At 34.1% G+C, this 57,671-nt stretch carries 63 protein-coding genes and 1 tRNA gene (2 of these 64 cut by a window edge); 16 read left to right on the forward strand and 48 right to left on the reverse strand.

Annotated elements, in window-relative coordinates; all coding sequences use genetic code 11:
* From eno to rpsL, 34 genes are all read right to left on the reverse strand, one after another.
* Positions 1–812, reverse strand: partial view of a phosphopyruvate hydratase gene (gene eno / locus VP395_RS03485; RefSeq protein WP_346240321.1) — the 5' portion only. 481 nt of this gene lie to the left of the window's left edge; 812 of the gene's 1,293 nt are visible here — the first part of the coding sequence; it begins with the start codon at positions 810–812; the stop codon falls past the left edge of the window.
* A gap of 178 nt (positions 813–990) precedes the next feature.
* Complete coding sequence (gene carA, locus VP395_RS03490) at positions 991–2,097, reverse strand: glutamine-hydrolyzing carbamoyl-phosphate synthase small subunit (RefSeq protein ID WP_346240322.1); 1,107 nt, start codon at positions 2,095–2,097, stop codon at positions 991–993.
* 90 nt (positions 2,098–2,187) lie between these two features.
* Positions 2,188–2,661 (reverse strand): 50S ribosomal protein L17, encoded by a 474-nt coding sequence (gene rplQ, locus VP395_RS03495; protein WP_346240323.1) that lies wholly within the window; start codon positions 2,659–2,661, stop codon positions 2,188–2,190.
* A 108-nt stretch (positions 2,662–2,769) separates the two neighbouring features.
* Entirely contained in the window at positions 2,770–3,762 is a 993-nt protein-coding gene (locus VP395_RS03500) for a DNA-directed RNA polymerase subunit alpha (RefSeq protein ID WP_346240324.1), read from the reverse strand.
* A gap of 97 nt (positions 3,763–3,859) precedes the next feature.
* Positions 3,860–4,465 carry a 30S ribosomal protein S4 gene (gene rpsD, locus VP395_RS03505; protein WP_346240325.1) on the reverse strand — a complete coding sequence of 202 codons (606 nt, stop codon included), beginning with the start codon at positions 4,463–4,465 and terminating at the stop codon, positions 3,860–3,862.
* A 217-nt stretch (positions 4,466–4,682) separates the two neighbouring features.
* Positions 4,683–5,075: a 30S ribosomal protein S11 gene (rpsK, locus tag VP395_RS03510; RefSeq protein WP_346240326.1), complete on the reverse strand. Its 393-nt coding sequence runs from the start codon at positions 5,073–5,075 to the stop codon at positions 4,683–4,685.
* 101 nt (positions 5,076–5,176) lie between these two features.
* Positions 5,177–5,551, reverse strand: coding sequence for a 30S ribosomal protein S13 (gene rpsM, locus VP395_RS03515; protein ID WP_304386778.1), 375 nt, complete (start codon positions 5,549–5,551; stop codon positions 5,177–5,179).
* A 2-nt stretch (positions 5,552–5,553) separates the two neighbouring features.
* The gene (gene ykgO, locus VP395_RS03520) at positions 5,554–5,670 is read right to left on the reverse strand and encodes a type B 50S ribosomal protein L36 (RefSeq protein WP_074961360.1); all 117 of its coding nucleotides are present in this window, start codon (positions 5,668–5,670) and stop codon (positions 5,554–5,556) included.
* A 3-nt stretch (positions 5,671–5,673) separates the two neighbouring features.
* Complete coding sequence (gene infA / locus VP395_RS03525; RefSeq protein ID WP_028289261.1) at positions 5,674–5,889, reverse strand: translation initiation factor IF-1; 216 nt, start codon at positions 5,887–5,889, stop codon at positions 5,674–5,676.
* A gap of 9 nt (positions 5,890–5,898) precedes the next feature.
* Positions 5,899–7,248 (reverse strand): preprotein translocase subunit SecY, encoded by a 1,350-nt coding sequence (gene secY, locus VP395_RS03530; RefSeq protein WP_346240327.1) that lies wholly within the window; start codon positions 7,246–7,248, stop codon positions 5,899–5,901.
* 15 nt (positions 7,249–7,263) lie between these two features.
* Entirely contained in the window at positions 7,264–7,716 is a 453-nt protein-coding gene (gene rplO / locus VP395_RS03535) for a 50S ribosomal protein L15 (RefSeq protein ID WP_346240329.1), read from the reverse strand.
* Positions 7,717–7,730: 14 nt separating this feature from the next.
* Positions 7,731–7,913 (reverse strand): 50S ribosomal protein L30, encoded by a 183-nt coding sequence (rpmD, locus tag VP395_RS03540; protein WP_117172439.1) that lies wholly within the window; start codon positions 7,911–7,913, stop codon positions 7,731–7,733.
* An 11-nt stretch (positions 7,914–7,924) separates the two neighbouring features.
* Positions 7,925–8,449 carry a 30S ribosomal protein S5 gene (rpsE, locus tag VP395_RS03545; protein ID WP_346240330.1) on the reverse strand — a complete coding sequence of 175 codons (525 nt, stop codon included), beginning with the start codon at positions 8,447–8,449 and terminating at the stop codon, positions 7,925–7,927.
* Between the two features lie 6 nt (positions 8,450–8,455).
* On the reverse strand, positions 8,456–8,812 hold the full coding sequence (gene rplR / locus VP395_RS03550) for a 50S ribosomal protein L18 (RefSeq protein WP_346240331.1): 357 nt from the start codon (positions 8,810–8,812) through the stop codon (positions 8,456–8,458).
* Between the two features lie 10 nt (positions 8,813–8,822).
* Entirely contained in the window at positions 8,823–9,365 is a 543-nt protein-coding gene (gene rplF, locus VP395_RS03555) for a 50S ribosomal protein L6 (RefSeq protein WP_346240332.1), read from the reverse strand.
* An 11-nt stretch (positions 9,366–9,376) separates the two neighbouring features.
* Complete coding sequence (gene rpsH / locus VP395_RS03560) at positions 9,377–9,775, reverse strand: 30S ribosomal protein S8 (protein ID WP_117172443.1); 399 nt, start codon at positions 9,773–9,775, stop codon at positions 9,377–9,379.
* Positions 9,776–9,842: 67 nt separating this feature from the next.
* Positions 9,843–10,112, reverse strand: coding sequence for a 30S ribosomal protein S14 (rpsN, locus tag VP395_RS03565; protein ID WP_346240333.1), 270 nt, complete (start codon positions 10,110–10,112; stop codon positions 9,843–9,845).
* Positions 10,113–10,115: 3 nt separating this feature from the next.
* A complete protein-coding gene (rplE, locus tag VP395_RS03570) occupies positions 10,116–10,667 on the reverse strand; it encodes a 50S ribosomal protein L5 (protein WP_346240334.1) in 552 nt (183 codons plus the stop codon).
* 2 nt (positions 10,668–10,669) lie between these two features.
* Positions 10,670–10,981 carry a 50S ribosomal protein L24 gene (gene rplX, locus VP395_RS03575; RefSeq protein WP_346240335.1) on the reverse strand — a complete coding sequence of 104 codons (312 nt, stop codon included), beginning with the start codon at positions 10,979–10,981 and terminating at the stop codon, positions 10,670–10,672.
* A 14-nt stretch (positions 10,982–10,995) separates the two neighbouring features.
* On the reverse strand, positions 10,996–11,364 hold the full coding sequence (gene rplN / locus VP395_RS03580; RefSeq protein WP_346240336.1) for a 50S ribosomal protein L14: 369 nt from the start codon (positions 11,362–11,364) through the stop codon (positions 10,996–10,998).
* Between the two features lie 2 nt (positions 11,365–11,366).
* Entirely contained in the window at positions 11,367–11,624 is a 258-nt protein-coding gene (rpsQ, locus tag VP395_RS03585) for a 30S ribosomal protein S17 (protein ID WP_117172447.1), read from the reverse strand.
* 12 nt (positions 11,625–11,636) lie between these two features.
* Entirely contained in the window at positions 11,637–11,828 is a 192-nt protein-coding gene (gene rpmC, locus VP395_RS03590; RefSeq protein ID WP_346240337.1) for a 50S ribosomal protein L29, read from the reverse strand.
* A 13-nt stretch (positions 11,829–11,841) separates the two neighbouring features.
* Positions 11,842–12,261, reverse strand: a complete 420-nt coding sequence (gene rplP / locus VP395_RS03595; protein ID WP_346240338.1) for a 50S ribosomal protein L16 — start codon at positions 12,259–12,261, stop codon at positions 11,842–11,844.
* Between the two features lie 21 nt (positions 12,262–12,282).
* A complete protein-coding gene (rpsC, locus tag VP395_RS03600; protein ID WP_346240339.1) occupies positions 12,283–13,011 on the reverse strand; it encodes a 30S ribosomal protein S3 in 729 nt (242 codons plus the stop codon).
* 8 nt (positions 13,012–13,019) lie between these two features.
* Positions 13,020–13,427 carry a 50S ribosomal protein L22 gene (gene rplV / locus VP395_RS03605; RefSeq protein WP_304386793.1) on the reverse strand — a complete coding sequence of 136 codons (408 nt, stop codon included), beginning with the start codon at positions 13,425–13,427 and terminating at the stop codon, positions 13,020–13,022.
* A gap of 6 nt (positions 13,428–13,433) precedes the next feature.
* Complete coding sequence (rpsS, locus tag VP395_RS03610; RefSeq protein WP_117172452.1) at positions 13,434–13,712, reverse strand: 30S ribosomal protein S19; 279 nt, start codon at positions 13,710–13,712, stop codon at positions 13,434–13,436.
* A gap of 3 nt (positions 13,713–13,715) precedes the next feature.
* Entirely contained in the window at positions 13,716–14,543 is an 828-nt protein-coding gene (gene rplB / locus VP395_RS03615; RefSeq protein WP_346240340.1) for a 50S ribosomal protein L2, read from the reverse strand.
* A gap of 10 nt (positions 14,544–14,553) precedes the next feature.
* Complete coding sequence (gene rplW, locus VP395_RS03620) at positions 14,554–14,844, reverse strand: 50S ribosomal protein L23 (RefSeq protein ID WP_346240341.1); 291 nt, start codon at positions 14,842–14,844, stop codon at positions 14,554–14,556.
* Positions 14,845–14,849: 5 nt separating this feature from the next.
* Positions 14,850–15,479, reverse strand: a complete 630-nt coding sequence (gene rplD, locus VP395_RS03625) for a 50S ribosomal protein L4 (RefSeq protein ID WP_346240342.1) — start codon at positions 15,477–15,479, stop codon at positions 14,850–14,852.
* Positions 15,479–16,096 carry a 50S ribosomal protein L3 gene (rplC, locus tag VP395_RS03630; protein ID WP_346240344.1) on the reverse strand — a complete coding sequence of 206 codons (618 nt, stop codon included), beginning with the start codon at positions 16,094–16,096 and terminating at the stop codon, positions 15,479–15,481. Before rplC ends, rplD begins: the two co-directional genes overlap by 1 nt.
* Before the next feature lie 122 nt (positions 16,097–16,218).
* Complete coding sequence (gene rpsJ, locus VP395_RS03635; RefSeq protein ID WP_111309258.1) at positions 16,219–16,524, reverse strand: 30S ribosomal protein S10; 306 nt, start codon at positions 16,522–16,524, stop codon at positions 16,219–16,221.
* A gap of 11 nt (positions 16,525–16,535) precedes the next feature.
* A complete protein-coding gene (gene fusA, locus VP395_RS03640) occupies positions 16,536–18,662 on the reverse strand; it encodes an elongation factor G (protein ID WP_346240345.1) in 2,127 nt (708 codons plus the stop codon).
* Positions 18,663–18,668: 6 nt separating this feature from the next.
* On the reverse strand, positions 18,669–19,145 hold the full coding sequence (gene rpsG / locus VP395_RS03645; RefSeq protein WP_308992965.1) for a 30S ribosomal protein S7: 477 nt from the start codon (positions 19,143–19,145) through the stop codon (positions 18,669–18,671).
* 22 nt (positions 19,146–19,167) lie between these two features.
* Positions 19,168–19,581, reverse strand: coding sequence for a 30S ribosomal protein S12 (gene rpsL, locus VP395_RS03650; protein WP_346240346.1), 414 nt, complete (start codon positions 19,579–19,581; stop codon positions 19,168–19,170).
* 178 nt (positions 19,582–19,759) lie between these two features.
* On the opposite strand from rpsL, the gene VP395_RS03655 reads away from it, so the two are divergent.
* The 6 genes from VP395_RS03655 to rlmB all read left to right on the forward strand — a co-directional run bounded on the left by VP395_RS03655 (position 19,760) and on the right by rlmB (position 28,220).
* The gene (locus VP395_RS03655; RefSeq protein ID WP_346240347.1) at positions 19,760–21,454 is read left to right on the forward strand and encodes a POTRA domain-containing protein; all 1,695 of its coding nucleotides are present in this window, start codon (positions 19,760–19,762) and stop codon (positions 21,452–21,454) included.
* Positions 21,455–21,571: 117 nt separating this feature from the next.
* Complete coding sequence (locus tag VP395_RS03660) at positions 21,572–24,775, forward strand: SusC/RagA family TonB-linked outer membrane protein (RefSeq protein ID WP_346240348.1); 3,204 nt, start codon at positions 21,572–21,574, stop codon at positions 24,773–24,775.
* A gap of 13 nt (positions 24,776–24,788) precedes the next feature.
* Positions 24,789–26,249 carry a SusD/RagB family nutrient-binding outer membrane lipoprotein gene (locus VP395_RS03665; RefSeq protein WP_346240349.1) on the forward strand — a complete coding sequence of 487 codons (1,461 nt, stop codon included), beginning with the start codon at positions 24,789–24,791 and terminating at the stop codon, positions 26,247–26,249.
* 18 nt (positions 26,250–26,267) lie between these two features.
* Entirely contained in the window at positions 26,268–26,903 is a 636-nt protein-coding gene (locus tag VP395_RS03670) for an immunoglobulin-like domain-containing protein (protein WP_346240350.1), read from the forward strand.
* Between the two features lie 17 nt (positions 26,904–26,920).
* Positions 26,921–27,415 (forward strand): lipid-binding protein, encoded by a 495-nt coding sequence (locus VP395_RS03675; RefSeq protein WP_346240351.1) that lies wholly within the window; start codon positions 26,921–26,923, stop codon positions 27,413–27,415.
* A gap of 70 nt (positions 27,416–27,485) precedes the next feature.
* Positions 27,486–28,220 (forward strand): 23S rRNA (guanosine(2251)-2'-O)-methyltransferase RlmB, encoded by a 735-nt coding sequence (gene rlmB / locus VP395_RS03680; RefSeq protein ID WP_346240352.1) that lies wholly within the window; start codon positions 27,486–27,488, stop codon positions 28,218–28,220.
* A 30-nt stretch (positions 28,221–28,250) separates the two neighbouring features.
* Here the strand turns inward: rlmB and VP395_RS03685 are convergent, their stop codons facing one another.
* Positions 28,251–29,165 (reverse strand): rhomboid family intramembrane serine protease, encoded by a 915-nt coding sequence (locus tag VP395_RS03685; protein ID WP_346240353.1) that lies wholly within the window; start codon positions 29,163–29,165, stop codon positions 28,251–28,253.
* 22 nt (positions 29,166–29,187) lie between these two features.
* On the opposite strand from VP395_RS03685, the gene VP395_RS03690 reads away from it, so the two are divergent.
* Positions 29,188–30,465, forward strand: coding sequence for a replication-associated recombination protein A (locus tag VP395_RS03690; protein WP_346240354.1), 1,278 nt, complete (start codon positions 29,188–29,190; stop codon positions 30,463–30,465).
* A 158-nt stretch (positions 30,466–30,623) separates the two neighbouring features.
* Here VP395_RS03690 and VP395_RS03695 read toward each other — a convergent pair whose 3' ends face one another.
* From VP395_RS03695 to radC, 4 genes are all read right to left on the reverse strand, one after another.
* A complete protein-coding gene (locus VP395_RS03695; protein ID WP_346240355.1) occupies positions 30,624–31,448 on the reverse strand; it encodes a hypothetical protein in 825 nt (274 codons plus the stop codon).
* Positions 31,449–31,542: 94 nt separating this feature from the next.
* A complete protein-coding gene (locus VP395_RS03700; protein WP_346240356.1) occupies positions 31,543–32,232 on the reverse strand; it encodes a YjjG family noncanonical pyrimidine nucleotidase in 690 nt (229 codons plus the stop codon).
* A 72-nt stretch (positions 32,233–32,304) separates the two neighbouring features.
* A complete protein-coding gene (locus VP395_RS03705; protein WP_346240357.1) occupies positions 32,305–33,612 on the reverse strand; it encodes a polysaccharide deacetylase family protein in 1,308 nt (435 codons plus the stop codon).
* A gap of 51 nt (positions 33,613–33,663) precedes the next feature.
* On the reverse strand, positions 33,664–34,362 hold the full coding sequence (gene radC / locus VP395_RS03710) for a RadC family protein (protein ID WP_346240358.1): 699 nt from the start codon (positions 34,360–34,362) through the stop codon (positions 33,664–33,666).
* Between the two features lie 64 nt (positions 34,363–34,426).
* Between radC and VP395_RS03715 the strand changes: the two genes are divergently transcribed.
* The 5 genes from VP395_RS03715 to VP395_RS03735 are packed head-to-tail and all read left to right on the forward strand — an operon-like array spanning position 34,427 to position 38,182.
* Positions 34,427–35,026: an FMN-binding negative transcriptional regulator gene (locus VP395_RS03715; RefSeq protein WP_346240359.1), complete on the forward strand. Its 600-nt coding sequence runs from the start codon at positions 34,427–34,429 to the stop codon at positions 35,024–35,026.
* 10 nt (positions 35,027–35,036) lie between these two features.
* Positions 35,037–35,900: an alpha/beta hydrolase fold domain-containing protein gene (locus VP395_RS03720; RefSeq protein ID WP_346240360.1), complete on the forward strand. Its 864-nt coding sequence runs from the start codon at positions 35,037–35,039 to the stop codon at positions 35,898–35,900.
* A 28-nt stretch (positions 35,901–35,928) separates the two neighbouring features.
* On the forward strand, positions 35,929–36,795 hold the full coding sequence (locus VP395_RS03725) for an alpha/beta hydrolase fold domain-containing protein (protein ID WP_346240361.1): 867 nt from the start codon (positions 35,929–35,931) through the stop codon (positions 36,793–36,795).
* Between the two features lie 24 nt (positions 36,796–36,819).
* Entirely contained in the window at positions 36,820–37,707 is an 888-nt protein-coding gene (locus VP395_RS03730) for a dienelactone hydrolase family protein (RefSeq protein ID WP_346240362.1), read from the forward strand.
* A gap of 13 nt (positions 37,708–37,720) precedes the next feature.
* Positions 37,721–38,182, forward strand: a complete 462-nt coding sequence (locus VP395_RS03735; protein WP_346240363.1) for a VOC family protein — start codon at positions 37,721–37,723, stop codon at positions 38,180–38,182.
* A 19-nt stretch (positions 38,183–38,201) separates the two neighbouring features.
* Here VP395_RS03735 and VP395_RS03740 read toward each other — a convergent pair whose 3' ends face one another.
* From VP395_RS03740 to VP395_RS03755, 4 genes are all read right to left on the reverse strand, one after another.
* Positions 38,202–39,008, reverse strand: a complete 807-nt coding sequence (locus tag VP395_RS03740; RefSeq protein ID WP_346240365.1) for a 3-keto-disaccharide hydrolase — start codon at positions 39,006–39,008, stop codon at positions 38,202–38,204.
* A gap of 5 nt (positions 39,009–39,013) precedes the next feature.
* Positions 39,014–40,867, reverse strand: coding sequence for a DUF8034 domain-containing protein (locus VP395_RS03745; RefSeq protein WP_346240367.1), 1,854 nt, complete (start codon positions 40,865–40,867; stop codon positions 39,014–39,016).
* A 205-nt stretch (positions 40,868–41,072) separates the two neighbouring features.
* Positions 41,073–41,154, reverse strand: a tRNA-Tyr gene (locus tag VP395_RS03750).
* Positions 41,155–41,421: 267 nt separating this feature from the next.
* Positions 41,422–42,249 carry a GLPGLI family protein gene (locus tag VP395_RS03755; RefSeq protein ID WP_346240368.1) on the reverse strand — a complete coding sequence of 276 codons (828 nt, stop codon included), beginning with the start codon at positions 42,247–42,249 and terminating at the stop codon, positions 41,422–41,424.
* Positions 42,250–42,410: 161 nt separating this feature from the next.
* Here VP395_RS03755 and VP395_RS03760 point away from each other — a divergent pair, with 161 nt between their 5' ends.
* Both VP395_RS03760 and VP395_RS03765 read left to right on the forward strand, forming a co-directional pair.
* Positions 42,411–43,199, forward strand: a complete 789-nt coding sequence (locus VP395_RS03760) for a hypothetical protein (protein WP_346240369.1) — start codon at positions 42,411–42,413, stop codon at positions 43,197–43,199.
* A 1-nt stretch (position 43,200) separates the two neighbouring features.
* Positions 43,201–43,815, forward strand: a complete 615-nt coding sequence (locus VP395_RS03765) for a deoxynucleoside kinase (protein ID WP_346240370.1) — start codon at positions 43,201–43,203, stop codon at positions 43,813–43,815.
* Here VP395_RS03765 and VP395_RS03770 read toward each other — a convergent pair whose 3' ends face one another.
* The 3 genes from VP395_RS03770 to VP395_RS03780 form a co-directional block, all read right to left on the reverse strand.
* Positions 43,816–45,588 carry a chondroitinase-B domain-containing protein gene (locus VP395_RS03770; RefSeq protein ID WP_346240371.1) on the reverse strand — a complete coding sequence of 591 codons (1,773 nt, stop codon included), beginning with the start codon at positions 45,586–45,588 and terminating at the stop codon, positions 43,816–43,818.
* Between the two features lie 149 nt (positions 45,589–45,737).
* The gene (locus VP395_RS03775; RefSeq protein WP_346240372.1) at positions 45,738–48,116 is read right to left on the reverse strand and encodes a sodium-translocating pyrophosphatase; all 2,379 of its coding nucleotides are present in this window, start codon (positions 48,114–48,116) and stop codon (positions 45,738–45,740) included.
* A gap of 129 nt (positions 48,117–48,245) precedes the next feature.
* Entirely contained in the window at positions 48,246–48,773 is a 528-nt protein-coding gene (locus VP395_RS03780) for an inorganic diphosphatase (protein ID WP_346240373.1), read from the reverse strand.
* A gap of 277 nt (positions 48,774–49,050) precedes the next feature.
* On the opposite strand from VP395_RS03780, the gene VP395_RS03785 reads away from it, so the two are divergent.
* Positions 49,051–49,350 (forward strand): PID-CTERM protein-sorting domain-containing protein, encoded by a 300-nt coding sequence (locus VP395_RS03785; protein WP_346240374.1) that lies wholly within the window; start codon positions 49,051–49,053, stop codon positions 49,348–49,350.
* A 222-nt stretch (positions 49,351–49,572) separates the two neighbouring features.
* On the opposite strand, the gene VP395_RS03790 is transcribed toward VP395_RS03785, so the two are convergent.
* Positions 49,573–50,928 carry a UDP-N-acetylmuramate--L-alanine ligase gene (locus tag VP395_RS03790; protein WP_346240375.1) on the reverse strand — a complete coding sequence of 452 codons (1,356 nt, stop codon included), beginning with the start codon at positions 50,926–50,928 and terminating at the stop codon, positions 49,573–49,575.
* 229 nt (positions 50,929–51,157) lie between these two features.
* Positions 51,158–52,111 carry a tetratricopeptide repeat protein gene (locus tag VP395_RS03795; protein WP_346240376.1) on the reverse strand — a complete coding sequence of 318 codons (954 nt, stop codon included), beginning with the start codon at positions 52,109–52,111 and terminating at the stop codon, positions 51,158–51,160.
* A 225-nt stretch (positions 52,112–52,336) separates the two neighbouring features.
* On the opposite strand from VP395_RS03795, the gene VP395_RS03800 reads away from it, so the two are divergent.
* A protein-coding gene (locus VP395_RS03800) for an alpha-2-macroglobulin family protein (protein ID WP_346240377.1) crosses the window boundary here: on the forward strand, positions 52,337–57,671 show its 5' portion. The gene runs 737 nt beyond the window's last position; the window shows 5,335 of its 6,072 coding nt (coding positions 1–5,335); it begins with the start codon at positions 52,337–52,339; its stop codon lies beyond the right edge, outside the window.

Raw genomic sequence — 57,671 nt, forward strand, 5'->3', positions numbered from 1 at the left:
TCAGCAGAAGATCTTACTTTACCAGTTTCACCCTCAAACTTCGAATAATCGTATTTTCCGTTTACATAAAATTCTGCCGCAGCGCAATCTAAAGCAATTTTAATATCACCACCAAAAGTGTATCCTGCGTTTTCAACAGCTACTTTAATAGAATCTAATGCATCTTCTGTTCCTCCTGCTAAATTCGGGGCAAAACCACCTTCATCACCTACAGCCGTACTTAAATGTCTATCGTGCAAAACTTTTTTAAGACTATGGAAAATCTCAGTTCCCATTTGCATAGCATGTGTAAAGTTTTTAGCCTTAACAGGCATAATCATAAACTCTTGGAATGCTATAGGGGCATCACTATGTGAACCACCATTAATAATATTCATCATTGGTAAAGGAAGTGTATTTGCAGATACACCACCTACATAACGATATAGAGGTAAGTTAAGTTCATTTGCTGCTGCTTTTGCAACTGCTAAAGAAACACCTAAAATAGCGTTAGCTCCTAATTTTGATTTATTTTTTGTACCATCTAAATCAATCATAATTTGATCGATTAAATTTTGCTCAAAAACTGAAACGCCCAATAATTCTGGAGCGATAAGTGCGTTAACATTTTCTACAGCTTTTAAAACACCTTTACCCATATATGCTTTACCACCATCACGAAGCTCAACTGCTTCATGCTCACCTGTTGATGCACCCGATGGCACTGCAGCTCTTCCTAAAATATCATTTTCTGTTACAACATCTACTTCAACAGTAGGATTTCCTCTAGAATCAAAAATTTGTCTAGCGTGGATATTAATTATTACACTCATAATTGGTTATTTTAAACTTTTAATATTTCAAATTTACGTTTAAATCTGCTTTCTTTTAATATGTTCTTAAATAATTACACAAAAAAACATCTATAACGTTTTAGTTACGTTTTCACTAAAAAAGAATGGGTTTTAATCAAAAACCTCACAAGTTATAAAACCTGTGAGGTTTAAATCACTAATTTTTCTTTATGTTTTCAATAAACTGATCGAACAAATACGATGAGTCATGTGGTCCCGGGCTCGCTTCTGGGTGATACTGTACCGAAAAACAGTTTTTACTTTTCATAGCTAATCCTGCAACTGTGTGGTCGTTAAGGTGCACATGTGTTACTTGCAAATCTGGGTGGGCTTCTGCTTCTTCTCTATTCACAGCAAATCCATGATTTTGAGAAGTAATTTCACCTTTACCCGTATTTATATTTTTTACCGGATGATTAATTCCGCGGTGGCCATTATGCATTTTGTAAGTTGAAACACCATTTGCCAACGCAATAACTTGGTGACCCAAACAAATACCGAATAATGGTAAATCTCTCTTAATAATTTCTTTTGCTAACGTTTGTGCTTCAATTAAAGGTTCTGGATCTCCAGGCCCGTTTGATAAGAAATAGCCATCAGGTTTAAAAGCTTCCAAATCTTCAAACTTAGCATTATAAGGGAATACTTTTATGTAAGCATCTCTTTTTGCTATGTTTCTAAGAATGTTCTTCTTAATACCAATGTCTAAAGCTGCTACTTTGTAAGTTGCATTTTCATCACCATAATAATAAGGCTCTTTAGTAGACACTTGAGATGCCAATTCTAAGCCATTCATGTCTGGTACTTCAGCCAATTGTTTTTTTAATCCTTCAACGTTATCTACATCGGTAGAAATTACAGCATTCATAGCACCGTTATCTCGTATATAGCTTACCAATGCTCTAGTATCAACATCGGAAATTGCTAAAAGATTATTCTCATTTAAAAAATCTTCTAACGAACCATTAGCTGCATCACGAGAATAATCATAACTGAAATTTTTACAAATTAATCCTGCAATTTTAATGGAATCAGATTCAACTTCTTCATCGTTTACCCCATAATTACCAATATGCGCATTGGTTGTAACCATTAACTGACCGTAATAAGATGGGTCTGTAAAAATTTCTTGGTAACCAGTCATTCCTGTATTAAAACATACTTCACCAAATGATGTTCCTTGTTTATTCCCTACTGCCTTTCCGTAAAAAATAGTGCCATCTGCTAAAAGAATAATGGCTTTTTGTCTTTTTTGATATTTCATTTATCTAATTAAAAAAGTTTTGCAAAAATGCTAAAAAAAAAGGATAAACTAAAATAGTTTATCCTTTATATATTAAATGCTTATTAACATTTATTCTTCTTCGTTTGTTGCTTTTGGCTCAACAGCTGGAGCAGCTTCCGGTTTAGAACCACTTCTTCTGCTTCGTCTAGTTGTTTTCTTCTCTGGTTTAGATGCATTGTAAAGCTCGTTATAATCTACAAGCTCAATCATTGCCATATCAGCATTATCACCTAAACGATTACCAAGTTTAATAATTCTTGTGTAACCACCTGGACGATTAGCAACTTTTGCTGCAACATCTCTAAATAATTCTGCTACTGCATCTTTTTGTCTTAAGTTAGCCATAACAATACGTCTGTTATGCGTAGTATCTTCTTTAGACTTAGTAATCATTGGCTCTACAAATTGTTTTAAAGCTTTTGCTTTAGCAACAGTAGTGTTAATACGCTTGTGCTCAATTAAAGAACAAGCCATATTAGCTAACATAGATTTTCTATGCGCGGTTTTTCTACCTAAATGATTTATTTTTTTTCCGTGTCTCATGACATTTTTGTTATCATCATCTTGCTTCTATACCTTTTTAGGGAGCAAACTATGATGGGTTAATAATTTACGATTTTTGATTTACAATTTCAGAAATCCAAAATCGTTCTAGTCTTTATCTAATTTATATTTGCTTAAATCCATTCCGAAGTTTAAACCTTTAACATTAACAAGCTCTTCAAGCTCTGTTAAAGACTTTTTACCAAAGTTTCTAAATTTCATTAAGTCATTTTTATTGAAAGATACTAAGTCGCCTAAAGTATCAACTTCTGCAGCTTTTAAACAGTTAAGTGCACGTACAGATAAGTCCATATCAATTAACTTTGTTTTAAGCAACTGTCTCATGTGAAGAGATTCTTCATCATAAGTTTCAGTTTGTGCTATTTCATCAGCTTCTAACGTGATACGCTCATCAGAGAATAACATGAAATGGTGAATTAATGTTTTTGCACCTTCTGTTAATGCATCTTGAGGCGTTATAGAACCATCAGTTACGATTTCAAAAACCAATTTTTCATAATCCGTTTTTTGTTCTACACGATAATTTTCAATACTATATTTAACATTTTTTATTGGAGTGTATATAGAGTCTGTAAAGATAGTTCCAACTGGTGCAGCCGCTTTTTTATTTTCTTCTGCAGGAACATAACCTCTACCTTTTTCTATGGTAATTTCCATATTGAAATTAACTTTAGGATCTAAGTTACAGATAACTAATTCTGTATTTAATACTTGAAACCCTGAAATGAATTTTTGAAAATCTCCAGCTGTAATTTGTTCTTGACCGGATATTGAAATCGATATTGACTCATTATCAATATCTTCAATTTGTCTTTTAAAACGCGCTTGCTTTAAATTCAAAATGATTTCAGTAACATCTTCAACTACTCCAGCTATTGCTGAAAATTCGTGGTCTACACCTTCAATTCTAACTGATGTAATTGCGAATCCTTCTAATGAAGAAAGCAAAACACGTCTTAGTGCGTTACCTACTGTTAAACCATAACCAGGTTCTAGTGGTCTGAATTCGAATTTACCTTCGAAATCAGTAGAATCAATCATGATTACTTTGTCTGGTTTTTGAAAATTAAATACTGCCATTTTTTTTCTTCGTTTTAATTGTTATTTGGTTGCGCGGTCTAAAAGTTTGAAGAAATACTTATAAACCCTTTGGCCAAATACCAATATGATTAATTTATTATTTTGAATATAATTCGACTATGAATTGTTCGTTTATGTTTTCTGGAATTTGGATTCTGGCAGGAACAGAAACATAGGTTCCTTGTTTTGTGTCGTCGTTCCAAGTAATCCATTCATAAACGTGACTTGAATTTGAAAGAGATCTTTCAATAGCTTCAAGTGATTTTGATTTTTCTCTAACAGCAACAACATCACCAGCTTTTAATTGGTACGATGGAATGTTTACTAACTCGCCATTTACAGTAATGTGTCTGTGAGATACTAATTGTCTTGCACCACTTCTAGAAGGAGCAATACCCATTCTGAATACTACGTTATCTAATCTAGATTCGCAAAGTTGTAATAAAACTTCACCTGTAATTCCTTGAGCAGCTCTAGCGCTTTTAAATATATTTCTGAATTGACGCTCTAATATACCATAAGTATATTTTGCTTTTTGCTTTTCCATTAATTGGATTGCATATTCAGATTTTTTTCCACGACGTCTAGCGTTTCCGTGTTGACCTGGAGGATAATTTCTTTTTTCAAAAGATTTATCTTCTCCGAAAATAGCTTCACCAAATTTACGAGCTATTTTAGTTTTAGGACCAGTATATCTTGCCATTTTAAATTGTTTTTTAAGAGTGATTATGAATTAAGGTCTTAATCTTATCCTTCGATAACCGTTGATCTCTTGTTGATACTTGTTAATATTTATTTTTTTTCAGTTTGCAAATGTATGCAAAAAATTAATATCATCTGCGAAACAGATGATATTAATTTTTAGTAAAGATTTTTGATTCACGATTTTTGATTTTTATTAAATCATTAATCGTATTTCGTTAAACTCTTCTTCGTTTTGGAGGACGACATCCATTATGAGGAAGTGGAGTAACATCAATAATTTCTGTTACTTCAATACCGGCATTATGAATTGAACGGATAGCTGATTCTCTACCATTACCTGGACCTTTTACATATACTTTTACTTTTTTCAATCCAGCTTCTGATGCTACAGCAGCAGCATCTTCAGCAGCTAATTGAGCAGCATAAGGTGTGTTTTTCTTAGAACCTCTAAATCCCATCTTACCAGCAGAAGACCAAGAAATTACGTCTCCCTTTTTATTTGTAAGTGCAATTATGATGTTGTTGAAAGAAGCATTAACATGAGCTTCTCCTACAGAGTCTACAATAACTTTACGTTTTTTTGTAGTTTTTGTGTTTGATTTTGCCATTTTTTATAGTTTTCAGTTATTAGTTGATAGTCGCTAGAATCCTAAACCTTTTATAATTTCAAACAGATTCCTTCCAACGTCTAAATACTAAAGACTAATTGTTATTTAGTTGCTTTCTTCTTGTTAGCAACAGTTTTTCTTCTACCTTTTCTAGTTCTAGAGTTGTTTTTTGTACGTTGTCCTCTTAACGGAAGACCCGATCTATGACGAATTCCTCTATAACATCCAATATCCATTAAACGTTTAATGTTCAATTGAATTTCAGAACGTAATTCACCTTCGATAGTAAAAGTACCAACAGCTTCACGAATACCACTAATTTGGTCATCGTTCCAATCTTGAACTTTAATACTTTCATCAACATTAGCTTCCGCTAATATTTCTTTAGCTCTACTTCTACCTACCCCGTAGATATAAGTTAAAGCGATAACTCCTCTTTTGTTTTTTGGTATGTCTACACCTGCAATTCTTGCCATAATTACCCTTGTCTTTGTTTAAATCTAGGATTCTTTTTGTTTATCACGTAAAGTCTACCTTTTCTTCGTACGATTATACAATCTGCACTTCTCTTTTTTACTGATGCTCTTACTTTCATCTGTTAGTATCTATAAGTTATTCTCGCCTTAGATAAATCATAAGGACTCATTTCTAATTTCACTTTATCTCCTGGTAATAATTTAATATAATGCATACGCATTTTACCTGAAATATGTGCTGTCACAATGTGACCGTTTTCTAATTCAACACGAAACATAGCATTTGATAATGCTTCTATAATGGTTCCATCTTGTTCTATTGCTGCTTGTTTTGCCATCGTATAATATTAAGCTACTGCCGCTTTTCTATTTTTACCTGTTTTCATCAAGCCGTCATAATGTCTATTTAACAAATAAGAATTTACTTGTTGCATAGTATCTATAGCTACACCCACCAAAATGATTAATGAAGTGCCACCAAAAAATAATGCCCATCCTTGTTGAACACCCATAATTTTTACTATTAACGCTGGGAACACAGCAATAAATGCTAAAAATATAGAACCCGGTAAGGTAATTTGAGACATTATCTTATCTAAATATTCAGATGTTTCAGTTCCTGGACGAATACCAGGTATAAAACCACCACTACGCTTTAAATCGTCTGCCATTTTATTGGTAGGTACCGTAATTGCAGTATAGAAATATGTGAATACTATAATCAATAAAGCAAATGTTATGTTATACGCTAATCCGAAAATATCTGCATAGTTTGTCTGCATCCATGCACCAAAAGCTGTTTCTTTTAAAAGTGAAGAACCACCAATTAAACTAGGAACAAACATAATTGCTTGTGCAAAAATAATAGGCATTACTCCCGAAGCATTAAGCTTTAATGGGATGTACTGTCTAGAACCTGCCATAGCACTTTTTTCGTAATCGCCAGTAGCTGTTCTTCTTGCATACTGTACTGCAATTTTTCTAACGGCCATAACTAACATGATACTACCTAGAATGATAGCGAACCATAATACCAATTCAAAAAGAATAAGCATCACGTTGTTACCTTCTAATCTTGTAGCAGCATTTTGAAGAAATGATGCAGGTAGCCTTGCGATAATACCAACCATAATTAATAAGGAAATACCATTACCAATACCTTTATCGGTAATCTTTTCTCCTAACCACATCGCGAAGATACAGCCCGTTACTAAAATAGTAACTGAAGAGAAATAAAATAATGGCCCTGTACCAAGTAAAAATGCACTTGTAGGGATTCCTAAAGCTGGTAAACTAGCTAAATAACCTGGAGCTTGCAGCAAACAGATTGCAATTGTTAACCAACGTGTAATTTGATTGATTTTCTTTTGACCACTAGCGCCTTCCTTTTGTAGTTTTTGTAAATAAGGAATAGCTATTCCCATTAACTGAACAACAATAGAAGCAGAAATGTAAGGCATAATACCTAATGCAAAAACCGAAGCGTTTGCAAAAGCACCACCTGTAAAGGCATTAAGTAACCCCAATAAGCCACCATCTGTACTATCAGCTAAACCCTCTAATTGAGCAGCATCAATACCCGGCAGTACTACTTGAGCACCGAAACGGTAAACTAATAACAGACCTAGTGTAACTATGATTCTGTTTCTTAGTTCTTCTATTTTCCAGACATTCTTTAACGATTCTATAAATTTCATACTTATAATAAGGTCTTATAACGTTACAGCTTCTCCACCAGCAGCTTCAATAGCAGCTTTTGCTGAAGCAGTAAACTTATGTGCAGATACTTTTAATTTTGCTTTTAACTCACCCCTACCTAAAATTTTAACTAGATCGTTTTTTCCAATTAAACGGTTTGTGAATAATGTTTCAAAATCAACAGTATCACCAACTTTTTTATCGTCAGCTAATTGTTGCAACGTATCTAAATTAATACCTTGATACTCTACACGGTTAATGTTAGTAAAACCAAATTTAGGAACACGTCTTTGAAGTGGCATTTGCCCTCCTTCAAATCCTACTTTCTTAGAATAACCAGAACGAGATTTAGCACCTTTGTGACCACGAGTTGCGGTACCACCTTTACCAGAACCTTGTCCACGTCCTATTCTTTTTCCTTGATTTTTAACTGAACCTTCTGCAGGTTTTAAATTACTTAAATCCATTTTTCAGTATATTATTATTTAATTTCTTCAACAGAAACTAAGTGATTTACTTTACTTACCATACCAAGAATGCTTGATGTAGCTTCGTGCTCTTTAACTTGACCAATCTTTTTAAGACCTAGAGATATTAATACTCGTTTTTGTCTTAACGGACAATTGATTGCACTTTTAACTTTTGTTACTTTAATTTTTGCCATCTCTGTCTGTATTAAGCTTTAAATACTTGTTCAAGTGAAATACCTCTATCACGAGCAATGGTATTGGCATCTCTTAATTGTAATAAAGCATCAAAAGTTGCTTTTACAACATTGTGAGGATTTGAAGATCCTTGAGATTTTGATAATACATCGTGTACACCAACTGCCTCAAGCACTGTTCTTACAGCACCACCAGCAATAACTCCTGTACCTTTAGCTGCAGGAATAATATTTACTCTTGCTCCACCATATTTACCTTTTTGCTCATGTGGTAATGATTTCCCTTTTAAAGGAATGCGAACTAGGTTTTTCTTTGCGTCTTCAATAGCTTTTGCAATAGCACTAGCTACGTCTTTAGATTTTCCTAAACCTTGCCCTACAACACCAGCTTCATCACCAACTACAACTATAGCCGAAAAACCAAATGCTCTACCACCTTTAGTTACTTTTGTAACTCTTTGTACACCAACTAAACGATCTTTAAGATCTAATCCACCTGGTTTTACTAATTCTGCACTTTTATATTTTTTAAACATAATTTCTTAGAATTTAAGTCCTGCTTCTCTAGCTCCTTCAGCTAATGATTTCACTCTACCATGATATAAATAACCACCTCTATCAAAAGCGATAGTTTCTACACCTGCTTTTAAAGCTCTTTCAGCAAGTGCCTTACCTACTAATTTAGCTACTTCAATTTTAGTTGCTTTTGCAGAACTAATATCTTTATCTCTTGAAGATGCTGCACTGATGGTTACACCAGATACGTCATCTACAACTTGAGCGTAAATTTCTTTATTACTTCTAAAAACAGTTAATCTAGGTCTAGCTTCTGTACCAGAAACTATCTTGCGTATTCTGCTTTTAATTCTTATCCTTCTTTCGTATTTTGTCAATGCCATAACTTACTTATTAAGCTGATTTACCTGCTTTTCTTCTTAATACCTCACCAACAAACTTAACACCTTTACCTTTATAAGGCTCTGGTGGTCTAAAACCACGAATCTTTGCAGCTACTTGACCTACAAGTTGTTTATCATGCGAAGTTAGTTTTATAATAGGGTTTTTACCTTTTTCACTTATTGTTTCCAATTTAATTTCTGGAGCTAAATTCATAACAATTGCATGAGAAAAACCTAATGCCAATTCCAATTTTTGACCTTGGTTACTAGCTCTATACCCTACACCAACCAATTCTAATTGTTTAGTCCATCCGTTTGAAACTCCTTCAATCATGTTTAGCATTAACGATCTATATAAACCATGTTTTGCTTTTTGATCTTTAGAATCCGAAGAACGTGTTACTAAAACATTTCCATCTTCAACTTTAATATTTACAGAATCGTAATTTTGAGTTAATTCTCCTAATTTTCCTTTTACTGTAACTATTCCGTCGTTTATATCAACTGTAACTCCTTGTGGAATTACTACTGGGTTATTACCTATTCTTGACATATCTTATCTTTTTAGTAAACGTAACACAATACTTCACCACCTACATTATCTCTTTTAGCTTGTTTGCCTGTCATTACTCCGTGAGAAGTAGAAACAATGGCAATACCTAAACCATTAAGAATTCTAGGAAGTTCTTTTGAACTTGCGTATTTACGTAAACCTGGTTTACTTATTCTTTGAATCTGTTTTATTACAGGCTCTTTAGTTTCCTTATTGTACTTAAGTGCTATTTTAATAGTACCCTGTACTGAAGAATCATCAAACTTGTAACTTAAAATATATCCTTGTTCGAATAATATTTTAGTGATGTCTTTTTTAAGATTAGATGCTGGGATCTCCACCACTCTGTGGTTAGCACGCACTGCATTTCTAATTCTTGTCAAATAATCCGCTATTGGATCTGTGTACATAATGAATTGATTTGTGATCTTGGTTTTCGGAATATTCCGAACCTTAAATCTGATTATTTAAATAATATTACCAACTTGCTTTTCTAACACCAGGAATAAGACCATTGTTGGCCATTTCTCTAAAAGTTACACGAGAAATACCAAATGTTCTCATATAGCCTCTAGGTCTTCCTGTTAATTTACATCTATTATGTTGACGAACAGGAGAAGCGTTTTTTGGTAACTTTTGTAATGCATCATAATCTCCAGCTTCTTTTAAAGCTTTACGTTTTTCAGCATATTTAGCTACTGTTTTAGCTCTTTTTACCTCGCGGGCTTTCATTGATTCTTTAGCCATAACTTAGTTCTTTTGAAAAGGTAATCCTAATTCGGTTAATAATGATTTTGCTTCTTTATCAGTTTCAGCAGACGTTACAAATGTAATATCCATTCCTGAGATTTTATTAACTTTATCAATATTAATCTCTGGGAATATAATTTGCTCGGTAACTCCCAAATTGTAGTTACCACGTCCGTCAAACCCTGTAGCTTTAATTCCGTTAAAATCTCTTACACGTGGAAGTGCAGAAGTAACCAAACGGTCTAAAAACTCATACATTTTCTCGCCACGTAAAGTAACTTTACACCCAATTGGCATACCTTTACGTAATTTGAAAGATGCAACGTCTTTCTTAGATATTGTAGCTATAGCTTTTTGTCCAGATATAGTAGTTAATTCTTCTACAGCGTAGTCAATTAACTTTTTGTCTGCAACTGCTGCTCCAACACCTTTAGATATTACTATCTTTTTCAGTTTAGGAACTTGCATCACATTTTTATATCCAAATTCTTCTGTAAGAGTTGCAATTACTCTGCTTTTATACTCTTCTTTAAGTCTCGGTGAATATCCCATAACTATATTACTTCATTAGATTTTGTTGAAAATCTTACTTTCTTACCGCCTTCAACTTTATAACCAATTCTAGTTGTCTCTCCTTTTGAAGTTAACAATGAAAGGTTAGAAATATGAATAGCTGCTTCTTTTTCTACGATTCCTCCTTGAGGGTTTTTAGCACTTGGTTTAGTATGTTTCTTAACCATGTTAATGCCCTCAACAATCGCTTTGTTCTTGTCTATTAATACTTTTTGTACTTTACCTTCAGCACCTTTGTGGTCTCCAGCAATTACTTTTACAGTATCTCCAGTTTTTATTTTAAGCTTTGTCATCTTAAATTAATGTATTAAAGCACTTCAGGTGCTAATGATACAATTTTCATGAATTGTTTATCACGAAGTTCTCTAGCAACCGGACCAAATACACGTGTTCCTCTCATCTCTCCTTGAGCATTTAAAAGCACACATGCGTTATCGTCAAATCTTATATAAGATCCGTCTGGTCTTCTTACTTCTTTTTTAGTACGTACAACCACTGCAGTAGAAACAGCACCCTTTTTAATGTTTCCATTAGGTGTTGCGTCTTTTATAGAAACAACAATTTTGTCTCCTACAGATGCGTATCTTCTTTTAGTACCACCTAAAACACGGATAGTTAAAACCTCCTTTGCTCCAGTGTTATCTGCTACTTTTAATCTTGATTCTTGCTGTACCATAATTATTTAGCTCTTTCTATGATTTCAACTAATCTCCAACATTTAGATTTACTTAAAGGTCTTGTTTCCATGATTCTTACAGTATCTCCAATGTTACAATCGTTTGTTTCGTCGTGTGCAACATATTTTTTTGTTTTTAACACGAACTTACCATACATAGGGTGTTTTACTTTTTTAACCTCTGCAACAACTATTGATTTTTGCATTTTGTTACTAGTAACAACTCCTATACGTTCTTTTCTTAAATTTCTTGTTTCCATCTTGTAGCAGAATTATTGTAATTCTCTTTTAGTTAATTCGGTCGCAATTCTAGCTACTGAACGTCTTATGTTACGTAACTGAATTGGATTTTCTAAAGGAGATATTGCATGAGCTAATTTTAGGTCTGAATAACTCTTTTTTGTTTCACTAAGTTTCTCTTGTAACTCAGCTACAGATAATTCTTTAATTTCTGATTGTTTCATAATATCAAATAAATTATGCTTCGTAATCGTTAGCGATTAAAAACTTAGTTTTAACAGGAAGTTTTTGTGCGGCTAAACGTAACGCTTCTTTTGCGATATCTAAAGACACTCCTCCAACTTCAAATAAAATTCTTCCCGGTTTCACAACAGCTACCCAATATTCAACGGCACCTTTACCTTTACCCATACGTACTTCAAGAGGTTTCTTTGTAATAGGCTTATCTGGAAATATTTTAATCCAAAGTTGTCCTTCTCTTTTCATGTAACGTGTAGCGGCAATACGTGCTGCTTCAATTTGACGCGATGTTAAAAAACTTGTATCCATCGATTTTATACCAAACGTACCGTTAGAAAGTTGATGCCCTCTTTGAGAGATCCCTTTCATACGACCAGTTTGCATTTTACGAAATTTTGTTCTTTTAGGCTGTAACATTTTTCTTTACTTTATAAAAAATTACTTTCTACGACGTGGTTTAGAATTATTTCCTCCACGTGGTGCTCCTGCACCTGCCTTTCCTTGCTTTTTGGACAATCCAACTAGCGGAGAAAGTTCTCTTTTACCATATACTTCACCTTTCATAATCCACACTTTCACACCTAATCTACCATAAGTAGTGTGTGCCTCAACAAGTGAGTAATCAATATCGGCTCTAAAGGTTGATAAAGGAATACGTCCTTCTTTGTAGTGTTCAGAACGAGCCATTTCAGCTCCATTTAAACGACCACTAATTTGAACTTTAATTCCTTCAGCGTTCATACGCATTGTAGCAGCAATAGCCATTTTTATAGCACGACGGTATGAAATTCTATTTTCAATTTGACGTGCAATACTAGTTCCTACTAAAAATGCATCAAGTTCAGGTCTTTTAATCTCAAAAATATTAATCTGAACTTCTTTTCCAGTAATTTTCTTAAGTTCTTCTTTTAACTTGTCTACCTCTTGACCGCCTTTACCAATAATGATACCTGGACGGGCCGTTGTGATAGTAACGGTTACAAGTTTTAAAGTTCTCTCAATAATTACTCTACTTACACTAGCTTTAGATAAACGTACATGTACGTATTTTCTAATCTTATCGTCTTCGGCAAGCTTATCTCCATAATCATTACCTCCGTACCAGTTAGATTCCCATCCTCTGATAATACCTAAGCGATTTCCGATTGGATTTGTTTTTTGTCCCATTGTCTATCTTAGCTTTGTGTGTTATTGTTAGCTCCAACTACGATTGTTACGTGGTTTGAACGTTTTCTAATTCTGTGTGCACGACCTTGTGGTGCCGGACGCAATCTTTTCAACATTGCTCCTCCATCTACTCTAATTTCTTTTACAATCAACTCTGCATCTTCAATGCTAGCTTCTTCGTTTTTAGACTGCCAGTTAGCAATTGCAGATAAAAGCAATTTTTCTAACTTTCCAGAAGCTTCTTTTTGGTTGAATTTTAAAATATTAAGAGCTTTCTCTACTTTTTCGCCTCTTACTAAATCGGCTACTAAACGCATTTTTCTCGGTGACGTAGGACAATTATTAAGTTTAGCAAAAGCAACTAGCTTATTTCCTTCCTTAATAGCGTCTGCCATTTGTTTTTTACGACTTCCCATAGCTTACTACTTTTTACCTTTATTTTTAGCACCTGCATGTCCACGGAATGAACGTGTTGGTGAAAATTCTCCTAATTTATGACCTACCATGTTTTCAGTAACATATACTGGTACAAATTGACGGCCATTGTGAACTGCGATAGTTTGTCCAACAAAATCCGGAGTAATCATAGAGGCTCTAGACCACGTTTTGATTACGGTTTTTTTGTTAGCTTCCACATTGTCAGCCACTTTTTTCTCTAATTTATAATGAACGAACGGTCCTTTTTTTAATGATCTTGCCATGTCTTATTTCTTTCTACGTTCTACAATATATTTATTACTTGCATTCTTTTTAGAACGTGTTCTATAACCTTTAGCTGGAATACCGTTTCTAGAACGTGGGTGTCCTCCAGAAGATTTACCTTCACCACCTCCCATAGGGTGATCAACAGGATTCATTACTACTGGTCTAGTACGTGGACGTCTTCCTAACCATCTTGTTCTACCTGCTTTACCAGACACTAATAATTGATGATCTGAATTCGAAACAACTCCAACAGTTGCTAAACAGTTAACAAGAATTAATCTTGTTTCACCAGAAGGCAATTTAATAGTTGCAAATTTACCATCTCTTGCCATTAATTGAGCAAAAGCACCAGCACTACGAGCCATAATAGCTCCTTGACCTGGACGTAACTCTACACAAGAAATAATAGTTCCTAAAGGAATTTGGCTAAGCGGCATGGCATTTCCTATTTCTGGAGCAACACCTTCTTGACCTGACACTACAGTTTGACCAACTTGTAAGCCGTTTTGTGCAATGATGTATCTTTTTTCGCCATCTTGATAGTTCAATAATGCGATAAAAGCGGTTCTGTTTGGATCGTATTCGATAGATTTAACTTCGGCAGGAATTCCTGCTTTGTTACGTTTAAAATCGATAATACGATACTTTCTTTTATGACCTCCACCTATATAGCGCATGGTCATTTTTCCTTGACTGTTTCTACCACCAGACCTTTTGTTCGGAACGAGTAAACTCTTTTCCGGCTTATCAGTAGTAATGGCGTCAAATCCATTTACTACTCTAAATCGCTGTCCTGGTGTGATTGGTTTTAATTTTCTTACTGACATTAGTCTCTAATTACATGTTACTGTATAAATCAATCATTTCACCTTCCGCCAGTTGTACAATTGCTTTTTTAACAGCATTTGTTTTACCATGTTGGATACCAGTTTTTGTATACTTGGTACTCCTGTCTGGACGGACATTTATAGTACGAACTTTTTCAACAGAAACACCATAAGCAGCTTCCACCGCTTTTTTGATTTCTACCTTGTTCGCCTTTGTGTTCACCGCGAAAGTATAGCAGTTTCTTAACTCGCTATTTGCTGTCGCTTTTTCTGTGATTATAGGTTTAATTAAGATACTCATGGTTTCTATTTACTTAAATTTGTTTCAATTCCTTCTAAAGCCCCTTCTAAAAGCACCACTTGACCAGCATTTAAAATCTTGTAAGTGTTTAATTCTGAAGAAGTTATAACTTCAGAGCCTTTTAAATTGCGCGATGACAAATATACATTATTATTTGACCCACCCAACACAAACAGAGATTTTTTGTTTTCTAAGTTTAAAGCTTTTAAAATAGCCGTGAAATTTTTAGTTTTTGCTGTATCGAAATTAAAGTCTTCTAAAACAACAATTGACTGCTCACCTGCTTTTATACTTAAGGCTGATTTACGCGCTAAACGCTTTAAATTTTTATTAAGTTTGAAGCTATAGCTTCTTGGTCTTGGACCGAACATACGACCACCACCTTTGAAAACTCCAGACTTAATACTACCTGCTCTTGCAGTACCAGTTCCTTTTTGCTTTTTAATCTTGCGAGTACTTCCAGAAATCTCAGCACGCTCTTTCGCTTTATGAGTTCCTTGTCTTTGGTTTGCTAAATATTGTTTAACATCCAAATATACCGCATGATTATTAGGCTCAATAGCAAACACATCGCTAGAAAGGTCTGCCTTTCTACCTGTATCTTTTCCGTTTATATCTAAAACTGCTACTTTCATTATTTCTGAATAATTACATAAGAGTTTTTATGTCCAGGTACACAACCTTTAACAACTAGTAGATTTTTATCTGCTACTATTTTTAAAACTCTTAAATTTTCAACATTCACTCTATCGCCACCCATTCTTCCGGCCATCTTCATTCCTTTAAACACTCTTGCAGGATATGAAGCTGCTCCAATAGAACCTGGTGCTCTTAAACGGTTGTGTTGACCGTGTGTTGCTTGACCTACACCACCAAAACCGTGACGTTTTACAACACCTTGGAAACCTTTTCCTTTGGATATTCCAGCAATATCAACGAATTCACCTTCTATAAAGTGCTCAACAGTGATTGCATCACCTAATTTGTACTCCTTATCAAAACCTTTGAATTCAACGATTTTGCGTTTTACAGAAGTCCCTGCTTTTTTAGCGTGACCTAAGTCAGCTTTAGTAGCACTTTTTTCTGTCGCGTCATCGAAACCTAATTGAACAGCTTTGTAGCCATCAACTTCTTCAGTTCTGACTTGGGTAACGATACATGGTCCAGCTTCGATTACTGTACATGGAATGTTTTTTCCATTTTCATCGAAAATGCTGGTCATACCGATTTTTTTTCCAATTAACCCAGACATATTTATTATTTATTAATTATTACTATTTGTTATTAAAAATTCAAGGCTGAAAATACATTCAGCCTTGAATTGTATTTTACCGTTTTTCCTTAACCATCGTTAAGGACATGTTTTGTTTTTACTTACACTTTAATCTCTACTTCAACACCACTTGGTAACTCAAGTTTCATTAAAGCATCAATTGTTTTTGAAGACGAAGAGTAAATATCCAATAATCTCTTATAAGAGCTTAATTGAAATTGTTCTCTAGCCTTTTTATTTACGTGTGGAGAACGTAATACAGTGAAAATTTTCTTGTTTGTTGGTAATGGAATTGGTCCTGTTACCACCGCACCTGTACTTTTTACTGTTTTAACAATCTTATCAGCAGACTTGTCTACCAAATTGTGATCGTAAGACTTTAATTTTATTCTGATTTTTTGACTCATTTTCTTAAATTTTAAGCTTCAACGCCTTTTGCTGCTTTAATAACTGCTTCAGATATATTTGAAGGTGTTTCAGCATAATGTGAAAATTCCATAGTTGATGTTGCACGACCAGATGATAATGTTCTTAATGTAGTTACATAACCAAACATTTCAGATAATGGCACCGTTGCTTTTACAGTTTTTGCTCCTGCACGATCACCCATGTCATTTACTTGTCCACGACGTCTATTTAAATCACCTACGATATCACCCATATTCTCTTCAGGAGTAATTACCTCTAGCTTCATTATAGGCTCCATAATTACAGCCTTAGCAGCTTTAGCAGATGCTTTAAACCCTAATTTTGCAGCTAATTCGAATGATAATGCATCAGAATCCACATCATGGTAAGATCCATCTGTCAATGTAACTTTCATAGCATCAACTTCGTATCCTGCTAATGGCCCATTAACCATAGCTTGCTTAAATCCTTTTTCAATAGAAGGGATAAATTCTTTAGGAACATTACCACCTTTAATTGCAGAAATAAACTCTAATCCAGTTTTACCTTCTTCAGCAGGCTCAAGAGTAAATACAATATCAGCAAATTTACCACGACCACCAGATTGTTTTTTGTAAACTTCTCTATGTTCAGCTTTACGAGTAATAGCTTCTTTATATTCCACTTGAGGCGCACCTTGATTTACTTCAACTTTAAACTCACGACGTAAACGGTCTACAATAATATCTAAGTGAAGCTCACCCATTCCAGAAATAATAGTCTGTCCTGAAGCTTCATCTGTTCTAACTGTAAATGTTGGATCTTCTTCAGCTAATTTAGCTAAAGACATACCTAATTTATCAACATCTGCTTTCGTTTTAGGCTCAACCGCGATACCAATTACGGGATCTGGGAAGTTCATACTTTCTAAAACTATTGGATGTTTTTCAGCAGATAATGTATCTCCTGTTTTAATATCTTTGAATCCTACCGCTGCACCAATATCTCCTGCCTCAATAAAATCGATAGCATTTTGCTTATTCGCATGCATTTGATAGATTCTAGAAATACGCTCTTTGTTTCCTGAACGGTTGTTCAAAACATAAGAACCTGCATCTAAACGACCAGAATAGGCACGGAAGAATGCTAAACGACCAACATAAGGATCGGTAGCAATTTTAAATGCTAAAGCAGCAAACGGCTCCTTTACATCTGGCTTACGTTTTTCTTCTTTATCAGTGTCTGGATTAAATCCAATAACACTTTCTCTATCCATTGGAGAAGGCAAATAACGACATACAGCATCTAATAAAAACTGAACCCCTTTATTTTTAAATGAAGAACCACAAATCATTGGAATGATAGCCATATCCATTACAGCAGCTCTAAGTGCAGCGTGCACTTCTTCTTCTGTAATAGAATCTTCATCTTCCATGAATTTTTCTAATAAGTTCTCATCGTAAGTTGCTACTTCCTCAATAAGCTTCGCACGAAGCATTTTTGCTTCAGCCTTTAATTCTTCTGGAATTTCAATCACATCAAAAGTTGCCCCTTGAGTTTCATCATGCCAAACAATTGCTCTATTTTTTACTAAGTCAACAATACCTTTAAAATCTATTTCGTCTCCAATGTTTAAAACAATTGGCACCGCATTAGATCTTAACATATCTTTTACTTGTTGACATACTTCCATAAAGTTAGCACCTTGACGGTCCATTTTATTTACGAAACCAATACGTGGCACTTTATAGTTATCTGCAAGTCTCCAGTTAGTTTCAGATTGTGGCTCAACACCATCAACTGCACTAAACAAAAACACTAAACCATCTAACACACGTAATGAACGATTTACTTCAACAGTAAAATCAACGTGACCAGGAGTATCAATGATATTGAAATGATAACTCATTGAATCATCCGTTGGTTCTCCGTTTTCTCTTGGGAACACCCATTCACATGTTGTTGCAGCAGATGTGATAGTAATACCACGCTCTTGCTCCTGCTCCATCCAATCCATAGTTGCAGCACCATCGTGCACTTCACCTATTTTATGAGAAACTCCTGTATAATAAAGTATACGCTCTGTTGTTGTTGTTTTACCAGCATCAATATGAGCCGCAATACCTATATTTCTTGTATATTTTAAATCTCTTGCCATGTCGTATTAAAATCTAAAGTGAGAGAATGCCTTATTAGCTTCTGCCATTTTGTGAGTATCTACTCTTTTCTTAACCGCCGCTCCTTCTTCTTTAGCCGCTGCTAAAATTTCTGAAGCTAAACGTTGTGCCATAGATTTTTCGTTTCTTTTGCGAGAATAGCTAATAAGCCATTTCATTGCTGTTGAAACTTTACGGTCTGGACGGATTTGCATTGGAATTTGAAATGTTGCACCACCAACACGACGACTACGTACTTCTACGTGAGGCATAACGTTCGATAAAGCATCTTTCCAAGTTTCTAAAGCTGTTTTTTCTTCTGTTGTTTTTTTCGACTCTACAATGTCAATGGCATCGTAAAATACTTTAAAAGCCACAGACTTCTTTCCATCCCACATCATCATATTAACGAAACGAGTCACTAACTGGTCGTTAAAACGTGGATCTGGTAAAAGCGGTCTCTTTTTTGCTGCTCTTTTTCTCATGTCTTCTTCTTAAAAGTTTTAATTACTTTTTCTTACCTTTTGCTGGTGCAGCTGCTACCTGTCCTGGTTTTGGACGTTTAGCACCATACTTAGATCTACGTTGTGTTCTACCTGCAACACCTGCGGTGTCTAAAGCCCCACGAACGATATGATACCTAACTCCTGGTAAATCTTTTACTCTTCCACCTCTAACCAATACTATCGAGTGCTCTTGTAGATTGTGACCTTCACCTGGGATGTATGCATTTACCTCATTACCATTTGTTAATCTAACACGAGCAACTTTACGCATTGCTGAGTTAGGTTTTTTAGGTGTTGTTGTGTAAACACGCGTACAAACCCCACGACGTTGTGGACACGAATCTAAAGCAACCGATTTACTCTTCTTGATTATTTTGGTTCTTCCTATTCGTACTAATTGTGAAATTGTTGGCATATATATTCTATATAAATTTTAAAATCCTCTTTTAAGAGGGCTGCAAAGGTAGAAATTAAAATCAATAATTCAAATCCTAAATCATTAATTTTCAATAGAATTTCAAATTTATTTTATCCCCTATATTATAAGTCTTCTTTTTCCGTTAGATTTACATTATTAATCAGCTAATTAAACAGTGGGAAAAACATCCTTTTTATACCTTATTATATATAGCACCTTTACGGCAGGATTATTTTGCCAAAACCTGCAGCTTAAAATTAAAGGACATACTGCGGTTGAAACTACAACTATTGATTCTTTGAATTATATTAAAAATCATAACAACTATTTATCCATTAAAAGTGAAGTTGATTCTCTTCAAAAAAACTTATATAAAGTAGGTTATATTGAAAATGAACTGAAATACATTAATAAACTTAATGATTCTGTTTATTCTGCTGAAATCCATCTGAGGAAAAAGTATAGCAGCATATCTATATATTATGACAAATCACTTATTAGCCCAAAACTGCTAAACTCTGTTTCAAAAAAAGTGTTTGACCATTATTTCACCATACCTTTTAGCGAACTTGAAAACACGTTAAATTTTATAAACGCTAAGATATCTGAAAAAGGATATCCATTTTCAAAATTGTATTTGTTAAATATTGAAGTAGATGGTAAATCTAATTTAAAAGCCAATTTGATTGTAGATTCAACAAATCAAAAACGAGTAATAAGCGACATTATAATAAAAGGATATGATAAATTCCCCCGTTCGTATTTAAAACACTACCTAAAAATCAAAACCAATCAAACATTTAATCTAAATGTTATAAAAATCAAAACCGAGCAATTAAATAATTTAAAATTTGCAAGCGAAATAAAATCGCCAGAAGTGTTATTTTCTAATGATTCTACAACTTTATATTTATACCTTCAAAAAACAAAGAGCAATTCGTTTGACGGCTTTTTAGGTTTTGGCACAAATGAAGACACCAATAAATTACAGTTTGATGGCTATTTAAATTTAAACCTTACTAATAATTTAAATTACGGAGAATCGTTTAAGCTACTTTACAAAAGTGATGAAAACGACCAAAAAACATTTGAAACTAATTTATCGCTTCCTTATTTGTTCCAATCGCCCATAGGATTGGATTTTGCATTACGCATTTTTAAAAGAGATTCATCATTTACTACGGTAAATCAGAATGCTAAAATACACTATCAAATAAACGCTAAGCATAAAATTTATTCAGGAATTTCATCTACACAATCCAGCAATTTATTAAATGAAATTACAACATCAACTATATTAGATTATAAAACAACTTACTACACCTTTGCTTACCAATTTTTAAAAAACCAAAGTTTCAATCTGCTTTTCCCAATCAATTCACAGCTATACTTTGAAAGTAATTTTGGAAAAAGAAATCAATCAAACCAACAAGAAAAGCAATCATTATTAAGTCTTGATGCGTTTAAAATTTTTAAACTGGATATTAAAAACAGTATTTATTTAAGAGTAAATGGCGCTGCACTCAATTCTAATACTTATTTTGAGAATGAACTTATACGCTTTGGCGGCATCAATTCCATAAGAGGGTTTGAAGAAAACAGTATTTATGCTACACTATTAGGTGTATTAAACACAGAATACCGTTTTCAACTTAACAATTCTATTTACATTCACAGCATTACAGATTTGGCCTATTTTGAAAATAATATTTCAAGTACAGAAGAAAAACTATTTGGAGTAGGTTTTGGCTTTGGGATTTTAACAAAAACAGGCTTGCTTAAGTTTAATTACGCCAATGGCAAAACTGAGAATACCCCATTTAAACTTTCAAATTCTAAAATACACCTTAGTTTGTTAGCCAATTTCTAGCCTTAAATTGTCGTTTTCTTAATTTTTTACCCTAAATGATAAATTTTAACCATTATTTATTGTTTTATTAAGATTTTATTAAGATTTTTGACATTGACTAATTCAAATAATTATAAAATGAAAACAAAGTTTAGTGGAATTCTAACGCTATTACTAGCGTTTGTCGTGCAACTAACGTTCGCACAAGAAAAGACTATTTCAGGTACGGTATCAGATGCTTCTGGTTTACCGCTTCCCGGAGCTACTGTCTTAGTAAAAGGTACTACAACAGGTACTTCAACAGATTTTGATGGTAAATATTCAATTAAAGCAAATCAAGGAGCTACCCTTGTATTTAGTTTTGTTGGGTATACAACCAAAGAGATTAAAGTAGCAACCTCAAATTCAATTAATGTCACATTAAGTGAAGATGCTCAGTCATTAGAAGAAGTTGTTGTAACGGCCTTTGGTAAAACCAAGCAAAAAAGATCACTTGGTTATGCAGCAACTGCAGTTACTGGTGAACAACTTACTGAAGTTGCTACCCTCAACCCTTTTGAGAGTCTATCAGGTAAAATTGCTGGTTTAGACATTACAGCCCCTAATCAACCTGGAGCTTCAACTAAAATTATTTTAAGAGGCTATAGTGGATTAAACGGTAGTGGTCCATTGTACATTGTTGATGGAACACCCATATCTTCCGCTTCCAATAGCAGTAGCCTTAGTGGATCATCAACCGATGTTAATAGATCTTTTGACGGAGGAACAAACGTTAATGATTTAGATGCCAATAATATTGAAAGTATTAACGTACTTAAAGGTGGTGCTGCAACAGCTTTATATGGTTCTCGTGCGGCTAGTGGAGCCATTATTATAACCACTAAAAAAGGAAAAGCTGGAGAAAAAGTGAAAGTTGAAGTTAATAGTTCACTGGACTTTTTAGAGGTAGCTAGAATTCCTCATTTACAGCAAACATTTGGTCAAGGCTGGAATGGAGTTGACTATTCTGGTTTACCAGGAGGTGGAACAGGTGCAACGAACGAAAATGGTTCTTGGGGACCTAAGTTTAATGGGTTGGATCGTCTTTGGGGACAAATAGTTAATAATTCCCAACAACTTAAACCGTACGTAAATCTGGAAGATAATATTAAAGATTTTTATGATATCGGAAACACTTATACTAACTCTGTTCGTTTAAGTGGTGGTGGTAATAATTCAGATTTCTCTATGGTATTCACAAGAATAGATACTGATGGTATTATTCCAACCAATGCCGATGCTTTAACTAGGAATACTTTAAGTTTGAATACTGGTATCTCAGGAAAAAAGTTTAGATTAAGAGTTAATGGAAATTATGCTCAAACTAGACAAAATGCTGTTAATACCGGGCAAGGAGATAATGCTGGTGAAGGTGAAACCTTTATGCAGGAGTTAATTCAAATACCAAGGGGCATTAGTGTTTTAGATTTGGCTGATTATAAAAACAACCCTTTTAACAATAATGATAATTTTTATTCACCATATTCTCGAAACCCATATTGGGTAATTAACGAAAATGCTACCAATTTAAGTCGTGAGCGTTTTTATGGGAATGTTAACTTTTCATATGATATTTTATCAAATCTTGTTGGAACACTACAGATTGGGGCAGATGTTTTAAATGGCAGTCGCCATAGCCATGGTGCAGTTGTTAGTTACACTCCTGGTTCTCCAAACTCTTTGCTTGGAGCAGCTACTAATGTTGGGGGTGTTACAGAAAGAACGAATCAAAACAGACGCTACGAATCATTCTTAACTTTTGACTATAATACTGCATTTTCCGAAGATTTTGCATTTGATGCACAATTAGGTGGTTCTATGAGTAATTCTATAGCAAGCAGTCTTTTGGTTAGTGTTACTGATTTAGATATTCCTAATTATTATGAAATATCAAATTCTGCAGTATTACCAATTACTTCACAGCAAGATAGTCAAAGTAAACGATATTCAGCTTTTGGAGCTGCTACACTATCATTTAAAGATAGAATATATTTAAATGTTACAGGAAGAAATGAATGGGTATCTACTCTAGCAATAGGGAAAAATTCATTTTTCTACCCCTCTGCAAATTTAAGTGCCATTGCTATTGATAATGGAACTCATTTCTTAAAAGTACGTGGTGGATATGCTTCTCTAGCAAATTCGGCCCCTATCTATAGCACTGAAAGTGAAGCAAGTCAAGGTGTAGCAACAGCATACTTTGGATCAATAAACTTTCCTTTTGCTGGGCTTAACTCTTTTGAAATAGCTAGAGCCTTAGGTAATATAAATATCGAACCAGAATTTACTGATGAATATGAAGTGGGTTTTGAGGGCAATTTCTTTAACAATAGAATTAAAGCTGATGTTGCATTTTATCATAAAACAACAGATGGTTCTATAATCTCTCGTCTATTACCTGAATCTACTGGTTATGGATCAATTGTTGGTAACTACGTAGACCTTAAAAATTCAGGTATCGAAGTAGCACTTGGTCTTGTGCCAATTAGAACAAATGACTTTAGTTGGAATATTGACTGGACCTTTACTAAGAATAAAAATGAGGTAACATCTTTACCTGAAGGTTTGGATCAACTTTTAATTAATAGTGCATACAATGTTAACTTTTACGCTATAGAAGGACAACCTCTCGGTGTTTTTTATGCTCGTACACCTTTAGTGAATGACGCAGGTCAAACAGTTGTAGATGCCAATACGGGTATTCCTTTACAAACAACAGAGGAAGTTGAACTTGGAAATTCACAAAGAGATTTCGTAATGGGACTACAAAACACATTCAAATACAAAAACTTCAGATTATCATGTGCGTTTGATTGGAAAGAAGGTGGCTTAATGTACTCTTATACATCACGATTATTAGGATTTGTGGGAGGTTCAATTGAAACAACTTATAATGACAGAAACCCTTTTATTGTTCCAAATTCCGTGAATGATAATGGAAACGGAACATATTCTGAAAATACTACCCCAATAAGCTATGATGCCGTTACCGGATATTATAGTTCTAGTAATAATCCAAGTATAGAAGCAGGTAGTCACGTGGTAGATAAAACATTTATACGCTTAAGAGATCTATCATTATCTTACAATGTACCACAAAGTATTTCTCAAAAGGCTGGTTTCAATAGTTTTTCAATTAGTCTTTATGGTAGAAATTTAATGTTATGGACTCCTGATGAAAATCCATACATTGATCCTGAGGTTACCTCTTTTGGTGGGAATGATTTAGTTACTGAATTTGGAGAATTTGGAGGAAATCCTGCTCAAAGAACTTACGGTGTAGCCTTAAAAATGTCGTTTTAATTAAAAAAAAATAATGATGAAAAAAATAATATTAATATTAATAGGATTTGGAATGTTACTGTCTTGTGATTCACAATTGGATATTAACAGAGATCCTGATACTTTGACGCCAGACGATTTAGACTTTCCTGTTCAACTGCCTGCAAGTATCACAGGAATTGCAGGAGTTCAAGGGGCTCCGTGGGCATTAATAGGTGGTATATGGTCTCAATTTTGGGCACAAAGTCCTGGTTCTAGTCAATATCGAGTAGTCGACAATTATACATTGGGTACTACCGATGGTATTTCAACAACTGGATGGAGAAATGCATATGATGCATTATTAGATGTGAAAAACATAAAAACAAAGGCTTTAGCAGCTGAAAACTGGAATTATTATTTAATTGCAACGGTACTAGAATCTTATACCTATCAAATGTTAGTTGATTGGTATGGCGATGTACCTTATACAGAAGCTACTGACGCTTCTATTTTTAATCCAGTTTTTGATGATGGTCAAGATGTTTATGATGGATTAATTACTGCATTAGATGACGCTTTAGGTAGAAATCTAGCAGCTTCTATAGGAAAGGCACCTACAAACGATGATTTAATTTTTGGTGGAAATATGACTAATTGGGTAAAGTTCGCAAATACTTTAAAATTAAAAATATATTTGCGTCAAACTGAAGCAAGACCTTCAGTTGCTCAAGCAGGAATAACATCCATGTTAAATGCTAATACACAATTTTTAAATGTAAGCGCAGCTTTAAAAGGTTTTACAGATGCACCAAATATTAGTAATCCCTTATATGAATCAGATAGGCGACAATTAAATACTAAAAACAATTTAAGAGCAAGTGCTACAATGCATAACTTTTTGTCTAGCAATTCAGATCAAAGACTTGTAGCATTTTATGGGGTTGGTAACCCAGTAGTTCAAGGTGATTATAACAATTCTGCTGGACCAGCTACTTTTTCAATTGCTGATATTAGTCCTCTAGCTCCAGTATACTTTATTAGTCTTTCAGAAAGTTATTTTATGCAAGCTGAAGCTATGCTACGTTATAATAGTGGTACTGGTGCAAAAGCCTTATATGATGCTGGTGTTACTGCAGCTTTTGCGCAACAACCAGACTTTTTTGATGATGCATTAGCAACAGAAGAAGCTCAAACTTGGACTAAAGCGGTTTACTTTAACGCAGCTCCATATATTGCTTCAGGGGGTGTTTATGAGTATCCAGCAAGTGGCTTTGATAATCAATTAGAAGCAATCATTGTTCAAAAATGGGTAGCAAGTTACCCTGGTAACGGCACAGATGCCTTTTTTGAATGGCAAAGAACAGGCTATCCAGATTTCTTTACAGTTTCTGTAAATGGCGTTTTAGGTACTGGTTTCCCACAACGTTTACTGTATCCAAACAATGAAACATCTAGAAATCAAAATGCTCCTTCGGTAGTTCCAATAACAACTCCAATCTGGTGGAATCAATAATTTAAAAAAAAGAATATTATGAAAAATATATATAAAGTTTTATTATGCATCACGGTACTTTTTTTAAGTTCATGTGACACAGAAACTACCGGTGATGTATCAAGGGTCACTAATTATGCTGTAATTGAAATAAATGGTGATTCTGAAGTTATAATAAATCAAGGTGCTGCTTGGACAGATCCTAGTGCAACAGTTACACTAGCAGGAGAACCTTATCCGTTTGAAACTAGTAGAGTTGTTGACCCTAATGTACCTGGTGTTTATTATATAACCTACTCTGCAGTGAATGATGAAGGCTATGCTGCTACTGCAACAAGAACAGTAGTGGTTGTTTCTACTGCAACTGAGACTTGCGACTTATCTGGTACTTGGAAACGATCAAACAATAGCCCAGGTACTATGACAAGAACAGGTATGCGCCGTTATACTTATGATAATGCTGGAGGTGTTACTGGTGACAACCAACTCACGGTTGATGTGATTAATGTAAATGATGTATTACTTTATATTCCTTTTAAAGCAAATGCTTCTCCAAGTGGATTATCAGTAGTGAGTTTTCAACCAGGAGAAATTACATCCTGTAATAATTTTAGTTGGAGTTTATCTGCAAGTGGATTTTATGGTAACTTTGTAAGAACTTTTTCAAGAACGTAAATTAAAAAAATAGAATTATGAAAAACATAAATATAATAAAGACAGCTTTACTACTGTTTACTGTAAGCTTATTCATTACCTCTTGTGATGAAGGTGGAGATCCAGATCCAGGAGCAACTGCTACTGTAGAAATGGCTGGAGATTGGTATGTTAAATTATTGGTAGATGGTAGTGATATATATGGTATAGGTTATTATCAATTTTCCACCTATAACACTGCTGCTAATAACGGAACCCAAATGTGGTTTGACGATCATGAATTATGGCCTTCAAAAGTTAAAGCTAATATAAATTTAAGCTCATTGACTTTTAATGGAAGTCAATTAGAGAATGAGTACGATTCTTCTACATTAGACATAACTAATGGCATAATAATTAAAAAAGGCACTGTTGCACCTAGTGGTACTGTGGTTGATAGCATTTCATTTAATGTGGAATTTTCAGATGACCCTGGAACAATTTATCAAGTAGCCGGTTACAAAAGAACTGGTTTCTTAGAAGACGACCATTAAAAATAAATGTAACCCAATAAATTATAAACCGAAGAAATTATTTTCTTCGGTTTTTTTATACATTTACCACATGGAAAACCAAACACAAATTTTTGGCATACGTGCCGTTATTGAAGCCATAAATGCTGGTGAAACTATTGATAAAGTATTTCTGCAAAAAGGGCTAAAAGGTGAGCTTTTTAGTGAATTAGAATCTTTACTTAACAGAAATTCTATAAACGTATCATATGTACCCGTTGAGAAATTAAACAGACTAACCAATAAAAACCACCAAGGGGCTGTTGCACAAATTTCTCCTATAGAATTTCATGATTTGGAAACACTTGTCATGAACGTTATAGAGTCTGGAAAAACACCTTTATTCTTACTTCTAGATCAATTGAGTGATGTTCGTAATTTTGGTGCAATTATCCGTACCGCCGAGTGTACTGGTGTTAATGGCATCATTATTCAGAAAAAAGGAGGTGCTCCAGTAAATGGCGACACCATTAAAACAAGCGCGGGTGCTGTTTTTAAAATACCAATTTGTAAGGTAGACCATATTAAAGATGCTGTTTTTTACATGCAATCTTCAGGTATTAAAGTTATTGCTGCAACTGAGAAAACTGATGATACTGTATACGATGTTTCTTTTGCAGAACCTTGTGCCATTATTATGGGGTCGGAAGATAGAGGTATTAACCCTTCTATTTTAAAAGTGGTGGATACTAAAGCTAAATTACCTTTACTTGGCGAGATTGAATCTTTAAATGTATCGGTGGCTTGTGGTGCCTTTTTATATGAAGCGGTGAGACAAAGACGGTAGATTTTTGATTAACGAATTACGATTTAAGAATTATTCTTTATTTTCTTTAAACGTATAATTTACAGTAGGTGGCTCCTCCTCTATTTGAGGTTCTTTAATTTCGATAAAATTTCCGTTTTCATCAAAGTGTTTTAGAAATGGGTCGTCATCTTCTTTGAAATCACTTTGTTCCCAAACATATTTTTCAGGCTTTGCGATGGATTTTTTAAAGACTAATCCGAACAAGAACCCTGTGATTAATCCTGCTAAATGCCCTTCCCACGAAACACCTTCTTCTAATGGCAACGCATACCAAATCATACTTCCGTAGAGAAAAACCACTAATAAAGACAAAGCAATAAGTCTATAATGTTTGGCAAATACACCTTTGAAAAACATAAAACTTACCAAAACGTAAATGAGTCCGCTGGCACCAATATGGTAGGATGGTCTGCCAATACACCATGTTAAAAACCCAGAAACTATAATACCGAAGACCAATACTTTCCAAGCAATATGCCTATAGAAATAGAATAAAGCCATAGACAACACAAATAATGGAACAGTATTATGATACAGATGTTGAATAGTACCATGAATAAACGGACTCAAAACCACACCTCGCAACCCTTTTAACGATTGTGGATAAATGCCATATGTACTAAAGTTAAATGCAAAACGGACTTCGAACCAAAACACCAACCAAATAACAAGCGCAAAAAAAATAGGATAAGCTATAACTCCTGTTGAAAACTTAAAATGGTCTTGATTTTTCATAGAATTAAAGATAGCAAATAGTTCTCCAACTTTTGATTTTGTGCTAAAATGACAGGTAAGCACCGCGTAAGGGGTTGAAGCGGCATCCTTTTTTGAGGCACGAAAAAAAGATATAGCGTAAAACCCGCCCCCTTTTTCGGGGACACGCCCATAATCAAAACTAAATAGGAATGAGATTCCTGTTTTCACAGGAATTAATTAATTTTACATTATGAACGAACCTTTAGCAGAACGATTACGCCCAAAAACCTTGGATGATTATGTGAGCCAAACGCATTTGGTGGGAAAAAATGGTGCGTTAACACGGCATATAAAGCAAGGACTGATTCCGTCGATGATTTTATGGGGGCCACCAGGTACTGGTAAAACTACGTTGGCAAACATTATTGCTTCCCAATCTGGCAGACCATTTTATGCGTTGAGCGCTATAAATTCTGGTGTTAAAGATATTAGGGACATTATAGATAAGGCGAAACAAAGCGGTGGCTTATTTACTACTAAAAACCCCATTTTATTTATTGACGAAATACATAGGTTTAGTAAATCGCAACAAGATTCATTATTGCAAGCGGTTGAAAAGGGATGGGTAACTTTAATTGGCGCTACTACCGAAAACCCCAGTTTTGAGGTAATTCCTGCACTCTTATCGCGCTGCCAAGTTTATATTTTAAATGCTTTTGATAAAAGCGATTTAGAGACGCTTTTAAAGCGTGCTATTGAAAATGATGATTCTTTATCTAAAAAAGATATAACGCTAAAGGAAACGACCGCTCTTTTAAGACTTTCGGGTGGTGATGCTAGAAAGCTGCTTAATATTTTTGAATTGATTGTGAATTCAGAAAGCGGTAATGCAATTGAAATTACAGATGAAAGCGTTCTTAAAAAAATTCAAAACAACACAGTTAGATACGACAAAACAGGCGAGCAACATTACGATATTATTTCGGCATTTATAAAATCGATTCGTGGTAGCGATCCAAATGCCGCTGTGTATTGGCTAGCCCGCATGATAGAAGGTGGTGAAGACGTGAAATTTATAGCCCGCCGGTTACTTATTTCAGCAAGTGAGGATATTGGAAATGCAAACCCTACAGCGCTGGTTATTGCCAACAATACCTTTCAAGCGGTTTCTGCTATTGGCTACCCCGAATCTAGGATTTTATTGAGCCAATGTGCAACATATTTAGCCTGTTCGCCCAAAAGCAACGCCGCTTATACGGCTATTGGGAAAGCCCAACAATTGGTACGGGAAACAGGCGATTTATCAGTGCCTTTAGATATTAGAAATGCACCCACAAAACTCATGAAAGAATTGGGGTATGGCGAAAATTATCAATACGCACACAATTACGAAAATAATTTTGCGAACCAGGAGTTTATGCCCAATACCGTAAAAAACACTAAACTTTACGACCCAGGAAATAACGCACGTGAAAACGCACATCGAGATTTCTTAAAACAGCGTTGGAAAGACAAATATGGGTATTAGGGCGTTACCGCAAGGGTCGGGCTTTTCGTTACAGTCTTTTTGCTTGTGGCCTCACAAAAAGGATTTACACTACAAATGCGGAGCATTCACGATTTCAAATTTATCAAAATAAAATGCATGAGTAATCCCTAACGCAGGCTTCACCTTTCAAATAAACCTTAGAATTTAATATTTAGAATATCTTGTTTTAAAACATTATTCTCATAGTACTCTAATATCCAATCAGTATCTTTTTTATATAAAGTAGCATTTTTACCTTCTACCAAATACACATCTGGAATACTTGTTTTTTTAATTTTATAAACCACCTTAGGTGTACTATCTACTAACTGAAACCCATTTTCTATAGCTTGGGCATATAAAACACCCGATGCCAATTCTTTTACAACAGGTGTATTGGTATTAACAACTTCTTCTACTACCGCTTCTTTTACAGGAACTTGAGTAACAGTTCCAATCTTTGGTTCTACTTTTTCAACTAAAGCTATTTCCTTTTCCTTTTTTAGATTTTGAATTTCTTCTCTTAATTGTTGTATTTCTTTAGAAACTTCACTTGTGGTTTCAATTTCTTGTAAAACTGCTACGCTGCTATTAGCACTAGGCTCGTACTTATAACCAAGTGCTTCAATAGATTTAAAAGCGTCTCTCAACGCTTCGCTGTAAGCGCGTTGGTATTCTTTCTCTCTACTTTCTCCCATCTCTGATGTATAAACCACTTGGTCGTTACAGTTTTTAAGTTCTACAGCTAACTTGGTTTTGAACATGCCTGCATCTTTCAGCAAATTAGATTTTAATGCCAAACATCTGTTTCTAATAACATCTTCAGGGTAATTTGACCCCTCCATCAATGCTACAAACCCATATTTATTAAACAAAAATTCTGTTAATGAGTTTAACTGATATTGGTCGCTTTCCTTTAAAAAATCATATTTATTAGGTACAATAACGTACTTATAATTGTTTAAATTAGTTTGGGAAAACATGCTTATGGAAATTAAACATGTAATAAGTATTGCGATATATTTAAGCTTCATTTTTATTTAATATATAGTTTAACAGTGTTTGTAAAGATACACTTTATAAATATTTTTTTATTTCTATTAACCCACTAATTTGTTTAACGTTTGTTTCAATGTTCATATTATTGGTATCGAAATAAATAACATCCATTCCAACATTTATAGCGCCTTCAATATCGGCTTCATAGCCATCACCAATCATAATACTTCTACTTATTTGCGTTTCGGCTCTTTTAACTGCATAATGAAAAATTTCAGGATGCGGCTTTTTAACACCAATATCTTCCCCATTGGTAATGGTTTTAAAATAATGGTGAATGTTCGATTTTATTAGTTTTTTAGATTGCACTTCTTCAAACCCGTTAGATAGTATGTGTAGGTTATATTTTAAACTTAGATAATCTAGAATTTCAATAGTGTTATCAAACAAGTAATTATTATCTGTAAGATAGGTAATATAATCTGTTGATAATATCCGAATCATAGCATCTTCAATATGCAAATTGGCTGCCACAAAAGTATCTTTTAAACGCCCAAAACGCAATACTTCCTTATCAATTTTTGCGTCTCTATAAAGTTTCCAATACTGAAAATTGATCTCGTGGTAATGCGATAAAAATTCCTTCAAATCAATAGCTATAGCATTCATTTTAAAAATTTTATCGAATGCTAGTTCAGAATTCTTATCAAAATCCCACAGTGTATGGTCTAAATCGAAAAACACATCGGTAATACCACTGATTTTCATATGTGTATTTTATTGTTTTTTAAAGGTCGCATGCCGTTCTCTATTAATAACTCAATTAAATCATCAGCTATTTTACATACTCGTTTCATTTCCAGACTCTAAAATAATATTAAACAATTCCTTAAAACCTTTCCAGCGTTCTATATCGCTAAAGGTATAATTATGAAACACCGGAATAAACTCCCCATTTACCTGCTTTACTTCATTTATAACGTTATTTAAAGTTTTCTTTTTGTCTAATAACGATTGATTTTTTAACAAGACGTAATCCATAACATGATAGGAATGAACCTTTAAAGGCGTTTGAATTTCATAATCTAAATCATAAAAGAAAAAAGGCGTACAGGAGCCTGCCCTAAAGCCAATTTGATTAACATAACCCATAGTGTAATCTTCTAATATTTCAAGCTCTATAAGATTTCTGTAGGATTCTGGCAGGTTTAATTTTGAAAACGATTGTCGAGATGCTTTTAGTGCTGTATTTAAAATATCTTCCATTTTAAGTTTTTCCTTTTTCAAAATTGAAAAATCGTCGATAGCAAAAAATGATGTTTTCAAACCTACTTCGCAATAATCGGCAACATGTTTAATAAGCGACACAAATTTCTTTTTATTGGGGTTAATGCCTTTATCGTAGGTTGAAAAATCGCCAATTAAAAAGAAAAACAAAAATTTAAATTTGCTTTGCTTTTGCTTATTGATAATATATTTAAAAGTATCGTAAGGGTCATGCTTTAAATTAAAAATTACCATAAACCTATTGTACAAGCTTTTAAACTCGAATTTAAAGATATCTTTAACGATGCCTCCAAAACTTCGCATAACTCCTTTCAATTTAAAATGATAGGGACTTGGCACATCTATTATAGGTTTAATACCATATTCCTTTTCAGGGAATTCAAATTCTGGAAATTGCTCCTGTAAGGATTCTTTAAATTTATAAGCCCAAATATCTATAACGGGTTGGTGCAAAAACCCATGTTTAAAAGCAATACTTTCTGTTGCTAAAAAGCGGCCAAAATCATCCTTTACATGGGGTAAATATTCTTCGTACCTAGAAAGCAAGTAGAAAGATGCTGCAAAAATATCGAAAGAAATGGCACTTTTTTCACCATTAAAAAAGAAACATTTTGTGTGCCCCCAATTTTGAACATGAATTTCAATATCATTTAAACCTTGTTCAAACAAAATATCATGGCTCTTAATAAAGAACTCATTACTAAGTTGCTGTTTAGTGTATGAAATTTTTAAACTATCGTGCGCAATAAACTCTTCAATCTTTGTAGTAAAAGACACTTCAACACCCAAAATTCGTGTACAGATATGCTTAAAAACATACTTTAAGCGTGGGGTAATATTATGTGTATAAACTAAAAGCATAAAATGAGTTGTCAGTTTTCAGTAACAGCAAGCAGGTTTAAAATTTAATGATTATAAAATACCTTCATCGGCAAAACTAAAGTATGCATTTTCGGTTATAATTAAATGGTCTAATACTTTTATATCTAAACTTTCTGCTGCCATTTTTAGCTTAGTGGTAATTTGCTTGTCGGCTTCACTAGGTTTTAGTGTCCCTGATGGGTGGTTATGCGCCAAAACAAGTCCAGTTGCCCCAACTTCCAAAGCATTTTTAAGTACCAAACGCACATCCACCAAAGTACCCGTAATACCACCTTTACTTAATTGATTTTTTTGAATGACTTTATTCGAATTGTTTAAATAAACTATCCAGAATTCTTCGTGTTGCAGTTCGCCAATAACGGGTTGCATCAACTCAAAAACCGATTTACTTGAGGTTATTTTCTTCTTTTCTAAAGCTTCTTCTCCACGCCTTCTACGCCCTAACTCTAAAGCGGCAGCAATGGTAATGGCTTTAGCTTCACCAATACCTTTAAATTCCATAAGTTGTTTGATAGATAGCTTACCCAATTCACTTAGGTTATTTTCTACACTTGCTAAAATGCGCTTGCATAAACCTACAGCACTTTCGCCCCTGTTTCCCGAACCAATTAAAATGGCCACTAATTCGGCATCACTTAAAGTTGCCTTTCCTTTATAGAGTAATTTTTCTCGCGGTTGGTCGTCTTGACTCCAATTTTTTATTGAAAACGAGGCTTGTTTTTCTTGCATAAAGTAAAGATAAATATTGTAATTTTAAAAACCGTAATTCGTAAATCTAAAATTGTAAATTCAATTGAATTATCCACCAAAAATACATCAAGACAATGACATAAACCACATGGTAAGTGTGATAAAAACTTACCCTTTAGCTACTGTAATTTCAGTGAAAAACAACACCCCTTTCATTTCACATTTACCTTTAATTTATAACGAAGTTGGCAAATTAATTGGGCATATAGATAAGCAGAATCCCCAAGCAGCTTTATTAAAAAACAGTAATTTGGTTACTGTTATATTTTCGGGTCCGCAATGTTATATATCACCAAGTATTTATACCACTACGCAATTACCCACATGGAATTACATTAAAGTACACCTAAAAGGCACGGTTAATGCTATAGAAAGTAAAGAAGCTTTAAAAGATTCGATTATTACAATGACCGCGTTTTTAGAAGCTCCAGAGCATAAATACGTTTTAGAACCCAACAACCAACGCATGCTAGGTTCTTTAGATTATATTGAGATGTTTGAAATAACTATTGACGCTTGGGAAGGAAAATTCAAACTTTCGCAAGACAAAAAACCACGAGACATTAAAAATGCCTGCGCCGAATTAATACGCGCCAATCAAGAAAGTATTGAATTTTTTTTAAATAAAGTATTTAATATATAGCTACTGAATTATGAAGTATTATATGCTTATCATGGCTTTTTTTAGCTATACACACTTACTGTTTTCTCAAGAAAAAGAATATACATCTGTTGATTATCCTGAAGAGTATACGGCAGAAATTGATGTTATTTATACCCAAGAAGGTAATTGGAAAGGCTACATGGATATATTTACAAACCCTAACGCCACCAACCCAACACCCGTAGTGATTAATATACACGGAGGTGGATGGAAAAGTGGACAAAAAGAATCTCAAACAGGACTTGACACATTTTTTAGTCGTGGGTATGCCGTTGCCAATGTAGCTTACCGATTAGTAGATGTAGCTCCAGCACCTGCTGCTATTGAAGATGTGCGTTGTGCCCTCCTATACATTTATAAACACGCCAAAGCCTTAAATATAGATCCCTCCAAAATTGTTATTATGGGAGGGTCTGCTGGCGGCCATTTGGCGCTTATGGCTGGTTTATTGGGCAACAATAGGAGTTTTGATAGTAATTGCCCAAACTCCGAACGCATAAAAGTAGCTGCCATTATTAATAAATATGGCGTAACCGATTTAACACCTCTTGCTTATAGAAACTCTCCAAGAGATTGGTTGGGGTTAAATAACATAGATGCCGAATTTGTAAAAACTGTATCTCCCATAAACTATGTGTCGCAAAACAGTCCACCTATTTTTATAGCCCATGGCGATGCAGATCCTATCGTGCCTTACAAACAATCTATAATACTCTATAAAAGGCTGAAAGCCTATAAGGTTAAAACTAGACTTTTAACTATTAAAAAAGGTAGACACGGAAACTTTACTAAAAAGCAAAACATTCTTTTAAGCAAAAGTATTTGGAAATTTTTAAATAACTTAGGGCTATAATACTCTTAATAAACACTCATTTCAACAGATGAGACAGCTGCTTCTTTTTATAATTTTTAGTCTTATCATTATAAGCAATACATTTTCACAAGAAAACACCTTTAAACCTGTAAATTTCCCTAAGGGCTATAAAAGTCAAATAGATGTTATTTACACACAAGTAAATGGTTGGAATGGTCGTATGGATTTTTACACAAACCCAACAGCAAAAACACCTACGCCTATTATTATTAATATTCACGGTGGTGGTTGGAATCATGGTGAAAAAGAATCGCAAACTGGTTTTGGCTCATGGTTTAAAAATGGTTATGCCGTGGCAAATGTTGAATACCGTTTGGTAGATGTTACTCCTGCCCCTGCCGCTATCGAAGATGTACGATGTGCTTTAATATATATCATTAAAAATGCAGAAGCGTTAAACATCGACACGAATAAAATTGTTATTATGGGCGGTTCATCTGGTGGACATTTGGCACTTATGGCTGGTTTATTAGGAAACAACAAACGCTTTGATACCAATTGTAGTTACGAAGGCAACATTAAAATAGCTGCCATTATTGATAAATACGGTGTTACAGATTTACTTCCACTAACAAAATGGAAGTCGGCAAAAAACTGGCTGGGTACTAACTATAACAATCAAAATTTTGTAGAATCGGTGTCACCACTTTATAATATAAGCAAACAAAGTCCACCCACTTTTATCGTTCATGGTGATGCAGACCCAATTGTTCCTTATCCCCAATCTGTAGCGCTACATGAAAAATTAAAAGCCAACGGTGTTAAAACCGAATTTCTAACCATTCCAGAAGGTGTGCACGGTAAGTTTAATGAAGAACAAAATGAGCTGCTTAGTAAACGAGTTTGGGATTTTTTAAATAACTTAGGGCTATAATACTGAAATTTAAAAACATAGGCCATGAAAAAACTCACCAAAGAAGATATCAGTCAAGAAATATTTGATTTGTACGACTATTATGCCCATAATAAAATTGACAGGCGCCAATTTGTTGAAAAATTATCCGTTTATGCCGTTGGTGGCTTAACCGTGTCGTCTTTATTAAGTTTTATAACTCCAGATTATATCAATACACTATTGGTAAAACCAGATGATGAACGTTTAGAATCAAAGTATATTAACTACGAATCGCCCAAAGGTGGCGGCACTATAATAGGCTTATTGTCCATGCCCGATAACACCACTGGAAAATTACCCGGTGTTATAGTAGTACATGAAAATAGAGGTTTAAACCCTTATATTGAAGATGTGGGCAGACGTACAGCTATTGATGGTTTTATTTCCTTAGCTCCCGATGCCTTGTCGCCTTTAGGTGGATATCCTGGAAACGATGATGATGGCCGTGAAATGCAACGTAAACGTGACCGAAACGACATGCTTGAAGATTTTATTGCTGCCTTTCATTATTTAAGTAACCATGAAAACTGTAACGGAAAAATTGGTGTAGTTGGGTTTTGCTTTGGTGGCTGGATTTCCAATATGATGGCGGTTAAACTACCAAAATTATTGGCTGCTGTTCCTTTTTATGGTGGGCAACCAACTGCTGAAGAAGCTGCACAAATAAAGACGCCTTTACTCTTGCAATATGCCGGTTTAGATATCCGGGTTAATGAAGGTTGGCCAGCTTACCAAGAGGTTTTAAAAGCAAACAATATAGAGTACACCGCACATTTTTACCCCGATGTAAACCACGGATTTCATAACAATACCACACCGCGCTATGATGAAAAAGCAGCTACTTTAGCTTGGGACAGAACGATCGCCTTTTTTAAAGAAAAGCTTAAATGAAACACATACACCAATGAAAAAAATAATCTTATTCCTTTTTTTAACCCATATTTATATGGTATCAATTAGTCAAAACAAATCTGATTTCTCAGTCGTTTTTAATCATGTAGCGCTGTCTGTAAAAGACCTTAATCAATCTGCTGAATTTTACATGAATACATTAAATCTTAAAGAAATTACAAATAAAACTAAGAAAGCAAGCAGGCGATGGCTCTCACTAAGCGAAGGAAAAGAATTACATTTGATTTCAGATTATGAAGGAGAAATTACAGTAACCAAAGCGGTCCATATGGCGGTAACAACATCCAATTTTGATTCATTTTTAAAGAAACTTAAATCAATGAATATAACTTATTCTGACTGGCCTGGAACCCCAAATACAGTAAATATTAGAGCTGATGGTATAAAACAGGTTTTTTTCCAAGACCCAAATGGTTACTGGATTGAAGTAAACAGCGTTGGACAAAATAATTAAAATAAAATCAATCTTATAATTACAGATTTTTCAGCTTAATATTTCGATATTCCACTTTCATAGGTGGTCCCGTATGAACCTGCACCCCTAAATAACCAGAAAAAGTTTGGTTAATGGAATCGTTATCGGTCACATCACTCATCAAAACATTATTAACATAGTGCAGTAATCTGTTTCCTTTAACCACAAGATGAACTTGATTCCAATCATTATCCTTAATCTTTAATTTAAGAGAGTTTATTTGGCCTAAAGAATCAATCACGTCTCTAATTTGCCAACAATTATTTTCAATATTTGATTTTAAATCAACTACTTTTTCTATATTTTCAATTCTAACTTTTTCACCACGATACGCCAAAGTAGTCCTTTTTCTCTCTTCATAATTTTGTCCCGTATATCTATTCCTCCCATCAATATCTGCCTGATATCCCCGTAAAGCAAAAGGAACATCAGTTAAACGTTCACTTCTGTAATTGATGCCACTATTACCTACAGCAGAAATCCGATATTCCAACATCAATTCAAAATCATGAGGTTGACCACCTTGCCAAATAATAAAACTATTAGTCTTTAAAATAGTTTCGGGAGTGATTTCCCCCACCAAATTACCGTTTTCAACTCGCCAATAAACGGGATCTCCTTCCCAATGTTCTAAAGTTTTACCATCAAAGATGTACACAAAACCATCGTCATTTTTGATATCACGATCTTGCAGTTCATTATCGGTTTGTTGTGCACTTATTTTAAAAGATGGGAAACTATATAATAATATGCAAAACAAACCACTGTAAAATATTTTTTTCATTCTTATTCCTTCTGTATTCATAATAATTATTTTAAAACAACTGTATCAATATCCCAAGGAAACTTTAGAGTAGGTTTATTTACATAACGCTTCGTTTTAATAACCAAACGAGTGCCTGTTCCAGGTAATAAGTGTATTGTGAAACTCGATTGATTGATAGGAATCTGTTTATCATTAATTTCAACATAGAGACATTGATGCTCTGCATATGCTCCTGTTTGAACCACTAATTCTCTTGATTCAATTTGATTTAGATTTATTAGAGTAACGGCAACGTGGTCTGCTGTCATTTCATCAATTAAGGCTGCTGTATCTGATGGAATTCCTGCCCGACGATTTACAGAGTCAAAATAACGTAAACGCGAATGAAGCGGAGCTCCACCTCTACCTGGGTCTAACCCTGCCAGCATAAGTTCGCGGAGCGCATCAACGGTTGCGGGATTATATTTCATTGGATCATCTGCTAAACGTGTATCAGGTGTAGAATCATCCTTTAACATATTCGAATACTTATTACGAATTCTATCTAAATCCCTACGTAATATCTCTTCTGGATAATTAGGATTGTCTCCTTCTAAAAAAGAAATCCAATTATTTTTGCCTAAGCGAGCCCTGTCTTTAGACGAACATGTAAAAAAATAGCAATCTAATGCTCCCCAATTTACAGGTTCTGGGCTAAAAGCATACCATCCATTATCTCCATACATATGAGGGTACTGTATCTTACCATCTATTTTTTTATTATTAGAATTTACTTTATCTAGCATATCTCCCCAAGCATTAATATAACGCAAATCACCTGTTAGAAGTACGGCATTACAAAAACCTATAATGCCTCTATACACACGCGTACGGTGTTGTACTTTCCCTGTTTGCGGCACTATAGGTGAAAATCCCCAACCGTAAGTACTACCATACCATTTTCCATTTGCTGAGCCTCCAATGGTTCCATCTAATCCAATATTACTTGGTATTATACCATTGTTTGCCTTTGTTCTGTCCAACCATGCATCAACATATTCCAATAACCATTCTCTATATTTTGATTCACCAGTAAGCATAAATGCATTTACTGCTAATGTTGTGGCACTCATATTTTGGGGGTGATCCCCAATGATATCCGTATAATCCTTAAAGTGCTCTAACATCTCTTCGTAAGTACTCTCACCATGCCCTGCTTTGAAACGGTTTTTTATTTGAATTGGGTCACCTGCCCAATCTAGACTAGTAGCTTTACGCATTAAGGGCCCTTTACTTCCATTAAACATACTTTTTATAATCTTATATTCAGGATCATAGTTATTCGCTTCTACATCTTCGTTCATATAAAACCCTGCAAAACGCCTCACCCTTTTCTGGTAATCAATATCATAAGGATCAGAAAGTCCTTGTAAGTTAAAAACTCTTAATCCTTCTCCATTATGCATCCAATCCATCATTACTGGAAACTCTTTATAATACATCCCTTCGCGAGCGAATGGCACATCTACTGTTTTAGCTTCTGTATACTGGCGAAGATGACCTTCCCATGCTTTTTTATATAAGATTAAAATATCATCTGAGGCTCCTAACATATGAAGAGTAGGCCAATCGGCCACATTTTCTATGGCATCATCAGGTCCATCATTTCCTCCCCACCGTTCTACTGCCATTAAATACCCACGCTCATCAAAATATTTATTAAAGAACTCTTTACATGCAGCAGTATTTGCTTTTAGCAACTCCTGCTCAAGTAAAGCCCATGTTGGAGGACTCATTGGAGATTCAATTTCAATTAAGACCTTATTTTCTGAAACCTGACTATTCTGACTATTACTGAACACAGCATAAAACAAGCAAATTAACAGGAAGGTTTTTCTAAGAATAATTAGTTTTAGCATTTGTATGGTTTAATTGGTTATATTTTTAAAAAGAACGAGTGGTAAAATACTATTAAGTGATTAAAATTAAACCATATAGATACAAAAAAAAATGCTTTTGCAACCATAAAAATTTTATTTATTTTCAAGGATGTTTTTAATAAAAAAGTGTTGATTACTTAAAAAAACAAAAGAGTCTGCATAAATGCAGACTCTTTTGTTTTTGTGGGGAGAGCAGGATTCGAACCTGCGAAGACGTAGTCAGCAGATTTACAGTCTGCCCTCGTTGGCCGCTTGAGTATCTCCCCAAAACCGAGCGCAAATATATTATAGTTTAGCAACTATGCAAAATAAAAATGACCTATTTTACAATACATTTTATATAATAAATAATTACCCTTTTATAATTGAATAATTTATTTGAAGTTGAATTTATCTGGGAAATGACCATTTGAAAGCAGATTTAAAAACTAAAATAGAACTAACCTATCCATGTGGCAAACCTTCAAATATTTCATGTTTAAATTTAAATGAAAGACTCAAATCTATTTATTGAATACAATTAAAAAATTCGATTAATTTCCTCTCTGTCCTTCCCTCATTCTGTAACTTTCTCGCATTTCAGCAGTTTTCTTTTTTACAATAGCATCATATTCCGTTCTAGAAACTTCTTTTCCTTTTGAAGGTGCTATAATAGCGTCTTTTATTTCTGGGTTTAATATAATTTTAGAACAATAAATAATGGTTCTATCTGCATTAACTTCTAAAATCAAGCCAGGAAGCCCCCAATAATCATCAGGACCTAAGTTTACAGGAATCTGCATGGTATACCATGCTACAATTTCTATTTCTTTGGTTGTTGGAGCAGTTTCTTCTTCGTTGTTTTGTGGTCTTCTAAAACTTGTAAAATCTGTCGCATCAACCGTTTTTTTTACTGTGGCTTTAAAACAAGTATATTGACCTATTTGTTTTGTTTCTCCTTCCATTTTCCAATTAAACTTGGGCAACGAATCTTTAATTAAAAATTGTTTTCCAAAAAACTCTTGCTCTTGTAAAAGCAATTTATTTTTAATGTCTTTATATTGTGGTCCTCCTGTAAAACTACCCAACATAGCTCCCCATCGACCTCCTCCACCTGAAGCATTGGGGTTTTCTTCTTCTTTATAAAAAGATTCTGATTGATTAAACGTTAATACAAATGTTTTTTCAAGCCTACTTCTCATACGGTCTGCTATTTGTTTTCTGCGTTCATCGCTCATATCTCCACCTCCAAAATTGTTCATATCAACAGTAGTCTTAGATTCATAATAGGCTTTTCCTTGAAATTCTTTTTGAGCGAATGACAAAGGAGAGGCAAAAAACACAAAACAAATAATACTTATTTTAATATAATGACGTTTCATAAAAGGCTGACTTTTTAGAGTTAAAAATTATAATTTAAATTATTTAGACTTCAAAAAACATAATTGGTTTAATATAAAAACCATTAAAGTGTTCCTTAAATTAACTAATATATAGTGAATGCCTGAATTATTTTATTAAATTTTGTATTTTTCGCACCACTATGAAACACTTTTTTTACTTACTTTTTTTTCTTTCGTTTTCTGTTAGTTCTCAAGAATATATTGAAGCTTCATTGATTGAAAAAACCAAACTAGATGCCGATGCTTTTGTAAGCACGAATAATTTTGATACCACGTTTTATATTTTAGACAATGTACTTTTCAAGCATAGTAGCGAAACCAAAGGTATAGATATTGGTTATAGCAACTTTCAATTGGGCACCATTACTTCTGTGAACACATTCAACCCGTTAAAAATCAATATTTTTTATAAAGACTTTAATACTGTTTTGATTTTAGATAATCGGTTAGCAGAAATATTTAAAATAGATTTCAATACCCTTTCAGATTATAAAAACGTATCACATATTGCTACGGGTTCAGACAATACTCTTTGGGTTTTTAATGAAAACACACAGCAATTAGAACTTTTTGACTATAAAACCAATACCACCCGCGCACAAACTTTACCAATTAAAAGCACTGTTTTAGATATAAAAAGCAATTATAATTACTGTTGGGTGCTTACTAAAACCCATTTATTTGTGTATGATTATTTTGGAAATCTTTTAAAAAAAATGAAAAACAACGGGCATCAATCAATTGCTTTAGATAACGAAAATATTATATTTAAAAAAGACAACAATTTATTTTATTTGAAAAAAAATACAGGAACCATTGTTCCTATTGTACTTCCAAATTTGTTGATAAATCAGTTTTTTGTAACCAACGAAACCTTGTATATTTACAACAACGAAACCCTACATAAATACCAATTAAAAATCAACTAACATGCATATTGCTATTGCCGGAAATATTGGCGCTGGAAAAACAACCCTTACAAAATTACTGGCCAAACATTATAAATGGGAAGCACAGCTTGAAGATGTTGTAGACAACCCGTATTTAGACGATTTTTACAATCAAATGGAACGTTGGAGTTTTAATTTACAAGTGTATTTTTTAAACAGTAGGTTTCGTCAGGTTTTGCAAATACGTGAAAGTGGTAAAGACATAATTCAAGATCGAACCATTTACGAAGATGCCCATATTTTTGCACCCAATTTACATGCAATGGGTTTAATGACCAATCGTGATTACGAAAACTACAAAGCTCTTTTCGACTTAATGGAATCGCTAGTTAAAGGTCCTGATGTGTTGATTTACTTAAGAAGCAGTATACCTAATTTAGTTTCTCAAATTCATAAACGAGGGCGCGATTACGAAAACTCTATAAGTATTGATTATTTAAGCAGATTAAACGAACGTTACGAAGCTTGGATACATGGTTACAATAAAGGTAAACTTTTAATTATGGATGTTGACAAATTAAACTTTGTAGACAATCCTGAGGATTTAGGCTTTGTAATCAATACGATTGATGCCGAAATAAACGGGCTATTCTAATTACTCAATAACAAAGCGGCTTTTAAAATCATCAGCTTTAAGTATATAAATCCCTTTTAAAAAAGAGCTTACATTAACTTTTAACATGTTTGAATTATTGGTCGTTTTCAACAGTAATTTACCTGTAATATCAAATATCTCAATAGTCCCGATAGTTTTATTTAATGATGAAACTGTTAATTCATCTTTAGTTGGTACAGGATAAACCTTGATGTTTGATGGCGCCTTCACTTTTTCACTAATTGATAAAGTACCCGATGCACCAAATCCTACTTTCACGCCTACATCTACCAATTTGTATGGCCCTTTAGTACCAGCAGCACCATATTCTTCAGCACCAGCATCAAAAGCAGTTTCTCTATTACCTCCAAGAATATCTTGGGTTAGAAAAGAATAAGACCCAACACCATAATCTATTGCATCACTACTAGCTGGTATTCTATAAAAATCAGATCCTGAAGCCAATAATCCTGAGATAACGTCTATATTTCCAGTAGCTGTAACTGCTCCAAAAGAATCCCAATTACCCGTTTGCTTCATATTATTTTCATACTTAGATGAAGTACCTGTAAGCTGCGTAACAACCTGTATGGCTCTATTACTACTAGCATTTGGTATCACGGCATCTAAAAATATGATGTTGTTGCCAATAATCACATTATCAGGCGCTACGCTCTGTGTGCTGTTAAATGCAGTACCTATTCTTATTCCATAATCACAATTTACAAACGTATTATTTACTATGGTCAAATTTTTAACTGGTAAATAGCCATTTAAAACGCCATCTGTTCTACCGTTTGCAATATTGATGCCTCCAACACCATTAGACAGACTACCATTCTCATATCTAGACCTAACGCCTTCAATATAATTGTTATAAATCTTATGGTTTTCTCCCATCACGCGAACACCACCTGAAAAAGGGTTGCTGTTTGCTAAAAAGAAGTTGTTATATACTTCACAATTATTTCCATGTCTTAAAGTTAATGCGCCTTGATAATTTTCAAATGTATTGTTGTAATATTTATTACTTCCACTTTTATTGGATATAACCTCAATTTCACCACTAAAATTATAAAAATAATTATCATAAACTTCTGTAAATGAATTAGACAACGATGTTGAGCTACTACCAATTCTAATGGCATCTTGGTCGTTATCAGCATTAACAGCAGAAGTACCTTGAGGTGTTCTATTTGCAAAAAAATTATGGTGTATTTTATGATAATTAGGGTTTGATGAGTCTCTGTTATCATTAATAATACTGCCCACACCGTGTTTTCCAACAAAAGAAGAATAACTAACTTCATTATTCGCTCCACGCAACAAAACCCATTTAAAAACACTGGTTTGTTGAGAGGCACCTTGATTAAAAGCGTCTATCTTTATATTTGTAACCTTACAATTATTACAATCGGTGCTTGATGCTCTAAAATCAATTAAAGGAGTACCTGTACTTACCGAAGCAGGAGGATTTTGAAAGACAACACCTTCAAAATAAATATAGCCCCCACCCATTTTCACGTTGGTAACACCTTCAAAAAATACGTTTCCAGGAGTTTCTGCCTTAATAGTAATTGGGTTAGCTAAATTCCCGTTTTTGTTTATGCTTATTTGAACATTAGTCCAAGTTTGATTTTTTAACGTAATAGTGGAACCCGCAGTAGCAGCGTTTATAGCATTTGTTAGTTCTGTATTTGTTGTAACATATTGCGCATGAACATTACAAACTAACAAAAGTAAAAGTAATAGTATTAAAATTCGATTATTCATATATCATTAAATTAAATTGGATTACCAATTTGGTTAACCAATCCAAATATAGTAACTTTTATTAACTAAAAAGAAAAAAACATGAATTATATAAAAAAGGAACCACGCTAAAAGCGTGGTTCCTTTTTTATATAATTAAATTCTTTGAATTAATTTACAACAGTATCTTCTTTTTGTTCTTCTTCTAAAGCTGCAATACTCGCTTTTACTTCAGATTCTTCACCTTTAAACGTTTCATAACTTGTTGTCTTTTCTCCATTATTGGTAATTACAGTAGTAACAATAGCTTTAACCGTACCATCTTCGTTATTATGCATATCAACTTTTACTTCCTTGGTTATTTCAACCTTTTCAGGTATATTATCAGAAACATAAGCGGTAACAACCTCAGAATTCAAAGCTATACTTGGTGCAATTACCAATGCCACAACAGACATTAATTTTAATAATATATTTAATGAAGGTCCTGATGTATCTTTAAACGGATCTCCAACAGTATCTCCAACTACAGCAGCTTTATGGGCATCTGTTCCTTTCCTGCCTTGTTCTTCAATAGTTTTTTTTGCATTATCCCAAGCACCACCAGCGTTCGATTGGAAGATTGCCATAAGCACACCACAAGTAGTAACACCCGCAAGTAACCCACCTAACATTTCAGCACCACCTATAAAACCTACAGCAACTGGTACTGCAATGGCCAACAAACCTGGTAAAACCATTTCTTTAATAGAAGCTTTTGTTGAAATATCTACGCATTTATCATATTCTGCATACCCATCGGCAGCATCAAAAATAGCTCTATCTTCTTTTGAAGCTTTACTCATATCAGAATCATACTTACGCATCACTTCCAGAGCTGCTTTTAATTGTGGAATATCTCTAAACTGACGACGTACTTCTTCAATCATCGCCATAGCTGCTCGACCTACCGCATTCATTGATAAAGCTGAGAACACAAAAGGCAACATACCTCCTACTAACAATCCTGCCATGATATTAGGCTTAGATACATCAATAGCTTTTATGTTTGCTGTATGCATAAACGCTGCAAATAAAGCCAAAGCAGTTAATGCCGCAGAAGCAATAGCAAAACCCTTACCAATAGCTGCAGTGGTGTTTCCAACAGCATCTAATTTGTCAGTACGTTCACGAACTTCTTTAGGTAATTCTGCCATTTCAGCAATACCACCTGCGTTATCAGAAATTGGACCGTAAGCATCAACAGCTAACTGAATTCCTGTGTTTGCCAACATACCTACTGCTGCAATAGCAATACCGTATAAACCTGCAAAATGATGAGATACCAATATAGCAGCGGCAATTAATAAAATAGGAATCATGGTAGACATCATACCAATACCTAAACCAGCGATGATATTTGTAGCTGCACCTGTTTCAGATTGTTTTACAATAGAATTCACTGGTCCTGTTCCTGTTCCTGTATAGTACTCAGTCACTTTTCCAACAGCTAAACCAGCTACTAAACCAGCTATGGTTGCCCAAAACACACCAATAGAAGAGTATTCAATACCTTCAAAACTCCAAGAAGCCGGAAGCATTTGATTGATGATGAAATAAGACGCCACAACCATTAAACCAGCTGAACCAAACTCACCAATATTTAAAGCTGTTTGAGGATTTCCCCCATCTTTTACTTTAACAAAAAATGTTCCGATAATAGACATGATAATTCCAACCGCAGCCAATACCAAAGGTAAATACACTGCTCCTAAACCATCAAAAGACCCTTGAAATTCTGGTAATACCGTAAAAATGGCTCCTAAAACCATGGTACCAATAATAGAACCCACGTAGGATTCAAATAAATCAGCCCCCATACCTGCAACATCACCTACATTATCACCTACATTGTCTGCAATAGTTGCAGGGTTTAATGGATGATCTTCAGGGATACCAGCTTCAACTTTCCCTACTAAATCTGCTCCAACATCGGCCGCTTTGGTATAAATACCTCCACCAACACGTGCAAATAATGCTATGGAAGACGCGCCTAGTGAAAATCCTGAAAGCACATTTAGTACCTCATTAATATTCCAACCTTGACCGCTATAAATCATGAACAATCCACTTAAACCTAAAACGCCTAAGCCAACAACTCCTAATCCCATAACAGCACCCCCTGCAAAAGCTACCTCTAAAGCTTTTCCTAAAGAGGTTCTAGCAGCACTAGTAGTTCTTACGTTGGCTTTGGTTGCTACTTTCATACCTATAAATCCTGCTAAAGCAGAACAAATAGCTCCAACAATAAACGATACAGCAACCATTCCGTTAGAACCAGCTTCATTCGCACCTTTAAAATATAATAATATAGCAACCGCTACAACAAATACTGATAAAATTTTATACTCTGCTTTTAAAAAAGACATGGCACCATCGGCAATGTTTTTCGCAATTCTAATCATTTTTTCATTTCCCTGATCTTGCTTAGTTACCCATGCACTTTTAATAAGCACAAATGCCAATGCCAAAACCCCAAAAAGTGGTAAAAATTTCACTATTATTTCCATATAAGTTTAGTTAGTTATTGATTAAATATTTTTTAACGGAGCTAAAAATAGGAAAATATAAGTGATAAAAAAAACCACCTTAAATTAAAGATGGTTCATTTATTTTTTTAAATATTGAGAATATCATAATTAGATAGTAAATGTTCTTTTTTTCTTGTGGTCACTTTCATCATAACGCTTCACACATTCGTGGTAAATTCTAATAGCATCTTTAGCATCTCCCCATCCACCAACATCAACTTTCTTTTCTTCTAAATCTTTATATACTTGAAAAAAATGTTCAATTTCTTTAAGACGGTGTGGGTTTAATTCTGAAATATCTTCTCGATTACTCCATACTGGGTCTGAAACGGGAACACAAATAATTTTTTCATCAGGACCTTTTTCATCCGTCATATAAAAAACACCAATTGGTTTTACTTCCATAACAACCATTGGAAAAGTTGGTTCAATACCTAAAACTAGCACATCTAGAGGATCTTTATCAAGAGCTAAAGTTTCAGGAATAAAACCATAATCACCTGGATACATCATAGATGAAAACAAGGTACGGTCAAAACGAATTTTATGTAATGTGAAGTCGTATTCATATTTATTTCTACTTCCTTTCGGTATTTCAATTAACACATCAAAAGTTAATGGGGTTTTCTCACTCATATTTTATTTTCTTTTTTAAAGGCACAAATATACTGAAAACCTCAGCGTTAAGCTATAAAAAACCATGTTGTTTTTGTGTTAATAATTGTTCTGTTTTATCAAAAAAAATTGTGTTTTTTTAGCTTAATTAAATAAAACTTAATAAAAACAGTGACCATTAACACAAACCTAATAAAACATTACAGTTAGGCTGTCAATCAATCTGTTTCACCGAAAAAATTTTGCAACAACTAATCATATGTTATTTTTGCAATAGGAATCAGTTAAAATAACAAATATGAAAACATTAAGTAAAATATTTTCAATAGCATTAGTGCTTTTGGCATTTACATTCACTACTAATACTAATGCCATACAAGGGCAAGGAGCCAACACAGGAGGTTCAGCTAACCAAGTACCTGGCACAGGACAAGGTGCAGGAGGCCCTGGTGATAGTTATGGCCCTGGTAATGGCGCAGGGCAAGGAAATCCTCAAAAAAACAAAGGCGACTCAATTCCATTAGATGGCGGTCTTGCTATTTTATTAGTTGGAGCTGCAGCTTTTGGCGTTAAAAAATTACGTAAAAAACAAGAGTAAACAATATAAAACAAAAAACAGCATCAAAAACGTTTTTGACGCTGTTTAATTTAATTATTTTTGTCTAATAAATCTGTATCGCTATTTCAGGGCAAGACATTTTCTAATCTTAACCATTTTTGATTAAAAAGTTTAAGTTTTACTAAAATGGAAATGTTGTACCTAATTTTGAACAAGTAAATTATGTTATAATGGAAACTTCATTATATAATATAAGTGTTTTCACTCTATCAACCCCTTAACCTCATTAAAATCAAGTCCACCATAATTACCAGAACTCATTAACAACAAAGCTTTGTTATTAAAGTTTTGTGAGAATAAATAGTTTTTAAAATCATCTGGGTTGGTGTAAATAATAAGGTCGTCTCGCTCAAAAGCCGTGGCTATTTGCTCGTGTGTAACCTCTTTTAGTTTTTTAATTTCTACGGCATGTGGCGAGTAAAACACAACAGCAACATCGGCAGCATCTAAAGTGCCTTTGTATTCTTTTAAAAATTCAGCATTTAAACTGCTATAGGTATGTAACTCTAAACAAGCCACTACGGTTCTGTTTTTGAACTGTTCTTTAACAGCATTGGTAGTCGCTTCTACTTTACTTGGCGAGTGTGCAAAATCTTTATAGGCTACACTGGTTTTGCTTTCTGCTATCTTTTCTAGGCGTTTACTGGCACCTTTAAAGGTGGCGATGGCTTCGTAAAAATCATCTTCATCTATTCCCATGTGTTGACAAATCCATTTAGCCCCTGCTAAATTATTTAGGTTGTGCTTCCCAAAAACTTCGATAGGTAGCGGACCTTCAGGAGTCTCAAGAAGTGTTTGTCCGTTATCAACGGTGTATTCGGGCGTTTGGTAAGGCAGTTTACGAATGGCATTAACCGAAGTTTCTACCACACGTTTTACTTCGGGGTCTTCTTCATTATAAGTAATACTACCACCGTTAACAATACTATCTACAAAAATGCGAAACTGCTCTACATAATTATTATAGGTTGGAAACACGTTGATATGATCCCATGCGATACCGCTTAACAGGGCTATATTGGGTTTGTATAAATGGAACTTCGGGCGTCTATCAATAGGCGAACTTAAATACTCGTCGCCTTCAAGTACTATAAAATCGTTGGTTTCGGTGAGTTTTACCATCACATCAAAACCTTCTAATTGTGCACCAACCATATAATCAACATCTCGATTGTGATAATGCATCACATGCAAAATCATAGACGTTATGGTGGTTTTTCCATGACTACCACCAATAACCACACGGGTTTTGTGCTTCGATTGTTCGTACAAAAACTCTGGGTAACTGTATATTTTTAAGCCTAATCCTTGTGCTTTTAACAGCTCAGGATTATCGGCTTTGGCGTGCATGCCAAGAACAACTGCATTGATAGAAATATTTATTTTTTCTGGAAACCAACCATAAGCTTCTGGCAATATCCCTTTTGCTTTCAATCTGGATTTTGAAGGTTCGAAAATTTCGTCGTCGCTACCTGTTACTTGATATCCTTTGTTGTGAAGTGCTAGGGCTAAATTATGCATGGCAGAGCCACCAATAGCTATAAAATGTACGTTCATTTATTAAGTGTTAAAGTTGCTAAGTTACAAAGTTTCAAAGTTAAAAAAGACTCTAATTTGCAAAGTTGTTGTTAACTGTAAACCGGGACTAAGACTGAAAACGGCTTATTGATTTGTGTTAGGGCTTACAGTGAAAATCCTTTTTGTGAGGTACGAGCAAAAAGATTGTAACCTTTCAATTCCGCTCAAGGTAAACTCCAAACTCGACTCGCAGGGGAACGACCGAATATTATAACTTTAATATTTTTATCTTTTCCTGTTTAAACGATTTGGTTTTTGGCGATTCGGCAAGTGCTAAATCGATGTACTTTAAAGCGGCTTCTTTATTTCTTTTATGGGCGTAAATTTGAGACAACCTATAGTGAGCCCAAGCTTTTGGGACACCATCTTCGGGCGAATAGTTTTTTAGATACGTTTGCAAACATTGTACGCCTTTTTGTAGTTCGATATTATATTCGGCAGCAATTTTACCCATTTCGTAATGGAGTGCATTGCGCTTATGTTTTTCCTTGGCTACTTCTAAATTTGCCAAAGCTTTTTCAGGTTGTTTTTGCTTTTCATAAAAGGTAGTCAGCTTATCATAACACCATAAAGAACCTCCATGGTTTATTGCCAATTTATAATATTTTTCGGCAAGTTCTGGTTCTTCATCGCATTCATAAATATAACCTTTTGCTAAATAGCCATCCACTCTTGATAGTTGCTCTAATTGATAAGCATACTTTAGCGCCATGTTTTTACTTCCACCTAAAATACCCGGTAATTTCATGTAATATTCAACCAATGCCCAACGTACGTTAATGTGCTTAGTGTCTAATTCGGCTGCTTTAAGAAATTCCGATTCAATATCACCAATCATTCCCAGTGCCGTTAATTTACTAACCGTTAAGGCTTTCATACCCATAGCACCACCATATTTATAATGATAATCGGCACTTTTGGGGTTGGCTTCAACTAATTGTTTATAGTTTTCTATGGCTTCATCCCATTTTTCTTGATGACCAAAGGCATCACCTAATAACTCAATAGCTTTTAAGTTTTTAGGTTGTTTTTTTAAATAAGCTGTTAATTCCATCTCAGCTTTTTCAAACTGTTTCTTCTTAAAAAAATAATCGATGCTATCTAACTGAGCCTGACCAAATGATACTAACGGAAAAAGTAATAGGTAAATAATTTTTTTCATCGGTTTATTCTTATTGTTTTTATCAGTCAGATACAATATTCATATAACTATTATCACTGCGTAACAAAAATTAGTCATGAATGTATCATTACATGATTTGTTAACAAATATCAAGACGTCTTTTTAACTAAAATTAAGTAATTTCACTCAATCAAGCAACCTATTCACTCATTTGTTATTTTTTGGAATAGCTTTTGAAAGTAATTTAGTGACAAATTTAATAAAATGAAACAATCAGTAATTTTTTTAACAATTCTTTTACTTTCAAACTTTGTCTATAGTCAAAAACCTAATTACAAAACACTTTGGCAAACGGTAGAAAAGCATGAAGTTGAAGGATTACCAAAGTCGGCTTTAAAGGTCTTGGAACAAATTTCAACCCTTGCAACTAAAGATGAAAACCAACCACAACTTATAAAAACCATGCTTTTTAAAAGCAAGTTTGCCTTGGTTTTAGAAGAAGATGCCCAGTTAAAAATAATTAACGATTTTAAAATCATAATTGAAAAAAGTTCGTTTCCAACAAAAAACATTCTAGAAAGCATTTTAGCTAATTTATATTGGCAATACTTCAACCAAAACCGTTGGCTCTTTTATAACCGTACCAAAACTGCTGAAAAAGTTGATACAACGGATTTTAGAACTTGGGATTTACAAACACTGTTTGATGAAATTCATTTGCATTACAAAAACTCATTGCAAAACGGGTTGATGTTGAAATTAGAACCTTTAAGTAACTACGATGCTATATTAATCATTCAAAAAAACTCTAAAATTTACAGACCTACATTGTTCGATTTTTTAACTCATGAAGCTTTAGATTTTTATAAAACCAACGAAACCCATATTACCAAACCTGCTTATAAATTTGAGATTGATAATCCAACATTTTCAAGTGATGCTTTTACCTTTTCGAATATTAAATTAAAGTCAAATGATTCCACTTCTTTACAGCTGAATGCTTTAAAAATTTATCAAGATTTAATTCAATTTCATATAAAGGACAAAGAACCTTTTGCTTTGACAGACGTAAATATTGAACGTTTAAAATTTGTGAATCAACATGCTACCTTTAGTGATAAAGAAACTTTATTATTAGAGGCCTTAAAAACAGAATCTGATAAATTAAAAGAGCATGAAGTTTCTGGATTATACCGTTTTGAAATTGCCTCCATTTACTATCAACAAAGCAACCAATACACTCCAAAAACCAATGAAAGCAACCGCTGGAAAGCGAAAGATGCTATTGATATTTGCAACAACATTATACAACAATTCCCTAAAAGTGATAGTGCAGAAAAAAGCAAACTTCTAAAAGATCAAATAGAACAACAATCGCTACAAATTACTGCCGAAAGTTATTTATCCATTCAACAACACAGTCGTTTATTGGTTAGTTATAAAAACATTGAAGCACTTCAATTTAACATCTATAAATTGACTAGAAAGCAATTGGAAAAATTCAATAAAATCTATAGAAAAGAAGAACAATTAGCATTTATAAAAATGTTAGATGCTTTAAAAACATGGGATAGCAAGCTACGAAACGAAAGCGATTTCCAAAATCACAGTACCGAAATTCTGATTCCAAAACTAAATAATGGCAGCTATTTGGTTTATGCATCCATTAAAAATGATGATGAAACATTTGCTTTCAGCACGATTCAAGTTACTAATTTGGCTTTGATTGAAACTGAAAGCGAACACTACAAAACATTTCAAATTATTGACAGAAACAACGGAAAACCTTTAAGTAATGCATCAGTTGAATTAAGTTTTTCTGAAAACAATAATAGAAACATTCAATCTGAAAATTTCACTACAAATAGTTTGGGACAAATTAAAATTGAGAAAACGAAAGACCGCTACAGAAACCTCTCTGTAAAAGTCAAGTATGCTAACGATACCGCTTATTTTGGCGATTATTATATTAACGCTAAATATAACACCGAAAAAGAAGACATCGAATACAAAGCTTTTATGTTCACCGACAGAAGCATTTACCGCCCTGGGCAAACCGTTTATTTTAAAGCCATTACTATGAAAACTAAAAACGGAAAATCGGAAGTAATGGCAAACGAATCTGTTTATGTTACTTTATATGACGTAAATGACGATGAAATAAAAGAGCTTGAATTCAAAACCAATGCATTCGGTTCTGTTTCGGGTGAATTTATACTACCTAGTAGTGGACTAAATGGGGAATATCACATTGAATTTGATGGCGAAGAAGAAGATTTTTATTTAGAGCATTACTTTTCGGTTGAAGAATACAAACGTCCAAAATTCGAAACAAAATTTAATCCTGTTACAGAAACTTATAAAGTTAATGACTCTGTAACCGTTAAAGGAACTGCTCTAGCTTACGCAGGTAGCAACATTACCAATGCTAAAGTTGTGTATCGAGTTCACAGAAAAGTGGAATATCCAAGATGGTATTTTTGGTACAGACCATGGTTTAACAGCGAACCTCAAGAAATTACATATGGAGAAAGTACAACCAATGATAAAGGTGAATTCGAAATTACTTTTAAAGCTATTCCCGATACAAGTGTTGATAAATCAAGTTTACCCATTTTTAACTACGAAATTACTGCAGATATTACGGATTTAAATGGCGAAACCCGAAGTGCCACAACTATTGCGAATGTGGGGTATCATGTTTTGATTGCTAATATGACTTTGGACGACAAACTCGACAAAACCAACAAAGACCATAAAATCACCCTTGATACTAAAAACCTAAATGGCGAATTTGTTCCAGCCAAAGGCGTAGTTAAAATTTACAAATTACAAGCACCAAACGCGGTTGTAAGAACCAGACCTTGGGCTGCACCCGATTATCAAGATTTTTCTGAAGAAGCATTTAAAACCCTGTTTCCACATGATGCTTATACCAATGAACACCAATCTAGTAATTGGGATAAAGGCGATTTGATTTTTGAGAAAAACTTCGACACCGAAAAATCAAAAAAACTTCCTTTAGGAAATATTAAAAAATGGGAATCTGGTCAATACATCATCACTTTAGAAAGCAAAGATAAATTTCACCAATTGGTTAAAGATGAAATAAAAACGACACTTTATAGCGATGCTGATAAAACATTAGCCGATAATCAATTGTTCAGCATCACAACAGACAAACCCATTTATAAAGTAGGTGAAACTGCTATTGTAACTTTAGCTTCGGCTGCCGAAAATGTGAGTGTTACCATAACTATTGAAAAGGATCATAAGATTGTTAAAGCAGAAACAGTTCAACTAAATAACAACAAAAAAAGCATTTCAATTCCTATTGAAAATGAAGATGTTGGTGGGTTTGCAGTCAATTTTAGTTTCTCTGCGTTTAATAGTTATCAATCAGGAACCGAAATAATTTCAGTGCCTTATCCTAAAACAGATTTAGATATTGAGACTAGTACTTTTCGAGATAAATTAAAACCTGGAACCGACGAAACTTGGAGTTTTAAAATTAAAGGCCCACAAGGTGATAAAGTAGCTGCCGAATTATTAGCCAGTATGTACGATGCTTCTTTAGACCAGTTTAAACCACATACTTGGAATTTCAACCCTATTAATAATCAAATGTATTACACTTATAATAGCAGTTATGCCCATCGAAGTTTTGGCACACAAAATTTTAGGGTTTATAACAAAAGTCTAAGTTTAAACTATACAAGAAAATATTATGATGAACTGAATTGGTTTGGATTTTACTTTGGAAATAACAATAATATAAGAATTAGAGGAACTGCAAGTGTTTCAAAAGCTGGAATTGGAAAAGCTGGAATTGCAATCGAAGAAGACATGGAAACAATTGCTTTTTCAAAAGTTAGTGACAATGCAAGCTTAGATGAAGTGGTAATGGTTGGTTATGCCGAAATGAAAAAAGAAACTTTAAATGCACCTCCGGCTCCAAATAGCCCTGAATTTATTGAAGAAAAAACAACCTTCGATAGTGTACAAATTAGAAAAAACTTGCAAGAAACCGCCTTTTTCTTCCCACAATTACAAACCGACAAAGAAGGCAATGTGAGTTTTAGTTTCACCACACCAGAAGCATTAACACAATGGAAATTGCAATTATTAGCCCATACCAAAATTTTAGAAAGAGCCACTAAAACCTTAACAACCGTTACTCAAAAAGAATTGATGGTTATTCCAAACGTGCCACGGTTTTTACGCCAAGGTGATGACATAACCATCAGTACTAAAATCGCAAACCTAACAGACAAACAGCTTTCTGGACACGTAATTTTAGTGTTAACAGATGCTGTTTCTGGAAATGCTATTGATTCTAAACTTGGAAATTCAGCAAATAACAAATCGTTTACAGTTAATGCAAAAGGCAATACACAAGTATCTTGGAATTTATCAATTCCTGATGATGTGGATATGGTTCAATATAAAATAATAGCAAAATCTGGCACGTATAGCGATGGCGAGCAAAACGCGCTTCCTGTTTTAAGTAACCGCATATTAGTTACTGAAACCTTGCCGATGTGGATTCGCAGTAACGAAACCAAAACGTTCACTTTAGATAAGTTAAAAACGAACACCTCTACAACCCTTAAAAACCATAAATTAATTTTGGAAATAACTTCCAACCCAGCGTGGTATGCGGTACAGGCACTACCCTATTTAATGGAATATCCATATGAATGTAATGAACAAACGTTTAGTCGTTTTTATGCGAATGTGTTAGCAAGTGATATTGCTAATTCAAACCCCAGAATTCAAGAAGTGTTTAATCAATGGAAAAACTCAGACGCACTTGTTTCTAACTTGGAAAAAAATGAAGAATTAAAATCTATTCTCATTCAAGAAACACCTTGGTTGCGTGATGCACAAAGTGAAACCGAACAGAAAAAACGCATTGCTTTGTTATTCGATTTAAATAAAATGAATAACGAATTACAATCAGCTAAACGTAAACTTGAAAACAACCAATTGAGCAACGGCGCTTGGGCTTGGTTTAATGGCGGACGCGAAAACAGATACATCACACAACACATCATTACTGGTTTTGGCCATTTAAAACAACTAAATATCACCCTGAGCGCAGTAGAAGGGTCAAAAATGATAGAAAAAGCTATGAACTATCTAGATGCTGAATTTGTTAAAGAATACAAAGACATAAGAAAATACAATGCGAAAATTGATTTAACCAAAGACCATTTAAGCTACACGCAACTACATTATTTATACATGCGAAGCTTTTATTCTGAGATTAAAAAATCGAAAGAAGTTGAAGACATCACGAAATATTATCAAACACAAATTCAAAAGTATTGGTTGAGTCATTCCCTATATTCAAAAGGTTTAATGGCTTTAGTTGTTGAAAGATTGGGTGATAAAACCACGTCATCCAAAATTTTAAAATCACTAAAAGAAACTAGCATTATTAATGATGAATTAGGTATGTATTGGAAAGAAAACACCAATTCATGGCACTGGTATCAAGCTCCTATTGAAACACAAGCCTTATTAATTGAAACTTTTTCTGAAATTGAAAACGACACCAAAACCATCGATAATTTAAAAATCTGGTTGCTTAAAA

It is taken from the genome of Mariniflexile soesokkakense, from assembly GCF_039650365.1.
Classification (GTDB): Bacteria; Bacteroidota; Bacteroidia; order Flavobacteriales; family Flavobacteriaceae; genus Mariniflexile; species Mariniflexile soesokkakense.

Coding starts and splice junctions, on each gene's coding strand:
- carA (WP_346240322.1), bottom strand. CDS start 2,097: ATGAAATATCAAAAAAGACAAAAAGCCATTATTCTTTTAGCAGATGGC.
- rplQ (WP_346240323.1), bottom strand. CDS start 2,661: ATGAGACACGGAAAAAAAATAAATCATTTAGGTAGAAAAACCGCGCAT.
- VP395_RS03500 (WP_346240324.1), bottom strand. CDS start 3,762: ATGGCAGTATTTAATTTTCAAAAACCAGACAAAGTAATCATGATTGAT.
- rpsD (WP_346240325.1), bottom strand. CDS start 4,465: ATGGCAAGATATACTGGTCCTAAAACTAAAATAGCTCGTAAATTTGGT.
- rpsK (WP_346240326.1), bottom strand. CDS start 5,075: ATGGCAAAATCAAACACAAAAACTACAAAAAAACGTAAAGTTATTGTA.
- rpsM (WP_304386778.1), bottom strand. CDS start 5,551: ATGGCAAGAATTGCAGGTGTAGACATACCAAAAAACAAAAGAGGAGTT.
- ykgO (WP_074961360.1), bottom strand. CDS start 5,670: ATGAAAGTAAGAGCATCAGTAAAAAAGAGAAGTGCAGATTGTATAATC.
- infA (WP_028289261.1), bottom strand. CDS start 5,889: ATGGCAAAACAAGCAGCAATAGAACAAGATGGAACCATTATAGAAGCA.
- secY (WP_346240327.1), bottom strand. CDS start 7,248: ATGAAATTTATAGAATCGTTAAAGAATGTCTGGAAAATAGAAGAACTA.
- rplO (WP_346240329.1), bottom strand. CDS start 7,716: ATGGATTTAAGTAATTTAAAACCTGCAGAAGGTTCAGTTAAAAATCAA.
- rpmD (WP_117172439.1), bottom strand. CDS start 7,913: ATGGCAAAAATTAAAGTAACAAAAGTTAAAAGTGCAATCAATTGTCCG.
- rpsE (WP_346240330.1), bottom strand. CDS start 8,449: ATGTTTAAAAAATATAAAAGTGCAGAATTAGTAAAACCAGGTGGATTA.
- rplR (WP_346240331.1), bottom strand. CDS start 8,812: ATGGCATTGACAAAATACGAAAGAAGGATAAGAATTAAAAGCAGAATA.
- rplF (WP_346240332.1), bottom strand. CDS start 9,365: ATGTCAAGAATAGGTAATAACCCAGTAGTAATTCCACAAGGAGTTACA.
- rpsH (WP_117172443.1), bottom strand. CDS start 9,775: ATGTACACAGATCCAATAGCGGATTATTTGACAAGAATTAGAAATGCA.
- rpsN (WP_346240333.1), bottom strand. CDS start 10,112: ATGGCTAAAGAATCAATGAAAGCCCGCGAGGTAAAAAGAGCTAAAACA.
- rplE (WP_346240334.1), bottom strand. CDS start 10,667: ATGGGATATTCACCGAGACTTAAAGAAGAGTATAAAAGCAGAGTAATT.
- rplX (WP_346240335.1), bottom strand. CDS start 10,981: ATGACAAAGCTTAAAATAAAAACTGGAGATACTGTAAAAGTAATTGCT.
- rplN (WP_346240336.1), bottom strand. CDS start 11,364: ATGGTACAGCAAGAATCAAGATTAAAAGTAGCAGATAACACTGGAGCA.
- rpsQ (WP_117172447.1), bottom strand. CDS start 11,624: ATGGAAACAAGAAATTTAAGAAAAGAACGTATAGGAGTTGTTACTAGT.
- rpmC (WP_346240337.1), bottom strand. CDS start 11,828: ATGAAACAATCAGAAATTAAAGAATTATCTGTAGCTGAGTTACAAGAG.
- rplP (WP_346240338.1), bottom strand. CDS start 12,261: ATGTTACAGCCTAAAAGAACAAAATTTCGTAAAATGCAAACTGGTCGT.
- rpsC (WP_346240339.1), bottom strand. CDS start 13,011: ATGGGACAAAAAACAAATCCAATCGGAAATCGCTTAGGTATTATCAGA.
- rplV (WP_304386793.1), bottom strand. CDS start 13,427: ATGGGAAGTCGTAAAAAACAAATGGCAGACGCTATTAAGGAAGGAAAT.
- rpsS (WP_117172452.1), bottom strand. CDS start 13,712: ATGGCAAGATCATTAAAAAAAGGACCGTTCGTTCATTATAAATTAGAG.
- rplB (WP_346240340.1), bottom strand. CDS start 14,543: ATGTCAGTAAGAAAATTAAAACCAATCACACCAGGACAGCGATTTAGA.
- rplW (WP_346240341.1), bottom strand. CDS start 14,844: ATGAGTATCTTAATTAAACCTATAATCACAGAAAAAGCGACAGCAAAT.
- rplD (WP_346240342.1), bottom strand. CDS start 15,479: ATGAAAGTAGCAGTTTTAGATATAAACGGAAAAGATACAGGTAGAAAG.
- rplC (WP_346240344.1), bottom strand. CDS start 16,096: ATGTCTGGGTTAATTGGAAAAAAAATCGGTATGACCAGCATTTTCGAT.
- rpsJ (WP_111309258.1), bottom strand. CDS start 16,524: ATGAGTCAAAAAATCAGAATAAAATTAAAGTCTTACGATCACAATTTG.
- fusA (WP_346240345.1), bottom strand. CDS start 18,662: ATGGCAAGAGATTTAAAATATACAAGAAATATAGGTATTGCGGCTCAT.
- rpsG (WP_308992965.1), bottom strand. CDS start 19,145: ATGAGAAAAAGAGCAGCAAAAAAGAGACCGCTTTTACCAGATCCACGT.
- rpsL (WP_346240346.1), bottom strand. CDS start 19,581: ATGCCAACAATTTCACAATTAGTACGAATAGGAAGAACCAAAATAATC.
- VP395_RS03660 (WP_346240348.1), top strand. CDS start 21,572: ATGAAAACAAAGTTTAGTGGAATTCTAACGCTATTACTAGCGTTTGTC.
- VP395_RS03665 (WP_346240349.1), top strand. CDS start 24,789: ATGATGAAAAAAATAATATTAATATTAATAGGATTTGGAATGTTACTG.
- VP395_RS03670 (WP_346240350.1), top strand. CDS start 26,268: ATGAAAAATATATATAAAGTTTTATTATGCATCACGGTACTTTTTTTA.
- VP395_RS03675 (WP_346240351.1), top strand. CDS start 26,921: ATGAAAAACATAAATATAATAAAGACAGCTTTACTACTGTTTACTGTA.
- rlmB (WP_346240352.1), top strand. CDS start 27,486: ATGGAAAACCAAACACAAATTTTTGGCATACGTGCCGTTATTGAAGCC.
- VP395_RS03690 (WP_346240354.1), top strand. CDS start 29,188: ATGAACGAACCTTTAGCAGAACGATTACGCCCAAAAACCTTGGATGAT.
- VP395_RS03695 (WP_346240355.1), bottom strand. CDS start 31,448: ATGTTTTCCCAAACTAATTTAAACAATTATAAGTACGTTATTGTACCT.
- VP395_RS03700 (WP_346240356.1), bottom strand. CDS start 32,232: ATGAAAATCAGTGGTATTACCGATGTGTTTTTCGATTTAGACCATACA.
- VP395_RS03705 (WP_346240357.1), bottom strand. CDS start 33,612: ATGCTTTTAGTTTATACACATAATATTACCCCACGCTTAAAGTATGTT.
- radC (WP_346240358.1), bottom strand. CDS start 34,362: ATGCAAGAAAAACAAGCCTCGTTTTCAATAAAAAATTGGAGTCAAGAC.
- VP395_RS03720 (WP_346240360.1), top strand. CDS start 35,037: ATGAAGTATTATATGCTTATCATGGCTTTTTTTAGCTATACACACTTA.
- VP395_RS03725 (WP_346240361.1), top strand. CDS start 35,929: ATGAGACAGCTGCTTCTTTTTATAATTTTTAGTCTTATCATTATAAGC.
- VP395_RS03730 (WP_346240362.1), top strand. CDS start 36,820: ATGAAAAAACTCACCAAAGAAGATATCAGTCAAGAAATATTTGATTTG.
- VP395_RS03735 (WP_346240363.1), top strand. CDS start 37,721: ATGAAAAAAATAATCTTATTCCTTTTTTTAACCCATATTTATATGGTA.
- VP395_RS03740 (WP_346240365.1), bottom strand. CDS start 39,008: ATGAATACAGAAGGAATAAGAATGAAAAAAATATTTTACAGTGGTTTG.
- VP395_RS03745 (WP_346240367.1), bottom strand. CDS start 40,867: ATGCTAAAACTAATTATTCTTAGAAAAACCTTCCTGTTAATTTGCTTG.
- VP395_RS03755 (WP_346240368.1), bottom strand. CDS start 42,249: ATGAAACGTCATTATATTAAAATAAGTATTATTTGTTTTGTGTTTTTT.
- VP395_RS03760 (WP_346240369.1), top strand. CDS start 42,411: ATGAAACACTTTTTTTACTTACTTTTTTTTCTTTCGTTTTCTGTTAGT.
- VP395_RS03765 (WP_346240370.1), top strand. CDS start 43,201: ATGCATATTGCTATTGCCGGAAATATTGGCGCTGGAAAAACAACCCTT.
- VP395_RS03770 (WP_346240371.1), bottom strand. CDS start 45,588: ATGAATAATCGAATTTTAATACTATTACTTTTACTTTTGTTAGTTTGT.
- VP395_RS03775 (WP_346240372.1), bottom strand. CDS start 48,116: ATGGAAATAATAGTGAAATTTTTACCACTTTTTGGGGTTTTGGCATTG.
- VP395_RS03780 (WP_346240373.1), bottom strand. CDS start 48,773: ATGAGTGAGAAAACCCCATTAACTTTTGATGTGTTAATTGAAATACCG.
- VP395_RS03785 (WP_346240374.1), top strand. CDS start 49,051: ATGAAAACATTAAGTAAAATATTTTCAATAGCATTAGTGCTTTTGGCA.
- VP395_RS03790 (WP_346240375.1), bottom strand. CDS start 50,928: ATGAACGTACATTTTATAGCTATTGGTGGCTCTGCCATGCATAATTTA.
- VP395_RS03795 (WP_346240376.1), bottom strand. CDS start 52,111: ATGAAAAAAATTATTTACCTATTACTTTTTCCGTTAGTATCATTTGGT.